Origin of the sequence: Rhodococcus sp. BP-160 (assembly GCF_019836205.1) — a bacterium.
Classification (GTDB): domain Bacteria; phylum Actinomycetota; class Actinomycetes; order Mycobacteriales; family Mycobacteriaceae; genus Rhodococcoides.
Genome location: NZ_JABUEK010000002.1, coordinates 570381 through 628051, shown reverse-complemented (window position 1 = coordinate 628051; position 57671 = coordinate 570381). Strand labels below are relative to the sequence as shown.

Below are 57671 nucleotides of genomic sequence, written 5' to 3'. Positions count from 1 at the left end.
CTGGCCTCCGGATCGAGGGCGCTGAGGTCGACCGTCAGCACCTCCTCGAGCCGCGGGTAGCGCTCCTCGTCACGATCTGCGACGCCCGACACCCGGACGGTCGCGTCGTAGTCGTCACCGAGCCGGCGGGCGAGGGGACGGTCGGAGCTCATGCCCGTGCATGCCGCGAGAGCGATCTTGAGCAGCTCACCGGGAGTGAAGACACCCTCGACGTCCTCGGACCCGATGAGCACTTCGGCACCGCGCGAACTCTTGCCGGTGTAACGACGTGTCCCGGTGCGATCGACCCACAGTTCAGTCATGATCGCGATGTTAGTGGGAGGACGTCAGATCATGTCCTTGCGCGTCAACCACCGCATGATCGGCCAGCCGAGGAACACCGGGATCCAGCACGTGAGCACGCGATAGAGCAGAACGGACGGCACCGCGATGGTGGCGGGCAACCCGAACGCCGCCAGACCGCCGATGAGAGCGGCTTCCACGGCGCCGATGCCACCCGGCGTCGGGGCTGCGGAGGCGAGCGTCCCACCGATCATCGTGACGATGGTGACCGTGATGAAGGTGGTGCCCCCGCCGAACGCCTCGATGCTCACCCACAGCGCGAAGGCAGCACCGAGAGTGGTTGCGGCGCAGCCCAGCACGATGACGGTGAAGCGTGCCGGATGCCGCACGAGCTCCGAGAGGTCCGAGTAGACCTCCGCGAGCTGAGGCCGCACCGCGGTGCGCAGGAAGCGCCGCAGGGTGGGCACGAACAGGAAGGCGCCGAGGGCGCCGAACGCGACACCGGCAATGAGGTACAGGATCGTGGCGTTCGGGACGAAGCGGGACAGGTCGGCGGACTGGCCCGCCGCGACGCTGAACACCACGAGCAGCGTCACGTGCGAGATCACCTGCACCAGTTGCTGCAGAGCTACCGCGGCGGTCGAGCGCGTGAGCGTCAAACCGCCCTTCTGCAGGAAGCGGACGCTCAGCGCCAGTCCGCCGACACCCGCCGGAGTCGTCGTCGCCGCGAACGTGTTGGCCACCTGCATGATCGTCGTGTTCAGGAAACCCACGGCGCCCGAGGCGCACGCCCACAGTGCCGCGGCCGCTCCGAAATAGGTCGCGGCGGAGATCGCGAGACCGAGCAGTGCCCACCACCAGTCGATCGAGGCCAGCTCGGAGGCGAAGGTGGGGACCTGACTGATGAACGGATACGCGACGTAGACCAGCGCGATGAGCAGGACCAACTGCACGACCTGGTTGCGCGAGAACCGCGTCACCTGCTCGGTGGCGATCGCCGAGGTCCCGGTCCGGGCCAGCACCGTGTCTCGCGTCGCCGTGAGCACCCCCTTGGCGTCGTGCACCGCCCGGCGCACGCGGGTCGGGATGGCGGACGGCGTGAGCCGGCGTGAGGCGGTGAGAACGTCCGCCGGGCCGAGCCTGTCGATCGCGGCGTCGACGGCGACGTCGGGCCCGTACAGCGATGCGGTGGTCAGCATCAGCTGCGCGGCGTCCGAGTGCAACTGGGCCTGCGACGCGCCGAGTTCCGCGGTGTCGAAGCCACCGAGCAATGCGGTGCCGTCCTCGTCGATCCGGATGTCGTCGACCCGGAGGTCTCCGTGCGAGATCTGCCGGGAGCGCAGCACTCCCAGAGTCCGCCACAGTGCGTGCGCATCCTCCGGACGCTCGGGGTCCACGCGCCGACCGCGGGGAACGCTGTGGGCGTACAGGACCCAGCCACGCTCGAGGGCCGACACCGCCGTCGGGACACAGGCCGCCACGCCCAGGTCGTTCAGCGCGATGCCCATCAACGCGCGATGCTCCACCGCGCGGCGCTGGGAGGCGTGCAGGGGCGGGCTCTCCGACGACCGCAGAGTCACCAGTCGGCGCAGCAGACGCAGGGCGCCGCGGCTGCGCTGATTGGGACCGAACAGCTCGACGACGACGTCGTGGCCCACCGGCCCGATCCGTCCCGAGAGCACCAGGGGACCCGAACTCGCCGGGCGCAGAACGACGAACCCGGCGATGTCGACTCCCCGGCGCTTCAGGGCACGGACGGCCTCGGCGAGCGGCACCTCGAGTGCCGGGGTGCCCACCACCCAGATCACGAGCGATCCGGCGAGCCACCCCACGGCGAGACCGAGCAGCGAGCGCGCGGGGACGACGGTGCTGATGAGCAGATGGATCGGGACGAAAGCCAGCAGCAGCACCCACCACGTCCGCTTCCAGCGGATCGGCAGCCCCGGGCCGGAGACGGTGAGCACGGCCGCGACGATGGCGATCCAGCGCGGATCGTCGAGGATCTGCGAGAGCAGGGTGTCCAGGCGCGTCGATTCGTCGATGTGCCACTTCGGCGCGGAGATCCCGCTGCCACTGACCGACAACGCCAGTGCGGCCACCACGGCCGCAGCGACGTAACCCGCGAGCAGCCGCCAGCGGCGTGCCGCCACCAGTCCGGCGAGCACGGTGAACGGAAGAGCCAGAATGGCGACGCCGTACACGAGATAGACGGCATTGGACTGGCTCGGGGTGAGCACGCCGACGATGTCGGAGATCGAGCGCTCCAGCGCTGTCCACTCGTTGCGGGTCACCAACGAACCGACGACGATCGCCCCCAGGACGATCGCCGCGGTCACGACCCGCAGGATGTCGCTCGTTCGCCGGGTCAACGGTTGCAGGACGCTCCCGGTGACCGGGATGTCTCTTCCGTCGACCAGCACACCGGCCAACCTATCGGAGCGGTGGGCCGCCGGCGGTGAGGCGCATCAGGTTCGGAAGCGATACCCCATGCCGGCCTCGGTCAGCAGGTGGCGTGGATGCGCCGGATCGGGCTCGAGTTTGCGCCGCAGCTGACCGAGATACACCCGGAGATAGTGGGTCTCGGTCTCGTACGCCGGGCCCCACACCTCGCGCAGCAGTTCTCGCTGTCCGACCAGCTTGCCGCGGTGCCGCACCAGCATCTCGAGCATGCCCCACTCGGTGGGGGTGAGGTGGACCGGCTGCCCGTCGCGCGTCACCGATCTCGCGGCCAGATCCACGGTGAACGAGTCGGTCACGACGACCGCCTCGCCGTCGCCGTCCGCCGTGCGTGCGGCGCGCCGAACCGCGACGCGCAGCCGGGCGAGGAACTCGTCCATGCCGAACGGCTTGGTCACGTAGTCGTCCGCACCCGCGTCCAGCGCGTCGACCTTGTCGCCGGAGTCCGAACGGGCGGACAGCACGATCACGGGCACGGTGGTCCACCCGCGAAGTCCGGCGAGCACCTCCAGGCCGTCGAGATCCGGCAGACCCAGGTCGAGGACGATCACGTCCGGATGCCTCTCGGCGGCGGCGCGCAGAGCTCCCGCTCCGGTCGACGCCGTCGACACGTCGTAGCCCCGCACCCCGAGATTGATGCGCAGCGCCCGCAGCAACTGCGGCTCGTCGTCGACGACGAGGACACGGGTGGGCGGCGGTCCCGGCCGCGGCGTCTCGGTCGTTCCCCCGTCCTCGGTCACGACGCCGCCGGCAGGTCGACGGTGACGGTCAGCCCGCCGCCGACGGTGCGCTGCGTCGACACCGTGCCGTGCATGGCCTCGACGAAGCCGCGCACCACGGACAGTCCGAGGCCGACGCCGGTGGTGTTGTCGCGATCCCCGAGCCGCTGAAACGCGTCGAAGACGGTCTCCTCCGAGCCGTCCGCGATACCGGGCCCGTGGTCGGCCACGGCGAGCCGGACGCGGTCGTCGTCCACACGAGCGGACACGCGGATCTCGCCGTGGGGTGCGTACCGCACAGCGTTGTCGATCAGATTCGCCACCACTCGCTCCAGCAGACCCTCGTCCGCCAGCACCGACAGATCCCCCACCTCCACCTGCAGGCGGGACCGCGCCGGACCGACGGAGGCCGAGGCGCGGTGCACCACCTCGTCGAGGAACACACGCGCCGACACCGGCCGCACCACGCCGGCGGCCAGGCGCGAGGAGTCGAGCAGGTTCTCCACCAGCGCGGTGAGCTGATCCGCCGACTCCTCGACCGTCGCCAGCAACTCCGCGGTGTCCTCGGGCGAGAAGGTGACGTCCTCGCTGCGCAGACTCGAGGCGGCGGCCTTGACCGCGGCCAGCGGCGTCCTCAGGTCGTGTCCCACGGCGGACAGCAGTGCCCGCCGCAGTGTGTCCGACTCGACGGCGGCCGCGGCGGTGCTCGCCTCCGCGGCCAGTTCGCTCTGGCGGATCAAGCCGACCGCCTGATTGGCGACCGCCGTGAGGACACGCCGGTCGGTCGCGCGGGTGCGGTGCCCCGCGAGGACGAGGGCGTACTCCTCGTCGCCCACCTCCACCGCGGTGTCGGCGGCGTCCACGCTCGTGGGCGGGTTCTCCCCCACTGCACTGACGACGCCGTGCCCCGAGCGCAGCACCGCCACGGCGCGCTGCCCGTACGTCTCGCGCACCCGCTCGAGCAGAGCGGGCAGGTCGGCTCCCCGCAGCACCGATCCGGCGAACAGCGCCAGCAGTTCCGCCTGTTGCGACGCGCTGCGGGCGTCCCGTGCCCGCCGGGCGGCCGCGTCGACGAGCACGGCCACCGCCACGGCGACGACGAGCAGCACCACAGTCGTCACGAAGTTGTCCGGCTCGGCGATGGTGAAGCTGTAGCGCGGTTCGGTGAAGAGGAAGTTCAGCAGCAGGGCGGAGAACAGCGCCGACAGGATCGCGGGGGCCACGCCGCCGAGCAGGGACACCGCCAGCACGACGATGAAGAACAGCGCGCTCTCGCCGCCGAGATCGAGAAGGTCGTCCACGAGCGAGATCAATCCCGCCGCCACCGCCGGTACGGCGAGCGCGGCGATCCAGGCGACGGGGCGCCGGACGGTCGGCGACGACAGTCGCCGGACTGCGGTGGAGGCGTGGTCGTGCGTGACCATGTGGACGTCGATCGCGCCGGAGTTCTGCACCACGGTCGATCCGATGCCCTCGTCGACGGCCCGTGCCCACCGTGACCGGCGCGACGTTCCGAGCACGAGTTGCGTCGCGTTCACCCCGCGGGCGAACTCGAGCAACGTCACGGGCACGTCGTCGCCGACGACACTGTGCATCGAGGCGCCCAGACCGCCGGCCAGGGTCCGCACCGCACCCATGTGCGCGGCGGACACCCCCGCCAACCCGTCACCTCGCACCACGTGCAGCACCATGAGTTCGGCGCTGGACTTCGCGGCGATCCGGCTGGCGCGGCGTACGAGAGTGTCGGACTCGGGTCCGCCTGTCACCGCGACGACGACACGCTCTCGCGCTTCCCAGGTGTCCCTGATGGCGTTGTCGGCGCGGTAGCGGGCCAGCGCCGCATCGACCTGGTCCGCCAACCACAGCAGCGCCAACTCCCGCAGAGCGGTGAGGTTTCCACGCCGGAAGAAGTTGCTCAGTGCCGCGTCGATCTTCTCGGGTGCGTAGACGTTCCCGTGTGACAGTCTGCGTCGCAACGCTTCCGGTGTGATGTCGACCAGCTCTACCTGGGCCGCGGCTCGCACGACAGCGTCGGGAACCGTCTCCCGCTGCACCACACCGGTGATGCGCTGGACCACGTCGTTGAGACTCTCGAGGTGCTGCACGTTCAGAGTCGACACCACGTCGATCCCGGCGGCCAGAAACTCCTCGACGTCCTGCCAGCGCTTGGCGTTGCGACTGCCCGGAGTGTTCGAGTGGGCCAGTTCGTCGACGAGGACCACTTCCGGCATTCTGGCCACGACGCCGTCGACGTCGAGTTCGGGGACCGAGGCTCCGCGATACTCGACCATGGTCGGCGCCAGTACCGCGATGCCTTCCAGCATCTCTGCCGTTCGAGTGCGTCCGTGAGTCTCGACGACGCCGGCGACGACGTCACACCCACGGGACTGGCGACGGTGCGCCTCGCCGAGCATCGCGAACGTCTTTCCCACGCCCGGCGCCGCGCCGAGATAGATGCGCAGTTCTCCCCTGCCCCCCGGTGTCGTGCGTTCGTCCGCGGCGTCGGCGTGCATGCTCACGTGCTCATCATCCACCCGTGGTCGAGCAGTCGGGTGCAGTCAGTCCCAGGTCGACGTTCAGCGTGGCGACGTTCACCGTCGCCTGTCCCAGGAATCCGAACTGACGACCGTCGGTGTTCGCGGCCACCAGCGCGCGGACCTCGTCCCGGGAGTTGCCGGTTGCTGCCGCCACACGGGGGACCTGAAGCTCCGCGTACGCCGGGCTGATGTCCGGGTCGACACCCGAACCGGAACCGGTGACCGCGTCGACGGGCACCGCCGCCGGATCGACGTTCTCACGCTCGGCGATCGCAGCACGACGTTGCTCGATGAACGACGCGAGAATGTCACTGCTCGGACCCTGGTTCAGAGGGAGAGCGGCGGAGGGGTCCCCCGCGGCGAAGGCGTCGTCGTCGGCGACCGACCCTGTGACGCGCGTGTGGAAATACGGATCGGGTCGTCCGTCTGCGACCACGGTGTCGACGCCGATGAGCGAGCTGCCGACAACACATCCCGAGGCATCGCGGATGGGTGAACCTTCCGCCGAGTCGGACCCGATGCGACTGATGGCCCACACCGCGGCTGGGTACCCGATTCCGAGGAGAACCGTCAACACCAGCAGAACTGTGAATCCGGCGACGATCTGTTTGAAGAACACCGAAAATGTACGCATTGCTAGCCCATTCCAGGAACGAGTCGGACCACGAGGTCGATCAGCCAGATACCGATGAAGGGCGAGATCACACCGCCGACGCCGTAGACGGCGAGGTTGCGGCCGAGCAGTGTCGACGCGGTGGACGGCGTGTACCGAACACCCTTCAGCGCAAGAGGAATCAGCGCCACGATGACCAGTGCGTTGAACACCACGGCCGAGACGATCGCTGATTGTGGAGTTGCCAGCCGCATGATGTTCAGTGTGTCGAGCTGGGGATACACCGTGGAGAACAGTGCCGGCAGGATCGCGAAGTACTTGGCGAGGTCGTTCGCCAACGAGAACGTGGTGAGCGCTCCGCGGGTGATGAGGAGTTGCTTTCCGACCTCGACCACCTCGATCAATTTGGTGGGATCGGAATCGAGATCCACCATGTTGCCCGCCTCTTTCGCTGCGGACGTGCCGGTGTTCATTGCCACGCCTACGTCGGCCTGAGCCAGCGCGGGAGCGTCGTTGGTGCCATCCCCCGTCATTGCGACCAGCCGACCACCGTTCTGTTCACGGCGGATCAAGGCCAGTTTGTCTTCCGGTGTCGCTTCGGCGAGGAAGTCGTCCACGCCGGCTTCCGCGGCGATGGCCCGAGCGGTGAGGGGGTTGTCGCCGGTCACCATCACGGTCCGAATGCCCATGGCGCGCAACCGTTCGAATCGCTCGGCGATGTGAGGCTTGACCACATCCGACAACTCGACGACTCCGAGAACTCGGGCACTCGATCCGGATTCGGCGACCGCGACGACGAGCGGTGTACCGCCCGCTTCGGACACCGATTCGACCGAATCACGTACCGCAGTGTCGGCGGCGTGGCCACTCTGCTCGCGAACCCAGGCGAACACGCTGTCGGAGGCACCCTTTCGGATCTGCCGACCGTCGACGTCCAGCCCACTCATGCGGGTCTGAGCGGTGAACGGAACGAACTCACCCCCAGCTGTGGGAGCTACATCCCCGCCGAAGTCGCGTGCGACGAGTTCGACGATGCTGCGTCCTTCGGGTGTTCCGTCAGCGAGCGACGACAGGCGGGCCGCGTCGGCGAGTTCCCGAACATCGACCCCGGGTGCCGGATGCAGTGCCGTGGCTCTGCGATTTCCGAAGGTGATCGTGCCGGTCTTGTCCATGAGCAGGGTGTCGATGTCGCCGGCGGCCTCGACCGCGCGGCCCGACATGGCCAGAACGTTGCGCTGCACCAGTCGGTCCATACCGGCGATGCCGATGGCGGACAGGAGTGCGCCGATGGTCGTCGGAATCAGGCAGACGAGAAGTGCGATGAGCTTGACCGGATCCTGCGCCGACCCCGCGTAGATGCTCATGGGACCGATGGCCACGACGGCAAGCAGGAACACGATGGTCAGGGACGCGAGCAGGATGTTGAGAGCGATCTCGTTCGGAGTCTTCTGTCGCGACGCACCCTCGACGAGCGCGATCATCCGGTCGACGAACGTCTCACCCTGTGCGGCGGTGATCTTCACGACGATCCGGTCCGACAGCACGGTCGTGCCGCCGGTGACGGCGCTTCGGTCACCGCCCGATTCGCGCACCACCGGTGCGGATTCACCCGTGATGGCGGATTCGTCCACCGATGCGATGCCGTCGACCACATCACCGTCACCGGGAATGACCTCCCCTGCGGTGACGACCACCTCGTCACCGACCTTCAGCTCGGTGCCGGGCACGCTCTCGACGGACCCGTCGGGCAGCCGACGATTCGCGAGCGTGTCCCGTTTGACGTTGCGCAGACTGGCCGCCTGGGCCTTGCCGCGACCCTCGGCAACGGACTCGGCGAGGTTCGCGAACACCACGGTGAACCAGAGCCACCCGGTGACGAGCCAGGAGAACACCGACGGGTCGGCGATCGCCATGACAGTGGTGATGACCGAGCCGACCAGAACGACGAACATGACCGGGTTGCGGGCCTGGTGACGCGGATCGAGCTTGCGGAATGCGGTGGGCAACGAGGTCCACAGCTGTGTGGGGCTGAAGTAGCCGGATGTGACGGGAGCCGGCGCGCCGTCGTCGGGTGTCGCCTCCGACTGAGTGGGATGGTCGTTGACGAGGGTCATTGCAAAGCCTCCGCGAAGGGGCCCAGCGCGAGCGCCGGGAAGAATGTGAGCGCAGCGACGAGGACGATCGTGCCGGTGAGAAGACCGGCGAACAGCAGTCCCGTGGTGGGGAGCGTCCCGGGTCCGGCCGGACTTCGACGCTTGGTCACGAGTGAGCCGGCGAGAGCCAGAACGAACACGATCGGAAGGAATCGGCCGAGCAGCATCGCAATGCCGAGGGAGGTCTGGAACCAGTCGTCGGTCACGGTCAGTCCGCCGAACGCACTTCCGTTGTTGTTCGACGCGGAGGCGTAGGCATAGAGCACCTCGCTGAACCCGTGGATCGAACCCGGAGTTCCAGGGTCGCCGCTGTTGCCGAGCGCTCCGCTGGTGGAACCGAGGATCACCGTGACACCGGTCCCGATCAGAACGAGCGCCGGCATGACCAGTACCGACAACGCTGCCATCGTGATCTCGCGTTTGCCGAGCTTCTTCCCGAGGTATTCGGGCGTGCGTCCGACCAGAAGCCCACCCACGAACACGGCGATGACGGCCAGGACCAGCATTCCGTAGAGGCCGGTCCCGACTCCGCCGGGTGCCACCTCGCCGAAGAGCATGTTCAGGATGACGACTCCACCGCCGAGCGGGGACATGGCGTCGTGCGCGGAGTTGACTGCACCGGTCGATGTTCCGGTGGTGCTGACTGCGAACAGGGCCGAGCCGGGAATGCCGAATCGTTGTTCCTTGCCCTCCATCATGGCGCCGGCGGCCTGCGCAGCGACGCCGCGAGTACCGGATTCCGCAGCGAGGGTCACGGCGAGAATGCCGGCCCACAGCAACGCCATGACGGCGAGAATCGACAGACCCTGCTTGCGTTCTCCGACGAGGGTTCCGAAGGTGCGCGTCAATGCGACCGGGACCAACAGCAGGGCGATGATCTCGACGATGTTGGACAGCGGCGTCGGATTCTCGAACGGGTGCGCCGAGTTGGCCGCCAGGATTCCGCCACCGTTGGTACCGAGCTCTTTGATCGCTTCCTGAGAGGCGACAGGAGCGAGTGCGTTCGTGATCGAGCTGCCGTCCAGACCCGTCGAGGCGAAACCACTGTGGAACGACATGACGACGCCCTGCGTCAGCAGGATCAGCGCCACGACGAACGACAACGGCAGCAGGATCCGCAGTACGCCGCGCGTGAGATCGACCCAGAAGTTTCCGAGTTCACCTCCGCTGCGCACACGGACGAACCCGCGGATCACCGCGACGGCCACAGCCAGTCCGACTGCGGCAGAGACGAAGTTCTGTACTGCGAGGCCGAGAGGTTGAGTCAGATTGCTCATCGTCGTCTCGGGTGAGTACGACTGCCAGTTCGTGTTGGTGACGAAGGAGATCGCCGTGTTGAACGCGACCGACGGGCTGACGCCCGGCAGCGAGTTGTTCAGCGGCAGAACACCTTGAACCCGTTGGAGGGCATAGAGGAAGAAGACCCCGGCAGCAGAGAAGCCCAGCAGCGACAAGGCGTAGCCGACCCACGTCTGTTCCGAGCGGGGGTCGATCCGGCACACGCGATACAGCAGGTATTCCACCCGCCAGTCCGCCGTTGCCGATACCGACCTGCTCGTCGGCTTCGGCGGGTCGAGCGTGGTGGTCGTGGTGATCGTCGATCCCGCAGCCTGTCGTGCGGCAGAGCTGACCACTTCGTCACGAGCACGTTCATCTCGCGGAGTGATGAAGACGCGCGCCATGTGGTCGCCGAGGGGAACGTAGGCGGCAGCGAGCACGATCACGACGGCCGCGATCTGAAGCCCGGCCGCAAGTGCGGGAGTCACGGCTCAGAACCTCTCGGGGTCGAGCAACGCGATCAGCAGGTACACCGCAAGTGCCGCGGAGACCACGATCAACATCACGCTCTCGATTCCGGCGGCGGTCATGCGGATCGACCGAGTCGAAGAACGGTGAACACCAGCGCAGCGAAACCTGCTGCCGCGGTGAGTAGGTAGGCCAGGTCAGCCATGGATGCAATCCTCGTGAAACGGCGACGACCTGCCGGCGGATGCTCGGCAGCTACGCCAGCGTCCACCCCCTACGCGCCCATCTCGGCCTTACTGACGCTCTGTTGACGCTGCGAGCAGGCGCTTTGATGCGATCTTTACGCCACGCACCGGAATCATCCCCGCCGAACCCTCGGCGCCGGCTGACACTTCGGACAGCTGAAGGACGACCGATTCATGAACTTCTCGCGGCGGATGGGAGCGCCGCAGCGAGGGCACGGGAGTCCCTCCTGGCCGTATGCGGCCAGTGACCGGTCGAAGTACCCCGACTGACCGTTCACGTTGACGTACAGCGCGTCGAACGAGGTGCCGCCCTGCGCCAGTGCCTCCCCCATGACAGCGTGCGCGTTGTTCAGCAACCTGCGCAGCGCCGGGCGAGTCAGTGAATCGGTGAGTCGATTGCCGTGGATCTTGCTGCGCCACAACGACTCGTCGGCGTAGATGTTGCCCACGCCCGACACGACGGTCTGATCGAGGAGCGCGCGCTTGATCTCGGTGTGCTTGCCCCGCATCGCCGTCACCACGGACTCCGCGTCGAACTGGGGGTCGAGTGGGTCGCGGGCGATGTGCGCCACGGGAACCGGGACCCGGGAGCCGTCGACCTCCACGAGGTCGGCGACCGCCCACCCGCCGAACGTCCTCTGATCGACGAATCGCAGATCCGTGCCGCTGCCCAGTCGGGCGCGGATGCGCAGATGCTTCTCGTCGGGTGCGTCCGCGGGCTGGACGAGCATCTGCCCGCTCATGCCCAGGTGCACCACGATCGACTCGAGCGGCCCGGTCGCGTCGTCGTTCGCGGCGACCACGAGCCAGAGGTACTTGCCACGGCGCTCGGCGGACACGACGGTGGTGCCGGCCAGTCGCGACTGGAGATCGAGACTTCCCTCGAGATGCCGTCGAGCGGCACGCGGATGCAGGACCTCGATGTCGACGAGGGTCTCCCCCACGACGTGCGACGCGAGTCCGCGTCGCACCACCTCGACCTCGGGAAGTTCAGGCATTCCGGTCGGACGACATCTCCGGGGTCGGGCCGGCGATCAGCGCTGCGGAGGCCGATTCACTGAGAGCGTTCCAGGCCGCGCTGGCGGCGCGCTGCTCGGCTTCCTTCTTCGAGCGACCCACGCCCTGCCCGTGCGGCGATCCGCCGACGAGCACGGTGGCCGTGAACTCCTTGTCGTGGTCCGGTCCCGTCGCGGTGATCTCGTACGCGGGAACACCGAGACCCTTCTCGGCCGTGAGCTCCTGCAGGCTGGTCTTCCAGTCGAGGCCGGCACCGAGACGCGGTCCACGCTCGAGCAACGCGTCGAACAGACGCAGCACCACCTCGCGTGCGACGTCGATGCCGTGCTCGACGTGGATGGCGCCGAGAAGCGATTCCATGCCGTCCGCGAGGATCGACGGCTTGTCGCGCCCACCGGTCATTTCCTCGCCCTTGCCCAGAAGCAGGTGCGCACCGAGTCCGCCGTCACCCAGTTGGCGAGCCACCTCGGCGAGCGCGTGCATGTTGACCACGCTCGCGCGGATCTTGGCCAGCTCGCCCTCCGACTTGTCGGGGTGGGCGCTGTACAGCTGCTCGGTGATGCTCAGACCCAGAACGGAATCTCCGAGGAACTCGAGGCGTTCGTTCGTGGGCAGCCCACCGTTCTCGTACGCGTACGAGCGGTGGGTGAGAGCGTGGACGAGCAGGTCGTGGTCCAGAGACACGCCAAGAGCGGCGAGAAGCGATGCATGATCGTCCTCGCCGCTCCGGTCTGTCGCTGGCGACTGTGAGGTCACCGTCAGACTGCCGCGGTGACCTGGCGACCCTTGTAGGTGCCGCAGTTCGGGCACACCGTGTGGGGCAGGGTCTTCTCGCCGCACCCGCGGTTGGGGCAGGTGATGAGGGTGGGTGCAGTGGTCTTCCACTGGCTGCGTCGCGATCGGGTGTTGGACCGCGACATCTTGCGCTTCGGAACAGCCACTTCTACTTCTCCTCGTACTCGTTCGGTGCAATGTCGTGCTGGTGAAGCACGGGTCGTGCAGGCGCAGGGTGCGCCGGCCGACTAGGTCTGGTCGGTGTCGGTCTGCAGCTTCGCCGCGAGACCGGCCCAGCGAGGATCAATTGTCTCATGCGCATGACCCGGTTCCGCAATCGACAGGCGGATGCCGCACTCCGGGCACAGTCCCTGGCAGTCCTCGGTGCACAGGGGTCGCAGCGGCAGGGTGAGCCCCGCCACGTCCACGATCAGTGGTTCGAGATCGATCGCGTCGTCCTCGACCCGGTAGAGATCGTCCTCGTCCGTGGTGGCCTCGGTGACGCTGTTCGGGTACGCGTACAGCTCCGTGAGGTGGAGCTGCACGTGTGACGTGAACGGCTCGAGGCACCGCGAGCACTCACCGACGGTGTCGGCGTCGACCGTGCCGCTGACGAGCACACCCTCGGACACGGACTCGAACCGGAGATCGAGATCGATGTCGGCCCCCTCCTGGATCGCGATCAGGTCCAGACCGATGCGCGACGGGGAGGGAACGGTGCGAGCGACCGGCATCATCGACCCTGCGCGGCGACCCAGACGACGGGTGTCCACCACCAGCCCCGAGACGGGTTCGGCGGAGTGGCGACGAGCAGCGGGAGACAACGAACGATCCTTTCACGGGCGGTGCGGGCAACCACTCCACGATACGGGAGCGTCAGGTCAGCGCCAAATCACACCAGCCCACCCTGCGAGGAGGGATCTGCGTGGCGGTCAGTAGCGCGAGCGGCCCTCACCACGCGAGTCGGCGAAATCGGTGTCGTAACTCGGAACGCCACTGCCGGTGCGGAGCTGCTGCCGTCCCCGACCGACGGACCGCAACGTGCCGGAGAGAATCTCCTCGAACTCCGCGAACTTCGTGTCGACGTAGAGGTCGCACTCGGTACGCAGACGATCGGACTCGGCGTGCGCCGCGTCGATGACCCGAGCGGACTCCGCGTGCGCGGACTGCACCACCTCGGTCTGCGAGACCAGGCGCTCCTGTTCGGCGAGACCCTCGGCGACGGAACGCTCGTAGGCCGCCTTGCCGGCGTCGATCGAGCGAGCGGACTCGACGCGGCCGCGCTCGGTCAGCGTCTCGTACTCGTGCTCCGCGTCCGCGATGGTGGCGTCGGCGCGCGCGGTGGCGTCGGCGACGAGGCTCTCGGCGTGCGCGGTGGCCTCGGCGACCATCCGGTCGGCGTGGGCCTTCGCGTCGGCCAGGAGTCGATCGGCCTCGTCCCGCGCGTTCTCCACCGTGCTGGTGGCTTCCGCGTCGGCCGACGAGATCGTCTTCTCGGCACCGGTCCGTGCGTCCGACACCAGCTTGTCGCGGTGGTCCAGCACGTCCTGCGCGTCGTCGAGCTCACCCGGAATGGCGTCTCGGACGTCGTCCAGCAGCTCCAGCACATCACCACGCGGGACGACGCATCCCGCGGTCATCGGGACGCCGCGCGCCTCCTCGACGATCGCGACGAGCTCGTCGAGCGCCTCGAATACCCGGTACACCGTGCTCGGCCCTCACTTCGATCGACAGTCTCTGAGTTCGGCGACCGCACCCGTCGGGCGCGATCTCCGGTGTCAGTGTGCCCGGTACGCGCACCGGTCCGCACGATTGTCCCCCGGTGTGTCGCCGTCCGGCCCGGTCAGGAGCGCTCGGCGAGCCGGGCCAGCAGTCGGTCGTGCACGGCGGCCGGGACCATCGTCGTGACGTCTCCGCCCAATCGCGCGATCTCCTTGATGAGCGAGCTCGACAGGCTGCTGTGCACCGGGTCGGTTCCGAGGAACACCGTGTCCACGCCGGTGAGTCGCCGGTTCATCTGCGCCATCTGCACCTCGTAGTCGAAGTCGGCGGCGTTGCGCAGACCCTTGACGATGGCGGTGGCCCCGGACTCCGACGCGAAGTCGACGAGCAACCCCTGCCACGTCGCGACGCGCACACCCTGCAGATGAGTGGTGGCCTGCGCCAGCATCTCGACCCGTTCGTCGACGGTGAAGAGTCCACTCTTGTTGGGGTTCACCACCACCGTGACGATGACCTCGTCGAATTGCGTTGCGACGCGCGAGATCACGTCGAGATGACCGTTGTGGATCGGATCGAAGGATCCCGGGACCAGGGCGCGGCTCATGGTGGGTGAACGTATCAGCTTCCCCGTGCGGGGTGCTCGATCTGCGCGACCTCGAACCGGGCCATGTCGATGCGAGCCTCGCCGTAGCGCTTGGCCTTCAGTTCGACGAGCCCGGCGGGCCACACCGTCGCGGGCGAGCGCGAGGACCGCTCGACGACCACGAGGGCGTCCTCGGTGAGCCACTCGCCCTCGACGAGTCGGTCCAACACCGAGGACACGGCGCCGTCCGACACGGAGTACGGAGGATCGGCGAGCACGAGGTCGTAGCGGCGCTCCGGTGTCCCGCCGACGACGGCCGCGACGGGCGCGGTACGCACCTGCGCTCCCGGCAGTCCCACGGATTCGATGTTCCGGGCGACCACGGCCGCCGCGCGCGCGTCGTTCTCGACGAGGAGGACGTGCTCGGCTCCGCGCGAGAGCGCTTCGAGACCGAGAGCGCCAGACCCCGCGTACAGGTCCAGCACCGACGCACCGTCGAGGTACATCCGGCTCTCGAGCGCACTGAAGAGCGCCTCTCGGACCCGGTCCGCGGTGGGTCTGGTGCCGCGGGACGGCACGACGAGCGAACGCCCGCCGGCCGTCCCGGCCACGATCCTGGTCACTGCGAGAACCCTGTCAGGAGCGGTCGGTGGTGTCGCCGACGGCGATGACGCAGATCAGGTCCCCGCCCTCGACCTGCGCGACACCGGACAGAGCCAGACGGGTGACGGTGCCCGCTCGCGGCGCGGTGACGGCTGCTTCCATCTTCATCGCCTCGATCGTCGCGACGGTCTCTCCCGCCGACACCGACTGCCCCACCTCCGCGGTCAACGTCACCACACCCGCGAACGGCGCCGCCAGATGCGACGGATCGTCCCGATCCGCCTTCTCCGTCGTCGGCGCATCCGCCGAGATCGACCTGTCCCGCACCGACACCGGCCGCAACTGACCGTTGAGGATGCACATCACCGTCCGCATCCCCGCCTCGTCCGGCTCCGAGATCGCCTCCAACCCGATCAGCAGATCCACACCCTTCTCCAGGCGCACCCGATGCTCGTCGCCCTGACGCAATCCGTAGAAGAACTGATTCGCCGACAACCCCGAGGTGTCCCCGTACTTCTCCCGGTGCTCCGCCAACTCCTTCGCCGGCCCCGGGAACAACAGATGATTGAGACGATCACGCCGCTCGGCACTGGCGCCGGAGAGCAGCACCTCGTCCTGCGTCGTCAACGTCGCCTCCCCACGCCCGGCGCCGCGCCCCGCCAACGCGGTGGTGCGGAACGGCTCCGGCCACCCACCGGCCGGGGTGCCCAGATCGCCGCGCAGGAACCCGATCACCGAATCGGGAATGTCGAACTTCCCCGGATCCGCCGCGAAGTCCTCCATCGACACCCCCGCACCGACCAGGTGCAACGCCAGGTCGCCCACCACCTTCGACGACGGCGTCACCTTGATCAGCCGGCCCAGCAACCGGTCCGCGTCCGCGTACGCCTTCTCCACGTCCTCGAACCGGTCCCCCAGGCCCAACGCGATGGCCTGCTGACGCAGATTGGACAGCTGCCCACCCGGAATCTCGTGCGTGTAGACCCGCCCGGTCGGAGCGGGGAGCCCGGACTCGAACGGGGCGTACACCTTTCGGATCGCCTCCCAGTACGGCTCCAGATCGCACACCGCCGCCAGATCCAACCCGGTGTCCCGCTCGGTGTGCGCCGCCGCCGCCACGATCGCCGACAACGCCGGCTGACTGGTCGTGCCCGCCATCGACGCCGACGCCCCGTCCACAGCATCCGCGCCGGCCTGCCACGCCGCCAGGTACGTCGCCAACTGACCACCCGGGGTGTCGTGGGTGTGCACGTGCACCGGCAGGTCGAAATTCTTGCGCAGCGCCGTCACCAACGTCGTCGCCGCCGGCGCCCGCAGAAGCCCCGCCATGTCCTTGATCGCCAACACGTGCGCGCCGGCGTCGACCATCTGCTCCGCCAACCGCAGGTAATAGTCCAGGGTGTAGAGCTTCTCGTCCGGATTCGACAGATCACCGGTGTACGACATCGCCACCTCGGCGATCGTCGTGCCGGTCTCGCGGACGGCGTCGATCGCCGGGCGCATCTGATCGACGTTGTTCAGCGCGTCGAAGATGCGGAAGATGTCCACACCCGTCGCCGCCGCTTCCTCGACGAATGCTGTCGTCACCCGCTCCGGGTAGGGGGTGTAGCCGACGGTGTTACGCCCGCGCAGCAACATCTGCAGGGCGATGTTCGGCACCGCCTCCCGCAGCGCCGCCAACCGCTCCCACGGATCCTCGTGCAGGAACCGCAGCGCCACGTCGTACGTCGCACCGCCCCAACACTCGATCGACAACAGTTCGGGTGTGGTCCGCGCGACGTAGGGGGCGACCATCAGCAGTCCCGAGGTCCGCACGCGCGTGGCCAACAACGACTGGTGGGCGTCGCGGAACGTGGTGTCGGTGACGCCCAACGCCTTTCGCTGACGCAGGTCGCGGGCGAAGCCTTCGGGACCGAGCTCGAGCAGCCGCTGCCGAGACCCGTCGCGCGGCGCGACGGACAGATCGATGTCCGGCAGCTTGTCCTGTGGGTAGACCGTGCTCGGACGCTCGCCGTGCGGCTTGTTCACCGTCACGTCCGCGAGGTAGGTCAGGATCTTGGTACCGCGATCGCCGGACGACCGCGCCGTCAACAGCTCGGGTCGCTCCTCGATGAACGACGTCGTGACGTTGCCCGCACGGAAGTCCTCGTCCTGCAGAAGTCCCTGCAGGAAGCCGATGTTCGTCGAGACACCGCGGATACGGAACTCCGCCAACGCCCGCCGCGACCGCGCCACCGCGTCCTCGAACGTGCGACCACGGCAGGTGAGCTTCACCAGCATCGAGTCGAAGTACGCCGACACCTCCGCACCCAACGTCGTCCCGCCGTCGAGACGGATACCCGCACCGCCCGGGGTGCGGTACGCGGTGATGCGGCCGGTGTCCGGGCGGAACCCGTTCGCCGGGTCCTCCGTCGTGATGCGGCACTGCATCGCCGCACCCCGGATCCGGATGTCCTCCTGCCGCAACCCCAGATCCTCGAGCGACTCCCCCGAGGCGATCCGCAACTGCGACTGCACCAGATCGACATCGGTGATCTCCTCGGTCACCGTGTGCTCGACCTGGATCCGCGGATTCATCTCGATGAACACATGGTTACCGTCCCGGTCCACCAGGAACTCCACCGTGCCCGCACACGAGTACCCGATCTTCCGCGCGAACGCCACAGCGTCACTGCACAACCGGGCCCGCAGCTCGTCCGAGATGTTCGGCGCCGGCGCCAGCTCCACCACCTTCTGGTGACGGCGCTGCACCGAGCAGTCACGCTCGAAGAGATGGATCACATCGCCGTGGGTGTCTGCGAGAATCTGCACCTCGATGTGCCGCGGCTCGACCACCGCCTGCTCCAGGAACACCGTCGCGTCACCGAACGCCGACTCCGCCTCCCGCGCCGCCGCCTCGATCGCCGCACGCAACCCCGACGGCTCCGCCACCCGCCGCATACCGCGGCCACCACCGCCCGCGACCGCTTTGACGAACACCGGGAACGTCATCGACTCCGACGCCGCCACCAACGCATCGACGTCCGTCGACGGCTCCGACGACGCCAACACCGGCAACCCGGCATCCTTCGCCGCCGCGATCGCCCGCGCCTTGTTCCCCGTCAGCTCCAACACCTCCGCCGACGGACCCACGAATGTGATCCCCGCCGCCGCACACGCCGCCGCCAACTCCGGATTCTCCGACAGGAACCCGTACCCCGGATAGATCGCGTCCGCACCCGCACGCACCGCCGCGTCGACGATCAGATCCACCGACAGGTAGTTGCGCACCGGATGCCCCGGCTCACCGATCTCGTACGCCTCGTCGGCCTTCGTCCGATGCACCGAATTGCGGTCCTCGAACGGGAACACCGCCACCGTCTGCGCCTCGAGTTCGTACGCCGCACGGAACGCACGGATCGCGATCTCGCCGCGATTTGCCACCAGCACCTTGGAGAACATTCCGGTCAACCTACCTTCAGTACGGGCGAGACGGAGCTATGACTTGTCCAGATATGAGACACGTGCGGAGCGCAGCGAGCAGCCGTCGTGGTGCCGGGACAGTAGCGCCGATCACGTCCACGCCGCTCGCATCTCCTATGCAGAAATGTCGGCGGAGAGATTCGCGGCGGCCCACGTCATGTGTTCCGCCACCGAGGCGCTGGCAGCCGCGCCGTCGCCCGATCCGATCGCCTCGACGATGCGGCGGTGTCGGTCGGTGTCCATGTTCCCGACCGCGCGAGACTTGCCGGCCCACATGATGGACATGCGGATCGAACCCTCGAGGGACGTCCACGAGTGCACCAGGGTCTCGTTGCCGGTGAGCCGGCAGAGCAGTCGGTGGAAACTGAGATCGGACTCGATCCGGGCCTCGAGATCACCGTCACCGGCGGCGTCCATCAGGTCGAGCGCGCTCGACAGGCCGGCGACCGACTCCTGCCGATCGTCTCGCTCCGCGAGCAGTGCGGCAGCGGTGGACTCGAGCGCGGCGCGCACGACGAAGATGTCCCTGATCTCCTTGTCGTCCAGATGCCGCACGTACAGCCGACCCCGAGCGCCGATGACGGCGAGCCCCTCCTGCTGAAGCTGCCGCAGTGCCTCGCGCAACGTGCCTCGGCTGATCTGCAGGCGCTCCGACAACTCCGTCTCCACCAGCGCGGAACTCGGACGCAGCTCGCCACTGGTGATGGCCCGACGCAGCGCGTCGAGAGCCTGATCGCGCAGATTCGTCTTCTGCAACCCCAGGAGCGTGGCGGGCTGTGCGGCCATGGAGACCTCCTCGAAACGGTGATGTCGACAGCTGCCGGTCGACAGTGATCTCAGGGTAACGGCCGCCCGTGTCGATCCGGCACTGCTCACCGCAACGCCGCGAGAACACGCTCCTCGATGCGGTCGGTGGACAACCCGTAACGATCGTGGAGCGTGGGGAGTGCGCCGGCGGCCAGGAACTCGTCGGGCAGCGCGATGGGAGTCACCTGACGCACCGTGCCGGACTCGACGCACGCCGAGGCGACCGTCTCGAAGAGCCCACCGATGCGGGTGTGGTTCTCGAGGGTGAATGCGGCCCGGTCGGTCGAGAGTTCGCGCAGGACGGTCTCCGCGTCGAACGGTTTGATCGTCGCCACGTGCACGACCGATACGTCCACCCTGTGCTTCGCGAGTCGCTCGGCGGCCTGGAGCGCACGCATGGTCATCAGACCGGACGACACCAGCACGACGTCGTTGCCCGGTCGAATGACCTTGGCCTTGCCCAGTTCGAAGGTGTAGTCGTACTCGTCGAGTACCGACGGGACCTTCCCGCGGAGCAACCGGAGGTAGGTCGGGCCCGGAGTCGCGGCGAGTTGGGGAACGGCCTGCTCGATGTCCACGGCATCGCACGGGTCGACGATGGTGAGGTTCGGCATTCCGCGGAAGATCGCCATGTCCTCGGTCGCCTGGTGACTCGGCCCGTAGCCGGTGGTGAGGCCCGGGAGTCCCCCGACGATGTTGACGTTCAGATTCGGCTCGGCCGCGTCGAGGCACAGGAAGTCGTACGCGCGGCGCGCCGCGAAGACCGAGTAAGTGGACGCGAAAGGAATCAGGCCGGTCTCCGCCATGCCCGCCGCGGCGCCGAACAGCAATTGCTCCGCCATCCCCATCTGGAAGAAACGGTCGGGGCAGGCCTGCGCGAAGATGTGCATGTCGGTGTACTTCGCCAGGTCGGCGCTGAGGCCGACGATGCGCGAATCCTGTTCCGCTGCACGGACGAGCGCGTGTCCGAACGGGGCCGCCGTGGTGCGCTGACCCTCGTCGACGAACGAGGCGATCATCGCCGACGTCTTGAGCTTGGGGGCGGATGCGGTGGTCATGAGTGGTCTCCCTCGTGAAATTCTGCGTCGTGGAAGCGAGCGGTGAGCTGATCCCGGCACACGCTCCACTCGTCCTCGTCGATGCGCATGAAGTGCGCCTTCTCGCGGGTCTCGAGCATGGGTACGCCGAACCCGATCCGCGTGTCGCACACGACGACCGACGGGGTGCCGGTCGGCGACGTCCGCGTCGCGATGTCGTCCAGGGCGTCCAGCAACGCGCCCGCGTCGTTGCCGTCGACACGGTGGACGGACCATCCCGCGGCCGCCCACTTGTCCTGCACCGGTTCGATGCCCAGGACTCCCGCGGTGGGTCCGTCGGCCTGCAGTGCGTTCATGTCGACGAGTGCGACGAGGTTGCCCAGTCGGTGATGAGCGGCTCCCATCGCGGCCTCCCACGTGGAGCCCTCGTCCAGTTCCCCGTCCGACAGGAAGTTGAACACGAGTGACGGCGACCCCTGGTGACGCAGTCCCAGAGCCATTCCCACCGCCACCGGCAGTCCGTGTCCCAGCGAGCCCCCGCTGATCTCCATCCCGGGCGTGTAGGACGCCATTCCGGACATGGGGAGCCGCGAATCGTCGGAGCCGTAGGTCTCGAGTTCGGAGACGCTCACCGTGCCCGCTTCCGCGAGCGCCGCGTAGAGCCCGATGGCGTAGTGGCCGGTCGAGAGCAGGAAGCGGTCCCGCTCCGCCCAGTGCGGATCCGCCGGGCGGTAGCGCAGCCGTCCGCTGTAGACGGCGGCGAACATGTCCGCCGCTCCCAGTGCCTGACCCACGTATCCCTGACCCTGCGCTTCGCCCATGTCGAGGACGTGATGGCGCATGGCGTAGGCGAATCGCTCCGCGGCGCGGATCCGTGTCGTGCGGTCGGTGGTGATGCTGTCGGTGACGGTCACAGCGATTCCTTTCGAGAGGTGGCGGTCGCGACGAGGTTCTCGTCGAGCTCGGCCTGGAGTGCGAGTCGTCGTTCGGTGGGGCCCCACGTCTCACGGGTGGACAGCGCGGCGAGGAGACCGATCAGCGCGTAGACGCTGAAGAGGACTGCCGGCCCCATCCAGCCGTAGGAGACGAATAGCAGCGTGGTGATGAACGGAGTGAAGCCGGAGACCATGGCCGAGATCTGGTAGGCCAGTGAGGCTCCGGACGCTCGGCGACTCGCCGTGAAGAGTTCGGGGAACCACGCGCCCTGCGCACCGGCGAGCGCGTTCTGGCACACGGTGTAGGCCAGGACGAAGGTGACGGCGACGAGGATGAAGGTGCCCGTGTTGACGAGGAGGAACATCGGGATTCCGAACAACACCCCGAACGCACACACTCCGATGTAGACGGGTCGGCGGCCCATCCTGTCCGTCAGAGTCGCCCAACCGACGGTCGCGACGATGCCCAGCGCCGACGCGATGCAGAGAGCGGTCAGGGTCTCGGACTTCGTCGCCAGTTCCTCGTTGTGCAGGTAGGAGATCATGTAGGTGATGGACACGGCGTAGCCGGCGGTCTCGGCGATGCGCAGTCCGATACCCCGCAGGATGTTGCGCCAGTCCTGCTTCACGGACTCGACGATCGGCGCACGCTGGACCTGGCCGGACTCCTTGACCTCGTCGAACACCGGGGACTCCGGGACCTTGGATCGAATGATCAGACCGACGACGACGAGGACGATGCTGGCGAGGAACGGAACGCGCCAGGCCCAGTCGCCGCCGAGGTGCACGCTGAACAGGAACACCAGGTTCGCGAGCAGGAGACCCACCGGGAATCCCGCCTGCACGATGCCGGTGAACGCGCCCTTGCGCCGCCACGGGGCGTGTTCGTAGCTCATCAGAATCGCTCCGCCCCACTCGGCACCGAACGCCAGTCCCTGGACGATGCGGACGATGACCAGCAGCACGGGCGCGACGACGCCGACCTGGGCGTAGGTGGGCAACAGACCGATGACGAACGTCGCGAGTCCCATCACGATGAGCGACGCCACCAGAACGGGCTTGCGCCCGACACGATCACCGAGGTGGCCGCCGATGATGCCTCCGATCGGGCGTGCCGCGAAGCCGACGCCGAGCGTGGCGAAGGCGGCCAGGGTGCCGGCCACCGAACTCTGGCCCGGGAAGAACGCCGTTCCGAAGTAGAGCGCCGCCGCGGTGCCGAAACCGATGAAGTCGTACGTCTCGATCACCGCGCCGACGGACGATCCCACGGCGACGCGCTTGGCGTCGGGTGTGCCGTGGACCTGCCCGCGCATGGCCAGAGTCTCGCTGCTCATGACTACCCCTTTTCGAGGTGTTGGAGGTGTGAGGAAAGAGTGACGGATGCCGTCATCGTTTACGAGTGTGACCCACCGCACGTTCACTGTCAACAGTCAACTGCTGATGTCCAACAGTTGACTGAACCGCAGTCCGGGTCTTACTGTGTGCTGCATCACGACGAGCCTCCACAGGCGGCCGACACCGGCCGTCACCCCTCTCGAACCTTGACACCAGCCTCGACAGCCGTTCCCCCACAGCCGCATTGGAGATCACCATGTTCGACACTCTGGCCCGACCGGCCACCGTCAGCCGTACCGCCGTCGTCACGGGAGCTGCCTCGGAACGGGGCCTCGGCCGCGCGACCGCGGCGTTGTACGCCGAGCAGGGCTGGGCAGTCGTCGTGCTCGATCTCGACGGGGAGGCCTCGGCCAAGGTCGCCGCGGACATCGCGAATGCGTACGGCGTCCGGGCCTTCGGTCACGAGGTCGACGTGGCGGACGAGTCGTCCGTGGAGCGAGCTCGTGCGGCCGTGGCCGCCGAGGTCGAGTCGGGATCGCTCCCCACCGTGGGCGCCCTGGCGAACATCGCCGGCATCACGTCACCGGTGCCGTTTCTCGAGACGACGCTGGACCTGTGGAACAAGGTGATGGCGGTCAACGCGACCGGCACCTACCTCGTCACGAAAGCCTTCCTCCCCGCGATGATCGATGCCGGGTGGGGACGCGTGGTCAACATGTCGTCGGTGTCGGCTCAACGCGGCGGCGGCGTGTTCGGCAAGGTGCCCTACTCCTCGGCGAAGGCGGCGGTTCTCGGTTTCACCAAGGCGCTGGCCCGGGAGATCGGACACACCGGTGTCACGGTGAATGCTGTCACGCCGGGCGCCGCGGACACCGCCATCCGGGTGGGGAGCACGCCCGAGCAGGAGCAGGCGATCGCCGACGGCATCCCGGTGGGACGCGTCGCCACGGCTCGTGAGGTCGCCGCGATCATCACGTTCCTGTCGTCGGAGGACGCGTCCTACCTGACGGGCACCACCCTGGACATCAACGGGGGAAGCCACATGCACTGACCGGGTCGCGTGTTCACGCCTTGTCGAGGAAGTCCACCCTGGTCGCGTCCACGGCGGATCGCATCATCGCCGCGAGACCGGGGTGCTCCACGAGCCCCGGGTCCCGATCGACGACGTCGCGGGCGAAGGTCTGGGCCGCGGTGATGATGTCAAGGTGATCGAGGAGCGACAACAGTCGCAGGGTCGTCGTGGTGCCCGACTGCGCTGCGCCCAACACGTCACCCTCCCGGCGTTGCCGTAGATCGAGAACGGCGAGCTCGAACCCGTCGGTCGTCGCCGCGACGGCGTCGAGCCTCGCGTAGGTGGGGGTGCCCGGTGCGAGCTCGGTGAGCAGGATGCACAGACCCTGGTGGCCGCCACGACCGATGCGGCCACGCAACTGATGCAGCTGACTCACGCCGAACCGGTCGGCGTCCACGATGACCATGACCGTGGCGTTGGGGACGTCGACACCGACCTCCACCACGGTGGTGCAGACGAGGACGTCGATGTCGCCGTCGTTGAACGCGGACATCACCTCGTCCTTCTCCTCCGTGGGCAGCCGCCCGTGCAGCAACCCGACGCGCAGGTTCGACAGAGCGCCGGCGCGGAGCGACTCGTACACATCGACCGCCGACGCGGTGTCCGGAGTGTCCTTGCCGAGATCCTCGGGCTTCTCGTCGCCGATCCGCGAACACACCACGTAGGCCTGCCGGCCGGCCGCCACCTCCTCGGAGATCCGGCTCCACGCTCGCTCGACCCAGGCAGGTCTGTGCTGGGCGGGAACGACCGAGGTGCGGATGGGCGCGCGTCCGCGGGGAAGCTCACGCAGGGTGGACGTCTCGAGATCGCCCAGCGTGGTCATGGCGATCGTCCGCGGAATGGGCGTGGCCGTCATGACCAGCAGGTGCGGGCTGACGCCCTCTCTCGCCTTCGCGCGCAACGCGTCCCGCTGCTCGACTCCGAAGCGGTGCTGCTCGTCGACCACCACCATCCCGAGGTCGAAGAACGACACCGTGCTCTGGATGAGTGCGTGAGTGCCGATGACGATGCCTGCGTCTCCGGTCACGATCGACAACAGCGCGGCACGTTTCGCGGCCGTCGACATCGATCCGGTCAGCAGCACAACTCGGGTGGCGCGGTCGGGCGCACCCAGTTCCCCGGCCGTCGCGAGCGCCCCGAGTTGCCGCGTGATCGACCGGTGGTGCTGTGTGGCGAGCACCTCGGTGGGTGCCAGCAACGCGCACTGCAGTCCCGCGTCCACCACCTGCAGCATGGCGCGCAGAGCGACGATCGTCTTGCCCGATCCCACCTCACCCTGCAGGAGCCGGCTCATCGGCCGAGTGCGGGACAGGTCGCTCTCGATCTCCTCGGCGACCTCCTTCTGCCCGTCGGTCAGCTCGAACGGCAGCACCTCGTCGAAAGCGGCGGCGACACCGTCGGCCACGCGCGCGCAGGCCGGCGCTGTGCGCACCGCCACCGAGTGGCGCCGTTCGGCGAGCACCAGCTGCAACGCCGTCGCCTCGTCGAAGCGCAGACGGTAGCGCGCGTTCTCGATGTCGTCCTCGGACTCCGGAAAGTGCACGACCCGCAGTGCGTCGTCGAGGCTCATCAGCGCGTGCTCGGCGCGCACCGTCTCGGGCAGCGGATCCTCGACGCGATCGAGCTGGTCCAGGACCTGACGCACGCAGCGCAGGAAGGTCCAGCTTTCGACCTCCCGCGTCGCCGCGTACATGGGAAGGAACGGAAGCGACAGCATGGACATGTTCACCGCACCGGAACTGTCCGTGGCGCCGCGAGCCATGCCGGCGAGCTCGCCACCGCCGTGCGGGCGCCCCACCAGGTCGTCCTCGTCGCCCTCGAGCATCAGGTAACCGGGGTGGTTCAGCGACCAGGACGTCCGGAACCACTTGACCGTGCCCGAGAACATCGCGCGCGACCCCACCGTGATGTTGTGACGCACCTTGTGACCATTGAAGAAGGTGGCGGAGACGTTCTGACCGTCGCACGTGAGCACGACCTTGAGCATGTGGCCCTTGCGCGCCTTCATGGGCACGAGGTCCGCCTTGGACACCGTCCCCACTACGGTGATGCGTTCACCATCGTCCGGGTCCTTGCGGGCCAGCTCCTGACCCTGTGTCACGTAGCGGAAGGGGTAGTGACGCAGCAGGTCCTCGACCGTGACGAGACCGAACGCCGTCTCGAGCGGATCGGCGGCCCTGCGACCCAGTACGTGGTCGAGCCGGTCACCGAGCTGAACCACCGCGCTGCTCCCGTCCTGATGCTGCCGCCATCTGTGCGACCATTCCACCAGGCACCTGCGGCATCGGCGCGTGCGGGCCGGTTTGGACTCGGGGCACCCGAGCGGCTAGTCTTGCAGGGTTGCGTCTGACGCGTCCGGCATGCCCGGAGGTATCGGGCGCAGTTGAACGAAGATCTTGCCCCACACCGGCCACGGTTCGAATCGTGTCCCGGTATCACCTCGAATACCAAGGAGTTCGCGACTATGGCTGCCGTCTGCGACGTATGCGCCAAGGGACCCGGCTTCGGTAAGTCGGTTTCGCACTCGCACCGCCGTACCAACCGTCGCTGGAACCCCAACATCCAGACCGTCCGCGCGCAGGTCGCGCCGGGTAACTCTCGTCGGCTCAATGTGTGCACCTCGTGCCTCAAGGCCGGCAAGGTGGTCCGGGGCTGACGTTCCCGCACGACATTTTCACGACAAGGCCCCGATACCTCGGTATCGGGGCCTCTGTCATCTCCGGCGACTCTGTCGTTTCCGGAGCCGAGCGGTCCTGGTCTAAGTTCGAACGATGACCGAATCAGTCGACCCCCCGGCCACGTCCCCCGTCACCGTCGAGGACGGTGTCCTGTACGTACGGGTGGCGACGCCCCGCGGCGGCAACGTGCTGAACGGCGAGGCGATGGCCGCAGGCGCTGCGTCGCTGTCCGATCTCGACGAGTCCGTGGGCGCCGTGCTGCTCGTCGGCGCCGAATCCAACTTCTGCGCCGGTGGCGACGTGCGCGCCTTCCACGGGGCGCCCGACAGAAGCGCGTTCGTCCGGCAGCTCGCCGACACGTTCCACGATTTCGTCCGCGCGCTCACCTCGGTGTCGGTCCCCGTCGTGGCGGGAGTGCCGGGCTGGGCAGCGGGCGCGGGCATGTCGCTCGTGTGTCACGCCGACATCGCGATCGGCGGTCGATCCACCCGGCTCCGTCCCGCGTATCCGGCGCTCGGCTTCACTCCGGACGGCGGTCTGACGTGGGCGCTCCCCCGCATCATCGGCACCCGCCGCGCGCGCGACATCCTGCTCACCGACGGCGTTCTCGGCTCGGACGAGGCCTACCGCCTGGGTCTGCTGACACGGTTGGTCGGTGACGACGTCATCGCATCGGAGGCCGAGCGGGTGGCGCGCTCTCTCGCGGCCGGGCCCACCGAGGTGTCCCGTGCGACCAAGCGGTTACTGCTCGCCTCGGACTCCGCGACGCTGTCCGATCAGCTCGACGCCGAGACCGACTCGATCTCCCACCAGGCGTCCACCGCGGACGGCATCGAGGGTGTCGACGCCTTCGTGGAGAAGCGGCGGCCGTCCTTCGGCCACTGACGGCAGCCTCAGTCCAGACGCCAGTCGACGGGTTCCTCGCCCAGCGTCGCGAGATGGTCGTTCACGGTGCTGAACGGCCGTGACCCGAAGAACCCTCGCGACGCGGACAGCGGTGAGGGATGGACGGACTCGACCGTGGGCGTGGACCCGAGCAGCGGCTTGGCCGTCGCGGCGTCGCGTCCCCAGAGGACCGCGACCAGGGGGCGGCCGGGTCGGTTCACCAGAGCGGTGATCGCCTGCGCCGTCACCGCTTCCCAGCCCTTGCGCCGGTGCGACGCCGCCTTGCCCGGTTCCACGGTCAGAACACGGTTCAGCAGGAGCACACCACGATCGGCCCACGGAGACAGATCACCGGTAGTGGGTGTCGGCAGGCCGAGATCGGCGCTGTACTCGGTGAAGATGTTCGCGAGGCTGCGCGGGACCGGCCGCACGTCGGGCGCGACCGAGAAGCTCAGTCCCACAGCATGTCCCGGCGTCGGATAGGGATCCTGTCCCAGCACCAGCACACGCACCTCCTCGAACGGGCGGCTGAAGGCGCGCAGCACGTCCTCCCCGGCGGGCAGGTAGCCTCGCCCGGCGGCGTTCTCGGCGCGCAGGAATTCGCCCATCCGGGCGATGTCGTCGGCCACCGGACCGAGCGCGGACGCCCACCCCGGATCCGCGACGGGCGCCGTCACGACAGCACGCGCAGCGCGCCCCGGTAGTACTCCGCATTGGCCTTGTACATCGCGACGTTGACGTCCACGTGCCCCTCCGCCACCTCGTAGCTCTCGCGGACCTTGGCCGGAACCCCCAGTGCCATCCGGCGTTCGGGCACGACGGCGTCGAAGGGGACCACGGCGCCGGCGCCGACGATCGCGCCGGATCCGATGGACGCGCCGTTGAGGACGACACTGCCCGACGCGATGAGGCACGCGTCTCCGATGGTCGCCCCCTCGACGTGCGCGTTGTGCCCGACGACGCACCCGGCGCCGATCACGGTCGGGTGGATCGGCGTGCAGTGCACGACGGTGCCGTCCTGAATGTTCGTGTCCTGCCCCACGGTGATGGTCCCGTAGTCGCCGCGCAGCACCGCCCCGGGCCACACCGACACTCCCGCAGCGAGTGTCACCGCACCGATGACGACGGCATCGGGATGCACATAGGCGGTGGGGTGGATGTCGGGTTCACGGTCACCGAGTGCGTAGACGGTCATGGCTCCAGCATGTCATCCGGTCAGATCCTTCACCATGCACACCGACTGCTCCTCGTGCCGGTAGAGGCCGAACTTCGGTACGAGCGGTCGATACCCACTCGAGGTGTAGAGGCCGATGGCCTCGGGTTGACGCAATCCGGTCTCGAGGACCAGTCGTAGCCGGCCAGCGTCGCGGGCGGTGTCCTCGATCGTCCGCAGCAGGGCACGCGCGACGCCCGCGCCTCGCGCCTCGGTGCGGACGTACATGCGCTTGATCTCCGCGTCGCCGGTGCGCAGGCCCTCCGCCTCGGGTCCTCCGTGCTCGTGGGTCCGCCAGCCGCCCATACCGACGACGGCGCCGTCCAGGTCGGCCCGCAGCATCACGCCGTGCGGCGGCAGGAACTCTCGGACGTCGAGCGGCGTCTCGTCGGGGCCGCCGTAGCGGCGCACGTACTCCTGCTGGACCTCGTCGATCATCGCGACCACGTCCGGGTCGTCGAGCCGAGTGGTCGTGACCGTCAGAAGCTCGTCCATGCCGCAGGTCCTTCCCATCGCACACCGTCCACCGTGACTCCTGTTCCCGCACTCACGGATCCGATCCGGCGCCAGCCGGTCGGCACGTCGTCGGAGGCGAAGGTCGCGAGCAGCACGTGGTCCTCCCCGCCGCCGAGAGCCCAGTGCAGCGGGTCGACGCCGAGTTCGGTGCCGGCGTGCACCACGTCCTCGGGGATCTCCATGTCGGCCGACGAGATGTCGAGCCGCACAGCGGACATCGCCGCCAGATGTCCGGCGTCGCCGATCACGCCGTCCGACACGTCGCACATCGACGACGCTCCCGCGCGCGCCGCGGCCGGACCGTCGGCGGGATCGGGCGTCGGGAAGCGATGCGCCGCCAGCAGATCCGGGTGGGTGGTCGAGCCCGCCTCGTACAGTGCCCACCCGGCAGCGGACCGGCCGGTGGGTCCGGACAGTGCGAGCACGTCCCCCGGCCGCGCACCGGACCGCAGCACCGGGGGTCGACCCTCGAGGTCACCCAGCGCGGTGATCGACAACACCAGCCGGTCCCCTCCCGTGACGTCCCCGCCGACGATCGACGCGCCGACTCGCGTCGCCTCCGCCCACAGACCCGCGGTGAGCGCGTCCACGTCCGACACCGCGGTGGTCGACGGGCACGACATCGAGACGAGGAATCCCGTGCACCGCGCCCCCATCGCGGCGATGTCCGCGGCGTTCTGCGCGATGGCCTTTCGGCCGACGTCGTGGTGACTCGACCAGTCGAGGCGGAAGTGTCGACCCTCCACCAGCATGTCGGTCGTGACGACGACGCGGGAGTCGGGGGCGGCGATCACCGCCGCGTCGTCCCCCGGCCCGATCGCGACCGATGGGGGGTGGACACGGCCGGCCGTCGCGCGGCCGATGAGCGCGAACTCACCGAGGTCCCCCACCGTCCCGGTCGCGGGATCGTCCGCCTGTGACACAGAACTCCTCCATCACCGTCGTGGATCACCGTCGTGCAGCATCCCACGGGGCCTCGTCGTCGTCACGCATCCGGGCCCCCGTCAGGGCGCGGGTAACGTTTCCGCCGAGACCGTTCGACACGAGGGAGCACGATGACGCAGGACGAACCGACCGCGACGGACGAGTCGGCCACGGGTCTGCACCCCGCTCTGATCGCCACCGCGATCGCCCTGCCCGTCGCGCTCGTCGTCGGCATCATCGTCGCGGCGGTCATGGCGAACAGAACTCCCGTCCGCGAGCCCGTCGCTCTCGGCGCGGTCCCCTCGCCGCTCGCCGAGAGCACCCAGTGCGCGACGTTGCTCGGCGCACTGCCCGAGACGTTCGACTCGTTCACTCGCGCCGAGCTGGCCGACCCCGCGCCCGTGGGTGCGGCCGCCTGGCAGTCCGAGGACGTCACCGACCCCATCGTGCTGCGGTGTGGGCTCGAGCGTCCGGCGGAATTCGATCAGGCCGCCGCTCTCGACGTCGTCGACGGCGTGCAGTGGTTCCGGGTGTCGGGCGCGGATCAGGGCCTCGCCGCGAGCACCTGGTTCGTCGTCGACCGGGGCGTGTACGCCGCGGCCACCATCCCCGACGGCACGGGCCCCACACCGATCCAGGCCCTGTCTGCCGCGGTGTCGGGAGCCCTTCCGCAGACGCCGCTGGACCCCGCTCCGATCAACTGATCCGGCAGGGCCGACCTCTCACCGCAGTCCGGTCCCCCGTGCGAGCGCGGTGTCGACGAGAGTGCCGACGAGCTCCGAGTAGCCGACGCCCGTCGCCTCCCACATCCGCGGGTACATCGAGATGGCCGTGAAGCCGGGCATCGTGTTGATCTCGTTGATCACCGGACCGTCGTCGGTCACGAAGAAGTCGACGCGCGCGAGACCTTGCAGATCCAGCGCAGCGAAGGCACGGACCGCGATCTCCCGCAGCACCGTCGAGACGTCGTCGTCCAGCAGGGCCGGGATGTCGAACTCGACCACGTCGTCGAGGTACTTGCTGTCGAAGTCGTAGAACATCGCACCACCGGCCGACGCCGAGGCCTCGTCCATGCGGATCTCGGCGACGACGCTGGCGCGGACGGAGCCGTCCGGCATCTCCAGGACACCGCACTCCACCTCGCGGCCGACGATGGCGGCCTCGATCACGACCTTCGGATCATGTTCTCGCGCAACGGCCACCGCGTCGTCCAACTCGTCCCAGTCGACGATGCGCGTGATCCCGATCGACGATCCGCCGCGGGCCGGCTTCACGAACGCGGGGAGACCGATGACGTCGCGCTCGTCGGAGGTCAGGGTCTCGCGATCGCGGCGCAGGACGACCTGGCGCCCGACGGGAAGGCCCTCGGCCGCGAGCAGCTTCTTGGTGAACTCCTTGTCCATCGCCGCGGCGCTCGCGAGGACTCCCGGTCCCACGTAGGGGACGCCGGCGACCTCGAAGAGCCCCTGGACCGTGCCGTCCTCGCCGTAGGCACCGTGCAGCACCGGGAAGACGACGTCGACCGCACCGATGTCCTCGGCCGTCCCGTCGACGGAGCGCGTGATGCGACCGGGGTTCTCGGGATCGACTCCGAGAGCGAGCGGGACGCCCGCACCGGCGACCGACGGGAGAACGCGATCCCAGATCTGCAACTCCGTCGGGTCGGCGGTGCCCTCGACCCACGTTCCGGCGCGCGTGATCCCGATGGGGATCACGTCGAAGCGGTCGGAGTCGAGGTGACGCATGACGCTTCCTGCCGAGACGCAGGAGACGGAGTGTTCGTTGCTTCGACCGCCGTAGATCACGGCGACCTTGATGGGATCGGTCACGTGAGCACCGTACCGGCGAACCCCGGACGAGGCGTGACGCGCACCGCCGCGGTTCACTCCGGCTTGTGACGACGCCCCAGGAGGCTGTGGACGGCGTCCGGAACGGAGAGGCCCTCGTGGCAGACCCGGTGGACCGCGTCGGTGAGGGGCATCTCCACGTCGTAGGCCTCCGCGAGAGCTCGGATGGATGTGCACGACTTCACACCCTCGGCCACCTGACCGTGCGCCGCTTCCTGCGCACTCTCCAGCGAGCCACCCGACCCCAGCCGCTCGCCGAACGTGCGATTACGCGAGAGCGGGGACGAGCACGTGGCGACGAGGTCACCCACCCCGGCGAGACCCGCGAGCGTCGACGGGTTGGCGCCGAGCGCGACACCGAGACGGGTCACCTCGGCGAGACCGCGGGTGATGATGCTGGCGACCGAGTTCTCCCCGAAACCGATACCCGCCGCCATGCCGCACGCGAGGGCGATGACGTTCTTGCACGCACCGCCGATCTCGCACCCGATGACGTCGGAGTTCGTGTACGGGCGGAAGTAGCTGGTGGCACACGCCGACTGGAGCGCGATCGCGCGATTGGAGTCCGGGCACGCGATGACCGTCGCGGTGGGTTGCTCGGCGGCGATCTCCTTGGCGAGGTTCGGTCCCGACAACGTGCCGACGCGACTCGGGTCCGCACCGGTGACCTGACAGATGACCTGCGACATGCGCATGAGGGTCCCCGTCTCGATGCCCTTGGCGAGCGAGAGCAGGGTGACGTCCGACCCCATCAGCGGAGCCCACTCCGCCAGGTTGGCGCGCAAGGCCTGCGAGGGCACCGCGAGGACGACCGTGCAGGCCCCGTCCAACGCCTCCGCGGCGTCGTGAGTCGCTCGAATGGCCGACGGCAGTGCGACTCCCGGAAGGTAGTCGTCGTTCCGGTGGTTCTCCTGGATGGACGTCGCGAGTTCCTCTCGACGCGCCCACATGGTCACGTCGGTGCCCGCGTCGGCGAGCACCTTCGCGAACGCGGTTCCCCACGAACCGGAACCGAGCACCGCTGCCTTGACCATGACCCAGCCTTTCCTCGATCGACACGAGGCCGTCGCCCGCTCGGCAGCCCTGGCGGCTCACAGTAGCGATGTCGGAGGCCTGCCGAACGAAGTCGGCGGTAATGACTGCTGGCAGGATCGACGGTCATGAGCACGCCCAGTCGACCTCCGACCGACACCGCCCCACGGCGCGGTGTCCATCTCGTGCTCGCGGTGAAGAACCTCGTCGACGCGAAGAGCCGACTGTCCACGACCTTCCCCGGCGACGAACGCGCCGAACTCGTGCTGGCGATGTTGCGCGACACCGCGTCGGCCGCCGCAGCGGCGGACGTCGTCACCGGATGGTCGGTCGTCACGCCGGACTCTCGCGTCGCGAGCGTCGCCGTCGCCCTCGGCGGACACACGGTGTCCGAACCCGAGTCGGGTGCCGCCACCACCGTGGAGCGACTCAATCGCGCCCTGTCCGCAGCGGACGACGCGATCAGTGACGCCCACGGCGGCGACGTGATCGCCCTGCAGGCCGACCTCCCCGCCCTGCGCACCGCGGAACTGGTCGCGGCCTACGCCGCCGCTCCCCCGGACACCCGCTCGGTGGTGATCGATCACACCGGAACCGGAACGTCGGCCCTGATCGTGCGGGGTCGCCCCCGGCGCCTCGAACCACGGTTCGGTCCGGACTCGGCCTCGCGCCACGTCGATTCCGGGGCGTTCCCTCTCCGCGGCACCTGGCCGGGTCTGCGTCTGGACGTGGACACGGCGGACGACGTCCGCGCCGCCCTCGACCTGGGGGTGGGGCCGCACACCGCCGCGCTGCTCGCCGAGCTCGGCTGGACCGCCGCGAGCTGACACGGCCGGGCGAGGCCCGTCGCGAATTCGCACGCGGTCGACTACTCGCGCACGGCCCGCGTGAGGGATGATCGACGCGTGACCAACGAGGCGACCGAAAGCACGACCGACGCCCCTTCCCGTTCCGGGGCCCCCACGAGTTCCGCAGCACCCGGTGACGCCGTCGACGGTGAATGGAGCGCGCCGCTGGCCAGCCGCGCACCCTCGGCACCCACGGCACCGCCGGCCGCGACATCGGACACCGCGGTGCCGGTGGACCTGCTCCCGGAGGACCGCTATCTCAACCGCGAGTTGAGCTGGCTCGACTTCAACTCACGGGTGCTGGCACTTGCGGAGGACTCGTCGCTGCCGCTGCTCGAGCGGGCGAAGTTCCTCGCCATCTTCGCCAGCAACCTCGACGAGTTCTACATGGTGCGGGTGGCCGGCCTCAAGCGCCGCGACGAGACCGGCCTGTCCGTCCGCTCCGCCGACGGACTCTCCCCCCGCGAGCAGCTGGCGTTGATCGCCCGGCGCACCCAGGAGATCGCCGACCGTCACGCCCGCACCTTCATCGACCGCATCCTGCCGGAGCTGGCGAACGAGGGGATCTCGGTCATCCGGTGGTCGGAGGTCACCTCCGACGAGCGGACCCGTCTGACACGGTATTTCACCGAGCAGGTGTTCCCCGTCCTCACCCCGCTGGCCGTGGATCCCGCCCACCCGTTCCCGTACATCTCCGGACTGAGCCTCAATCTCGCTGTGACGGTGAAGGACTCGACCACGGGCGGCGAGCACTTCGCCAGGGTGAAGGTCCCGGACAACGTCGATCGGTTCGTGCAGTTGCACCGAGGCGACGTCGGCGCCGTGCCCGCGTTCCTTCCCATGGAGGAGCTCATCGCGGCGCATCTCGACGTTCTGTTCCCGGGACTCCAGATCGTCGAGCACCACGCCTTCCGCATCACGCGCAACGCCGATTTCGAGGTGGAGGAGGATCGGGACGAGGACCTCCTGCAGGCCCTCGAGCGCGAACTCGCGCGCCGCCGTTTCGGATCGCCCGTGCGCCTCGAGGTCGCGGACGACATGACCGACCACATGCTCAGCCTGTTGCTGCGCGAGTTGGACGTCGATCCCGGCGACGTCATCCAGGTGCCGGGACTGCTCGATCTGTCGTGCCTCATGCAGCTCTACGGCGTCGACAAGCCCGTCCTGAAGGACGCACCGTTCGTGCCGGCGACGCACCCCGCCTTCGGAGAGCGCGAGACGCCCAAGTCGATCTTCTCCACGCTGCGCGACGGGGACGTGCTGCTGCATCACCCGTACGACTCGTTCTCCACCAGCGTGCAGCGCTTCATCGAGCAGGCGGCAGCCGATCCGCACGTGCTCGCCATCAAGCAGACCCTCTATCGGACGTCGGGCGACTCCCCCATCGTCAACGCGCTGATCGCCGCGGCAGAGGCCGGCAAGCAGGTCGTGACTCTCGTGGAGATCAAGGCGCGCTTCGACGAACAGGCCAACATCGCCTGGGCACGCAAACTGGAGCAGGCCGGCGTGCACGTGGTCTACGGGTTGGTCGGCCTGAAGACCCACTGCAAGACGTGCCTCGTCGTCCGCCGCGAAGGCGACACCATTCGCCGGTACTGCCACATCGGCACCGGCAACTACAACCCCAAGACCGCCCGACTCTACGAGGACGTGGGTCTCATCACGGCCGCCGACGAGATCGGCGCCGACCTCACTGACCTGTTCAACTCGCTCACCGGTTACTCGCGCAAGGAGCAGTACCGGAACCTCCTCGTCGCGCCGTTCGGTGTGCGGGCGGGAATCGTCGAGCGCATCGAGGCCGAGGTGCGGGCGCACAAGGACGGCGCGAAAGCCCGAATCCGCCTGAAGGCCAACGCACTCGTCGACGAGCAGGTGATCGACGCGCTGTACTGGGCGTCCACCGAGGGCGTCCAGGTCGAGGTGGTCGTGCGCGGTATCTGCGCTCTCAAGCCGGGCGTACCCGGTCTCAGCGAGAACATTCAGGTGCGGTCGATTCTCGGACGGTTCCTCGAACACTCGCGTGTGTTGCACTTCGAGGCGATCGACGAGTTCTGGATCGGCAGCGCGGACATGATGCACCGCAACCTCGATCGACGCGTGGAGGTCATGGCTCAGGTGAAGGACCCGAAGCTGTCCGGTCAGCTGAACTCGATGCTCGACTCGGCCATGGATGTCACGACCCGCTGCTGGGTACTGCAGTCCGACGGCGCCTGGACGGCGTCCCCCGCGAGCGGCGAGACGGTGCGGGATCACCAGGTGTCCCTCATGCGCCAGCGTCGCTACACCGGATCGTGAGGTGGGTCGATGAGCAGCTCACGCGCATCGAAGACGCCTGATCCGATCTTGGCCGCGGGTGCGGTGCTGTGGTGTCCGGGCCCCGAGGGCGACGAGCCGATGGTGGCGCTGGTGCATCGACCGCGCTACGACGACTGGTCCCTTCCGAAGGGCAAGGTCGAGGCCGACGAGGTACCCGCTGTCGCCGCCGTCCGAGAAGTGTGGGAGGAGACCGGTTTCCGGTGCGTTCTCGGACACGGTCTCGGAACCACCACCTACCCGCTCCCGCGCTCGAAGAAGATCAAGCAGGTGGACTACTGGGCCGCTCGAGTCGTGGACGGCGAGTTCGCCGTCAACGACGAGGTCGACGAACTGCGGTGGCTCACACCCGCCGAGGCTCGTGATCTCGCGACCTACGAGGCGGACCGGGACGTCGTCGGCCGTTTCGCGCAGCACCCGGTCCCGACGAGTACGGCTGTGCTGGTGCGCCATGCGCGGGCGGGGAGCAAGGCTCGCTACAAGGGGGACGACGCCGAACGGCCTCTCGACAGCGTCGGGGTCCGCCAGGCGGCCGCACTGGTTCCTCTGATCCAGGCCTACGGCGGCACCGACGGATTCACCGCCGAGCGTGCTCGGTGCGTCCAGACCATCGCGCCGTGGGCCGAGTCCGTCGGAGTCGATCTGGCCCTGGAGCCCACGCTGACCGAGGAGGGGTACGCGCAGGATCCCGACAAGGGACGTCAGCGCGCACGCGAGATCATCGCCTCGACGTCCGGCGTCCCGGTGATCTGCAGTCAGGGCAAGGTGATTCCGAACCTGATGGAGTGGTGGGCCGAGAGCGACGGCGTCGAACTCTCCCGCACCCGATCACGCAAGGCCAGCGTCTGGGTGCTCAGCTTCGTCGGTGGTGTGCTGGTGGCAGCGGACTACACCGATTCGCCACTCCCGCGTAGCCGGCACGACTGAACTGCCGGTACGAACACGAAGGAGCCCCGGACCGATGGTCCGGGGCTCCTTCGTGCCGAACGGGAACGTTACTTGCGTGCAGTACGTTTCGCCGGCGCCTTCTTGGCGGGCGCCTTCTTCGCGGGCGCGGCCTTCTTGGCCGGGGTGGTCTTCTTGGCTGCAGTCTTGGCCGGTGCCTTGGTCGCTGTGGTCTTCTTCGCGGCGGCCGTGGTGGTCTTCTTGGCTGCCGTCTTGGCGGGTGCCTTGGTGGCGGTGGTCTTCTTCGCCGCTGTCTTGGCCGGTGCCTTGGTGGCCGTGGTCTTCTTCGCCGCTGTCTTGGCCGGTGCCTTGGTGGCCGTGGTCTTCTTGGCCGCCGTCTTGGCGGGAGCCTTGGTCGCCGCCTTCGCGGGAGCCTTGGCCGCGGTCTTCTTCGCCGCTGCCGTCTTCTTCGCTGCCGCAGTCTTCTTCGCGGGGGCTGCGGAGGCGCCACGCTTCACGGCGGGGCCCGTGGCGGACAGCTTCTGGCCACCGGCGATGACGGCCTTGAACTGAGCACCGGGACGGAACGCGGGAACGGACGTCGGCTTGACCTTGACGGTCTCGCCGGTGCGCGGGTTACGAGCGACGCGGGCCGCACGGCGACGCTGCTCGAAGACACCGAAGCCGGTGATGGTGACCGACTCGCCGCGGTGCACGGCGCGCACGATGATGTCGACGATGTTCTCGACAGCGTCCGTGGCGCTCCGGCGATCCGCGCCTGTCTTCTCGGTCAGGGCGTCGATCAGTTCTGCCTTGTTCATCGGTGATTCCTCCGCATACTGATTGGCCCGTCGTCGGACCGACTGAGTACCACGGTAAACCGGAAATGCGCACGAGTCCACGAGCCACGCCAAAACAGTCTGTTCGGCTGTAATCGTCGCAGCCACAATGAGTGTCGCGGGAAGGACCTTTTCGGCCCGGAATCACCGAGCCTGATCGGGCGCCGGAAGTGTCTTCGGCTTCCATTCCGGACGCGACTTCTCGAACTCGGAAATGGCCTCTACCTGGCGTAACGTCAGCGCGACGTCGTCCAGCCCCTCCAGCAGACGCCACCTCGTGTAGTCGTCAATATCGAAGCGCACCACCAGTGTTCCGGCGCTGATCGTCTTCGTCTCGAGGTCGACGGTGAGTTCCGTCCCGGGGCGCTCGTCGAGCAATTTCCACAGCAGTTCCACATCCGATTGCTCGACAACGGCGGCCAGTAGACCCGCCTTTCCGGCGTTTCCGCGGAAGATGTCGGCGAATCTGGACGCGATCACGGCCCGGAATCCGTAGTCCGAGAGTGCCCACACGGCGTGCTCCCGAGAGGACCCGGTGCCGAAATCGGGTCCGGCGACGAGAACCGAACCCTTGTCGAACGGCGGGGTGTTGAGGACGAAACCGGGATCGGTGCGCCACCCCGCGAAGAGCCCGTCCTCGAAACCCGTTCGGGTCACGCGCTTGAGGTACACGGCGGGGATGATCTGGTCGGTGTCGACGTTGCTGCGGCGCAGCGGGACACCGATTCCGGTGTGCGTGGTGAACGATTCCATGACGAGCTCCTGACGGGGCGTACGAGGGACGGGGCGGACGGATTCTCGGTCGACTCAGCCGAGATCGGCGGGAGCCGACAACCGTCCACGCACCGCGGTGGCGGCGGCGACGGCCGGCGAGACGAGGTGCGTACGGCCGCCCTTGCCCTGGCGCCCTTCGAAGTTGCGGTTCGACGTCGAGGCCGATCGCTCACCCGGAGCGAGCTGATCGGGATTCATGCCGAGACACATCGAGCACCCCGCCTGGCGCCATTCCGCCCCTGCGGCAGTGAAGATCGCGCCCAGTCCCTCGTCCTCGGCCTGTGCGCGCACGCGCATCGAGCCGGGAACGACGAGCATCCGCACACCGTCGGCAACGGTACGGCCGTCCAAGATCTTCGCTGCCACACGGAGATCCTCGATCCGACCGTTGGTGCAGGACCCCAGGAAGACGGTGTCGACCGCGATGTCGCGCAACGGCGTGCCCGGCTCCAGACCCATGTAGGTGAGCGCCTTCTCGGCGGACTGACTCTCGCCCTCGTCGAGGATCTCGGCCGGATCGGGTACCGACGCACTGAGGGGGGCGCCCTGACCCGGGTTGGTGCCCCACGTGACGAACGGAGTCAGCGCCGACCCGTCGATCCGCACTTCCTTGTCGAAGACGGCACCGTCGTCGGTGACGAGCGTGGACCAGTCGGCGACGGCCTGCTCCCACAGCTCACCGGAGGGAGCGTGCGGCCGACCCTTGATGTACTCGAACGTGATCTCGTCGGGGGCGATCATGCCCGCGCGCGCGCCCGCCTCGATGGACATGTTGCAGATGGTCATCCGCGCTTCCATCGACATCTTCCGGATGGCCTCGCCGCGGTACTCGATGACGTAGCCCTGCCCACCGCCCGTACCGATCTGTGCGATGACCGCCAGGATCAGGTCCTTGCTGCCGACGTCGTCACCGAGCTCGCCGTCCACCGTGACCGACATGGTCTTGAAGGGGCGCAACGACAGTGTCTGGGTCGCCAGCACGTGCTCGACCTCACTGGTGCCGATGCCCATCGCGAGGGCGCCGAACGCGCCGTGCGTCGAGGTGTGGCTGTCCCCGCACACGACAGTGGTTCCCGGCTGCGTCAGACCGAGCTGGGGCCCGATGATGTGCACGATGCCCTGCTCGATGTCGCCCATCGAGTGCAGGCGGATGCCGAACTCCTCGCAGTTGCGCCGCAGGGTGTCCACCTGCGTCCGGGAGACGAGATCCGCGATCGGCTGGTCGATGTCGACCGTCGGGACGTTGTGGTCCTCCGTCGCGATCGTCAGATCGGGCCGGCGCACGGGCCGACCGGCCAGACGCAGTCCGTCGAACGCCTGCGGGCTGGTGACCTCGTGCACGAGGTGGAGATCGATGTAGACGAGATCCGGCTTGGTCGCGTCACCCTCACCACCGCCGCGAACGACGACGTGCTGATCCCAGACCTTCTCCGCCAGGGTCTTCGCTGCCATGACTCCACCTTTCGACCGACGACGATCACCATCTCACGTTGTGAGACGCTAGTATCGCTACATGGGACAGCATAGCGGCATCGGCGTTCTGGACAAAGCAATGAGCGTTCTGCAGGCTGCGTCACTCGAACCGTGCAGCCTCGCCGACCTGTGTTCCGCCACCGGACTCCCCCGCGCCACCGCGCATCGGCTCGCCATCGGACTCGAGACGCACCGCATGCTGAGCCGTGACGCCGACGGACTGTGGCGACCGGGGCCGGCGCTCGCCGAACTCGCGCACACCGCCGAGGACCCCCTTCTCGACGCCGCGGCCACGGTGCTGCCACGGCTGCGCGAGATCACCGGGGAGAGCGTGCAGGTCTACCGCATCGACGGCACGGTGCGCGTGTGCGTGGCCTCCATGGAACCTCCCACCGGGCTGCGCGACACCGTGCTCGTCGGCGCCCGCCTCCCCCTCACCGCCGGCTCCGGCGCCAAGGTGCTGTTGGCGTGGGCCGACCCCGCACTACAGCGCAGCGTCCTCCCCGACGCCGCCTTCGGTGAGCGGGTGCTCGCCGAGGTACGCAAGCGCGGCTGGGCGCAGAGCGCCGCCGAGCGCGAGCCCGGCGTCGCCAGCGTCGCCGCACCGATCCGCGGACGCGACGACCGCGTGGTCGCCGCGATCTCCGTGTCCGGCCCGATCGACCGCATGGGGCGCCGCCCCGGAGCGCGCTGGGCCGCCGACCTTCTCGCGGCCGCGGACGCCGTGCAGAAACGCCTCTGAGGCGGAGCGTCTCTGCCGGGCTACCGGAACTCGTGCACCGTCGGCTGCGGCGTGGACAGCCAGTTCCTCACGTTGCCCCGGTGCAGGCGCAGCACACCGCCCACCATGCCCACCGCGGACTTGGCGAGGTACTTGCGGTTGCCCATCATCGCGATGGCCGTTGCTCGGCCGAAGTGGTTGATGAACGCGCGCTCGGTGACATAACTGCCGAATCCCTCTGCTGCAGCACGGATGCAGAAGTCGACGTCCGCACCCCACCCCGTGGACCCGAAATTGCGTTCGTCGTATCCGCCGAGCGCAAGCCAGGTGTCCTTGGTGATGGTCATGGCGGTTCCGTCCACGGCGTAGCACTTGCGGTACCGGTCGACCGGAACGTAGTCCTCGGCCGGCCCGGAGTATGTCGTCTTCATGTCTCGGTGGCCGTACGCGTCGTCGTAGACGGGCACGACGATGCCTGCATCGGTCGGCAGTTGCGGGTCGGTCACCGCGTCGAGGAACCCGCGGGACAATCGCGTGTCGTTGTTCAGCGTCATCGCATGGGTGTGGCCGTCGCTGAAGGCGATGCGGAACCCGAGGTTCGATCCGCCGGCCCAGCCGAGATTGCGGCCGGGCGTGACGACGCGCTCGTCGGCGAGCGGGACGTAGTCACCGCGGTTGTCGATGATCACGAAGGTGGCGTTCTCGCGTCGCAGATCCTGGACCACAGCGTGGGTGTAGTCGATCTGGCCGTAGACGGGAACAGCGATGAGTAGTGAGGACACCCAGTGAACCTACGACACACCGACGCGGCCTCACCACCGGAGCGTGAGGGCACGGCTTCCCCGGAAACGACTCGAGGACCACCGCATCGCGGTGGTCCTCGAATGTTGTAGCCCCGACGGGATTCGAACCCGCGCTACCGCCTTGAGAGGGCGGCGTCCTAGGCCGCTAGACGACGGGGCCAGGATCTTCATCTGTGAATCAGGTGGAGCAACCGGAAGAGCATAACCGGCCGAGAGCATCCGACGAAATCGGGTGTTTCTCTGCTGGGGTACCAGGACTCGAACCTAGAATGGCGGTACCAGAAACCGCTGTGTTGCCAATTACACCATACCCCAATGGCCTGGTCCGGCCGCGTTCTCCGGGCCGTTTCGAGCCGTGGAGAACACTACCAAACACCATCCCGCATTCACCAAATCGGCTGGTCAGCGGGCTGAGTCGGTCGACTGCGACCCGTCGGGCTCGCCGAAGGTGACCTCGATCTCCTCGAAACCCTTGCTTCGCTGCGCCTCCGCCTGTGCCGTGTACGCGTCTCGATCACCGTCGGTCAGTTCGACGTTGTCCGTGAACGGGGTGAGCAGAGCGCGCGGGTGCAACCTGTCGGTCCGCACGACGTTCACCTCGATGCACAGCACCAACACCAGCGAGGAGATGTAGAGGAACGCGAGCAGCCCGAGGACGATCGCGAACACACCGTTGGTGGTGTCCGCACCGCCGACGACGCGTTGGACGTACAGCCCACCGAAGGACTGCAGGGCCTGCCACAGCAGCGCGCCGATGACGGCTCCGGGAAGCACGTCGGGCACGCTCACCGCACGCGTGGTCCCGAGCCGGAACGCCACGACGAACGTGGCGGTGTTGAGCACGATCGCCGCGATCGTGACGAGCACCTGTGCGACCGTGCCGAAGAAGCCCGCCGCGTTGAAACCGTTCAGGACCGTGACGCCGATGACGGCCGTCCCGACGGTCAGCAGCAGGCCGAAGCCGCGCACCCGCGCCCGGACGGGATCGGGGCGATCGTTCTTCGGGACGGACCAGGCGACGTTCATCGCGTTCTGTGCGGCCACTGCCACGCCCAGACCGCCGTAGAGCGATCCCAGGACACCGATGACTATGGCCCCGGTCCCCCCGCTCAGCCCTTCCGGTTGGCCGAGTTGTTCACCGATCAAGGGGATCTGGCTCATGGCCGAATCGATGATGCGTTGCTGCAATTCGGGATCACCGGCCAGGACGATGCCCAGGACGGTGGAGAACAGCAGCAGCAACGGGAACAGCGAGATGAAACCGAAGTAGGCGATGAGCGCTGCCAGGTAGCCGCCCTGGTCGTCGAAGAACTTGTAGAACACGGCCAACGGGAATCCCATGGCGGGATGCCGCTGCTGAAATCTGTCGATCCGATCGGTGAAGCTCATCACCACACCCTTTCGCCCGAACTGCCCCTAGTCACCTCAGACGATCGACGCACGGGCCGACCGCAACCGGGCCAGCGTCAGCTCCCGGCCCAGCAGCACCATCGACTCGTACAGCGGTGGGCTGATGTGGGAACCGGTCACCGCCACGCGCACCGGCGCGAACGCCTTACGCGGCTTCAGCTCCATCTCGTCGATCAGCGCGACCTTGAGAGCCGACTCCAAGGCCTCCGCAGTCCACTCCGGTGCGCCCTCGACGGCGCTCACCGTCGCGTCCAGAACGGGTGCCGCGTCGGCGCCCAGATTCTTGGCTGCCGATGCCGGATCGACCGTGAACTCGTCGGCGGGGGCAAGCAGGAACTTCAGCAGTCCCCAGGCGTCGGACAGCACGACGATGCGCGTCTGCACCAGTTCCGCGGCCTCGGCGAACGCTGCGTCCGACACCCCGATCGGATGGCCGTGCGTCTCGAGATACGCCCGCAGGCGCGCGGCGAAGTCGGCCGGCTCGAGCAATCGGATGTGTTCGGCGTTGATGGCGTCGGCCTTCTTCTGGTCGAAGCGGGCCGGGTTCGAGTTGACCGTCGAGATGTCGAAGGCACCCACCATCTCGTCGAGCGAGAACACGTCCCGGTCCTCGGAGAATCCCCACCCGAGGAGAGCCAGGTAGTTCAGCAGACCTTCGGGGACGAACCCGCGCTCCCGGTGCAGGAAGAGATCGGCCTCGGGGTCGCGCTTCGACAACTTCTTGTTGCCCTGCCCCATCACGAACGGGAGGTGCCCGAACTGCGGAATGCGTTCTGCCACACCGATGCGCACGAGGGCTTCGTACAGCGCGATCTGACGCGGGGTCGAGGACAGCAGGTCCTCACCGCGCAGGACGTGCGTGATCTTCATCAACGCGTCGTCCACGGGGTTCACCAACGTGTACAGCGGGACACCGTTGCCGCGGGTGAGCGCGAAGTCGGGGACCGTGCCGGCGCGGAACGTCGTCTCGCCGCGCACGAGGTCGTTCCACGACAGATCGTGATCGGGCATACGCAACCGGACGACGGGCTTGCGTCCCTCGGCGCGGAAGGCCTCCCGCTGCTCGTCGGTCAGCGTGCGGTCGTGATTGTCGAAGCCCAACTTCGGATCCCGGCCGGCCGCGAGATGCCGCGCCTCCACCTCCTCCGGTGTGGAGAAGCTCTCGTACGCCTCCCCCGCGTCGACGAGCTGCTGCACCACGGCGAGGTGCTGATCGCGGCGCAACGACTGCCGGTACGGCTCGTACGGCCCACCGACCTCGGGACCCTCGTCCCAGTCGAGTCCGAGCCACCGCAGTGCGTCGAGCAGCGCCTGGTACGACTCCTCGGAATCACGTGCGGCGTCGGTGTCCTCGATGCGGAACACGAATGCGCCGCCGTGATGGCGGGCGAACGCCCAGTTGAACAGCGCCGTGCGCACCAGCCCGACGTGCGGGGTTCCGGTGGGCGACGGGCAGAACCGGACGCGGACGTCGGATGCGGGAATGCTCGCGGCGGTCACTTGTCCACCACCGGATTGGTCAGCGTGCCGATGCCCTCGATCTCGACGGACACGCTCTCGCCCGCCACGATCGGCCCCACGCCTTCCGGGGTGCCGGTCAGGATGACGTCACCGGGAAGCAGCGTCATCACCGACGAGATCCACTCGATGATCTTCGGCACGTCGTGCAGCAGGAGCGACGTACGGCTGTTCTGCTTCACCGCGCCGTCCACCGTGGTGGTCAGAGCGAGATCCGAGGCGTCGAGCGAGGTCTCGATCCACGGGCCGAGTGGGCAGAAGGTGTCGTAACCCTTGGCGCGGGTCCACTGACCGTCGTGGCGCTGGTTGTCGCGGGCCGTGACGTCGTTCGCAACGGTGTAGCCGAGCACCACGTCGAGAGCGCGTGCTGCCGGAACGTCCTTGCACGGACGGCCGATGACCACCGCGAGCTCACCTTCGAAGTGGACCTCGGACGACGTCGGCGGACGCACGATGTTCGCACCGGGTCCGACGATGGACGTGTTGGGCTTGATGAAGATGACCGGGTCCTCGGGTGCGTCCGAGCCCATCTCCGCGGCGTGCGCCGCGTAGTTCTTGCCGATGCAGATCACCTTGCTGGCCAGAATGGGCGCCAGCAGGCGGACATCGGCCAGGGACCAGCTCCGGCCGGTGAAGGTGGGTGTGCCGAAGGGATGTTCCGCGATCTCTCGCGCCGTCCTCTCGTCTCCGTCGCCTTCGATGGCGACGAATGCAACACCGTCGGGACTCGCTACTCGACCAAGACGCATGGCGGAAGTCTATCGAGCGGCGTCGAGCGGACACCGGCGGGCGACGAACGACGATCACGTACGGGTAGCATCGGCGACCGGGAGTTCAACAGGCGAGAATGTTGTCCCATATAGTGAGAACGGAGCCGGTATGAGTCGCGTCCAGCGCTACACCACGTCCACGACGGGTCGGTGGGCGATGCTCGTGATCGGCATGCTCGCGACGGCCTCCACGGCACTGCTTCTGAACGGCGCCGCCTTCCTCATCCCCGCACTTCGGGATCAGCGCGGACTCTCGCTCGCGTCGGCGGGTCTGATCGTGGCGATGCCGACGGCCGGCATCGTCCTGACGCTGTTCGCGTGGGGCGCCGTCGTCGACCGCGTGGGCGAACGGCGATCCCTGATCGCTGGTTCCGTGCTGACGTCGATGGCCGCCTTCTGCGCCGCCGCGACGGAGTCCACGGTGGCGTTGGCCGTCTTCCTGCTGCTCGGCGGCATGGCCGCCGCCAGCGTGAACTCCGCCACCGGACGCGTGGTGGTGGGGTGGTTCCCTCCCCACCGCCGCGGCCTGGCGATGGGCATCCGGCAGATGTCACTCCCTCTCGGAGTCGCACTGTCCGCGTTGCTGATTCCCGGTATCGCCCGCGATCACGGAGTGGGGACCGCGATGCTCCTTCCCGCGGTCGCGTCCGCCCTCTCCGCTCTCGCCTGCCTCGTCGGTGTGTTCGATCCGCCGCGGCCCTCCCGATCGGCCGCCTCGAGTGCCGATCTCCTCGCCAACCCCTACCGCGGGCGTCGCGATCTCTGGCGCATACACGGTGCGTCGGTCGCGCTGGTGGTGCCGCAGTACGTGGTGTGGACGTTCGCCCTCGTCTGGCTCGTGGACCAACGGGCCTGGTCCCCGGAGGCCGCCGGTGTCCTGATCACCGTCTCGCAGATCCTCGGAGCGGGAGGACGCATCGCCGCCGGCGCAGTGTCGGACCGGGTGGGCAGCAGACTCGGACCGATGCGGTGGGTCGCCGTCGGCGTCGTGGCCGTGATGGCCGCGCTGGCGATCGCGGACGCCGCGGGCCTCGCGGTATCGGTGGTGATACTCGTGGTCGCGTCGGTGGCGACGGTGTCACCCAACGGGCTCGCATTCACCGCCGTGGCCGAGCGGGCGGGTCCGTTCTGGAGCGGGCGAGCACTCGGCGCGCAGAACACCAGTCAGTTCATCGCCGCGTCGGCGGTTCCCCCGGTGTTCGGCGCCCTGATCACGCACACGTCGTACGCGGTGGCGTTCGGGGTGTCCGCGGCGATCGCGCTTCTCGCGGTACCGACCATTCCGCGAGAAGCGCGAGACCGACTACACCAGTGAGGCGATCCGATCGCCGATCGTCGCGGTCGTGCCCGGGTCCCCGGCGGTGCGCGTCGCCAGGTCCTGCGCGACGGCGGACTCGACGCGCGCCGCCGCCTCGGTCTCGCCGAGATGTGCGAGGAGGAGCGACACCGACAGGATGGCGGCCGTCGGATCGGCGATTCCCTTGCCGGCGATGTCCGGCGCACTGCCGTGCACGGGCTCGAACATGCTCGGATTCGTGCGCGTCGCATCGATGTTCGCGCTCGCGGCCAGACCGATACCACCGGCGACCGCGGCCGCGAGATCGGTGATGATGTCGCCGAAGAGATTGTCGGTGACGATCACGTCGAAGCGGCCCGGGTCGGTCACCAGGTGGATCGTCGCCGCGTCGATGTGCTGGTACGCCACCTCGACGTCGGGGAACTCTGCGGCGACCTCGTCGACCGTCCGCTTCCACAGCGATCCCGCGAACCCCAGCACGTTCGTCTTGTGCAGCAGGGTCACGTGCCTGCGACGACCCATCGCTCGCGCGAAGCCGTCACGGACCACGCGCTCCACACCGAACCGCGTGTTGAGGCTGACCTCGGTGGCGACCTCGTGCGGAGTGCCGACGCGGATTGCGCCGCCGTTGCCCGTGTACGGGCCCTCGGTGCCCTCCCGCACGACGACGATGTCGACCGGCTTGTTGCCCGCCAACGGACCGACGACACCCGGGTACAGCTTGGACGGGCGCAGGTTGATGTGGTGATCCAGCGCGAATCGTGCGGTCAGCAACAATCCGCGCTCGAGCACACCGCTGGGCACCGACGGATCACCGATGGCGCCGAGCAGGATGGCGTCGTGTCCGCGGAGCTCCTCGAGCACCGACGACGGCAGGATCTCCCCCGTCGCGTGATAGCGCCGTGCACCCAGGTCGTACTCCGTGGTCTCCGCACCGGGCGCGACCACCTCGAGCACCTTGAGCGCCTCGGCCACCACCTCCGGTCCGATGCCGTCTCCGGCCACGACACCCAGCTTCATCGAAGTCCCCTCGTTCGGCGTCGACATCAGGACAGGTCGACCAGCTCGATGGTCGTCGCGCCCACGGAGGCGGCGATGGCGTCCCGAACGTCCTGCGCCACATCTCGATCGACGCGCAGCAGGATGGTGGCGCCACCGCCCTCCGCGTCCTGGCTGAGTGCCGCGGCGGCGATGTCGACACCGGCGTCGCCCAGGGCGGTGCCGATGCGTCCGAGCGAGCCGGGACGGTCGTCGTACGTCACGATGAGGTTCTTGCCCTCGGCGCGCAGATCGAAGTTGCGGCCGTTGATGTTGACGATCTTCTCCACGTGCTGGGGACCGGTGAGGGTGCCCGCGACGTTGACGACGGTCCCGTCGCCGTAGACCGCTCGGACGTCGACGACGCTCCGGTGGTTGGGGCTCTCGCTGGCCTTGGTCACGTCGGCCGTGACACCACGCTCCTCGGCGAGCGACGGTGCGTTGACGAAGGTGACCGCGTCCTCGATGACGGCGGAGAACAGTCCCCGCAGCGCCGACAGCTTGAGGATGTCGACGTCCTCGGACGCCAGCTCACCGCGCACGTCGACGGACAGCGACGTCGGGAGCTCGTCCGACAGGGCACCCAGCAGGACGCCCTGCTTGCGCACGATGTCGAGCCACGGCGCGACCTCCTCGCCGACGGCACCGCCGGAGACGTTCACCGCGTCGGGCACGAACTCGCCGGCGAGGGCGAGCAGGACGGACTTGGCGACGTCGGTGCCGGCGCGGTCCTGGGCCTCGGTGGTCGAGGCACCGAGGTGCGGGGTGACGACGACCTGCGGGAGCTCGAACAGCGGGCTGTCGGTGCAGGGCTCGCTCGCGTAGACGTCGATGCCCGCGGCGAAGACGTGGCCGCTGGTGATCGCGTCGGCGAGAGCCTGCTCGTCGACCAGTCCACCGCGGGCGGCGTTGACGACGATGACGCCCTTCTTGGTCCGGGCGAGCGCCTCCTTGCCGATCAGACCCTTGGTCTCGGGGGTCTTCGGCAGGTGTACGGAGAACATGTCGGCACGCTCGAGAAGCTCGTCGAGGCTGACCAGCTCGATACCGAGCTGCGCGGCACGAGCCGGCGAGACGTAGGGGTCGTACGCGATGATGTGCGTCTCGAACGCGGCGAGACGCTGCGCGAAGAGCTGACCGATACGGCCGAGCCCGACCACGCCGACGGTCTTGCCGAAGATCTCGACGCCGTTGAACTTGCTGCGCTTCCACTCGTGCTGACGCAGTGTGGCGTCGGCGGCGGGGATCTGGCGAGCAGCCGAGAGCAGGAGCGTCACCGCGTGCTCGGCGGCGGTGTGGATGTTGGACGTGGGGGCGTTGACGACGAGCACGCCGCGCTCGGTGGCTGCGGGGACGTCGACGTTGTCCAGGCCGACGCCGGCGCGGGCGACGATCTTGAGCTTGGTACCGGCAGCGAGCACCTCGGCATCGACCGTGGTCGCGGAGCGGACCAGGATGGCGTCGGCATCGGGGACCGCGGCGAGGAGGGCCGGACGATCCGGACCGTCCACCCACCGGACCTCGACTCCGTCGCCGAGAGCCTCGACGGTGGACTGCGCAAGTTTGTCGGCGATGAGGACGACGGGGCGGCCTGGCTGGCTCACGTGGAGAACTCCCTGATCAGGTGACGGAGAAGAGGTGTGGTTCCGGATTCGTGCGGGCGTCAGCCTAGTGGCCGAGCCGCGACCCGACGCAGGGCACCCGAGGTCGAGGAACTCGACCGCGGGTGCCCCGTGTCAGGAATGCGAGAGTCAGGCCGTCTCGGTGATGGGACGGTCGACCCAGCTCATGAGGTCGCGCAGCTTCTTGCCGGTGACCTCGATGGGGTGCTCGGCGTTCTGCTTGCGCAGGCCCTCGAGCTCGGTGTTGCCGTTCTCGACGTTGGCCACGAGGCGCTTGGTGAACTCGCCCGACTGGATGTCGGCCAGGATCGCCTTCATGCGCTCCTTGGTGCCGGCATCGATGACGCGCGGCCCGGAGAGGTAGCCGCCGAACTCCGCGGTGTCGGACACCGAGTAGTTCATGCGCGCGATGCCGCCCTCGTACATGAGGTCGACGATGAGCTTGAGCTCGTGCAGCACCTCGAAGTACGCCATCTCGGGCGCATAGCCGGCCTCGACCATGACCTCGAAGCCGGTCTTCACCAGCTCCTCGGTACCGCCGCACAGCACGGCCTGCTCACCGAAGAGGTCGGTCTCGGTCTCTTCCTTGAACGTGGTCTTGATGACGCCGGCACGCGTGCCGCCGATGCCGCGGGCGTAGGACAGCGCGAGAGCCTGGCCCTCACCCTTCGGATCCTGGTCGACGGCGATCAGGGCGGGAACACCCTTGCCGTCGACGAACTGACGGCGCACGAGGTGGCCGGGTCCCTTGGGGGCGACCATGCCGACGGTGATGTTGGCCGGGGCCTCGATGAGCTTGAAGTGGATGTTCAGGCCGTGGCCGAAGAACAGCGCGTCGCCGTCCTTGAGGTTGGGCTCGATGTCGTCCTTGAAGATCTGCGCCTGGGCGGTGTCCGGAGCGAGCAGCATGATGACGTCGGCCCACTCGGAGACCTCCGCCGGCGTACCCACGCCGAGGCCCTGCTCGGCAGCCTTGTCACGCGACTTGGAGCCTTCCTTCAGACCGATACGGACGTCGACGCCCGAGTCGCGCAAGCTGAGCGAGTGCGCATGGCCCTGGCTTCCGTATCCGATCACAGCGACCTTGCGGCCCTGGATGATCGAGAGATCGGCATCGTCGTCGTAGAACATCTCGACTGCCACTGTGGTTTCCTCCTACATCTGTCCCGGTCGCATGTGACCGGGTAATCGAAACTACTGGGTTGGGTGACTAGCGGGACGCGGTGATGGACTTCGGCCCACGACCCACCGCGACGACGCCGGACTGGACGATCTCGCGAACACCGTACGGGTCGAGCATCCGGAGCAACGCCTCGAGCTTCGAGCGGGTACCGGTCGCCTCGACGGTGACTGCCTCCGGCGAGACGTCGATGACCTTGGCGCGGAACAGGTTCACCGTCTCGATGACCTCGCTCCGCACGCTCGCGTCGGCGCGGACCTTGATGAGCACGAGCTCACGGGCGACCGATGAATCGGCTTCCTGCTCGACGATCTTGATGACGTTGACGAGCTTGTTCAGCTGCTTCGTCACCTGCTCGAGCGGGAACTCGTCGACCGTGACGACGATGGTCATGCGCGAGATCTCGGGCACCTCGGTGCCGCCCACCGCGAGGGAGGCGATGTTGAATCCGCGGCGCGAGAACAGCGACGCCACGCGTGCGAGCACGCCCGGCTTGTCCTCGACGAGCACGCTGAGGGTGTGACTGGTGCTCACAGGTCGATGCCTTTCGAATTCGCGCCCTGGGCCGCCTCGGTGACGTCGCCGACCGAGCCGGGCTCCTGCGCCGCTTCCTCGTCGTTGTCGAACAGAGGACGGATGCCGCGGGCGGCCATGATCTCGGAGTTGCCGGTGCCCGCAGCGACCATCGGCCACACCTGGGCGTCCTTGCCGACGATGAAGTCGATGACGACCGGGCGATCGTTGATCGCACGCGCCTGCGCGATCACCGCGTCGACGTCCTCCTCACGCTCGCACCGCAGTCCGACGCATCCCAGCGCCTCGGCGAGCTTGAGGAAGTCGGGGATGCGGACGGCGCCGTGCGTGCCGAGCTCGGTGTTGGAGTAGCGCTCCTCGTAGAAGAGCGTCTGCCACTGCCGCACCATGCCGAGGTTGCCGTTGTTGATGACGGCGACCTTGATGGGGATGCCCTCGACCGCACAGGTCGCGAGCTCCTGGTTGGTCATCTGGAAGCAGCCGTCACCGTCGATGGCCCAGACCTCGGTGTCGGGCAGACCCATCTTGGCGCCCATCGCGGCCGGGACCGCGTAGCCCATCGTGCCGAGTCCACCCGAGTTGAGCCACGTCCGCGGCTTCTCGTAACTGATGAACTGAGCGGCCCACATCTGGTGCTGTCCGACCCCGGCGCAGTAGATCGCGTCGGGTCCGGCGAACTTGCCGATCGACTGAATCACGAACTCGGGCGACATCGCACCGTCCGACGGACGGTCGTAGCTCAGCGGGTAGGTGCGCCGCACGTTGTCGAGGTAGGTCCACCAGTCGGCGAGATCCAGGGCGGTGCCGGTGGCCTGGTCCGCGCGGATCGCCTCGATCAGCTCGACGATGACCTCGCGGCAGTCACCCACGATCGGCACGTCGGCGAACCGGTTCTTGCCGATCTCGGCGGGATCGATGTCGGCGTGGACCACCTTCGCCTCGGGGGCGAACGAGTCGAGCTGCCCGGTCACGCGGTCGTCGAAACGAGCGCCGAGCGTGATGAGCAGATCGCTCTTCTGCAGTGCGGCGACCGCGGCGACCGTTCCGTGCATGCCGGGCATGCCGAGGTTCAGGTCGTGGCTGTCCGGGAAGACGCCCCGCGCCATCAGTGTCGTCACGACGGGGATGCCGGTGAGCTCCGCCAGCTCGAGGAGCTCGGGCGACGAGTTCGACTTGATGATGCCGCCGCCGCAGTACAGCACCGGCTTCTTCGCTGCCGCGATGAGCCGCGCGGCCTCACGCACCTGCTTGCCGTGCGGCTTCGTCACCGGGCGGTAGCCCGGCAGCTTCATCTCCGGCGGCCACGAGAAGGTGGTCTGCGCCTGCAGGACGTCCTTCGGGATGTCGACGAGCACCGCGCCCGGTCGTCCGGAGGACGCCAGGTAGAAGGCCTCGGCGATCATGCGCGGGATGTCGAGCGGGTCGGTGATGAGGAAGTTGTGCTTGGTGACGGGCATCGTGATGCCCGAGATGTCGGCTTCCTGGAAGGCGTCGGTACCGATCAGCGCGCGGCCGACCTGTCCGGTGATGGCGACGACCGGGACGGAGTCCATCTGCGCATCGGCCAGCGGCGTCACCAGGTTGGTGGCGCCGGGACCGGACGTCGCGATGCACACGCCGACGCGGCCGGTGGCCTGCGCGTAGCCGGTGGCGGCGTGGCCGGCACCCTGCTCGTGTCGCACCAGCACGTGCCGGACCTTCGCCGAGTCGAGCAGCGGATCGTAGACGGGAAGTACGGCACCACCGGGAATGCCGAAGACGACGTCGACCTCGAGCTCCTCGAGTGCGCGGACGACGGACTTCGCTCCGGTCACGCGCTCGGGCGCGAGGGGACGACGCTGCGGCGTCGCGGACGGAGTGGGACGATCGGCGGCGGGCGGAGCCTTGCGTGGTGCCGGGCCGGGCCGGGCGGTGGGTGCGCTCACTGGTGCTTCCTTAGAACTTCATCCGGGCAAGAAAAAACCCTCGCCAGCAGATGCTGTACGAGGGTGGCGCGTCGTGGCTGAGCGTGAAGACGTTTCGGCTCAGGCGACGACGCGCCTGCCGATTACGAGGAACTCTTCACGCTTCACGCGTGTGACGTTAGGCGCGTGATGCGGTGCCAGTCAAACTTACCGAACTCGTTGTCCCATTATGTGGGATGGCGTTATGCAGTGCGAAGATGGAGGGGTGTCGTCTTCGCAGCAGTCCGAACCACCGGTGACAGTCTCCCATACCGAGAGCCCCACTTCCGACGCCTCCCCCGCGGCCCCCACGGTGTTCCGCATCCCGGCCCTGGCGCTGTCCGGCGTGGCGCTGTTCCTGTTCGGGGTCACGTTCCCCGTGGTCGGGGCGCCGGAGCTCTTCGGGTGGATGCTCGCGCTCCCGGTCCTGCTGGGGTACTGGATCATCCGCGTCCGGACCACCGTCACTCCGGAGCGGTTCGTCTCGCGCCGGGCGTTCCGTTCCACCACGGTGCCGTGGTCGTCCGTGACGGGACTGCTGTTCCCGAAGCTCGGGTGGGGCAAGGCGACCCTCGAGGACGGCTCGACCGTCCGGATGCCGGGCGTGACCGTCGACAAGCTCCCGCTTCTGTCCGCGGCGAGCGGCGGCGCGGTGCCGGATCCGTCGCCGGTCGAGGAGCCCGCTCAGGACGAGCCGGTCGAGGCCGAGTCCGCCGTCGAGCAGGACGAGGCCGAACCGCGGGCCTGAACGACCACAACTCGGCCGGATCGACGGAATCCCGTCGATCCGGCCGAGTTGTGGACGGTGACGCACGGATCAGGCGAAGGGGTCGGCGCCGTTCAGGAAGATCCACAGCGCTGCAGCACCGCCGATGCCGATGGCCAACGCGAGGAACGACCCGATGAAGGGCCGGCGCGCCCATCCACGTCCGCCGTCCACGGCGATCCGTCCGGGGCCCGTGAGGATGATGGACGCCGACGCCAGCACCAGCAGCGTCTCGTACTCGACACCTGCAGGGGCGAAGAACTGCAACCCCGGCTCGCCGACCTGACGCACGAGCCAGGCGTTGATCATGACGGCCAGGACTGCGGCACCCGCGAGAGGCGTGGCCAGGCCGAGGATCAGCAGCGCACCGCCGGCGACCTCGCCGACCGCACCGAGAATGGACAGCAGACGTGCCTGGTCGTAGCCGGACCCGGCGACGATCTCCTGGAAGCCCGAGAGCCCGGGACCGTCGAACCATCCCGTGAGCTTCTGCAGACCGTGCACCAGCACGATCGCGCCGACACTCACGCGCAGGATCAGCAGTCCGAGATCGAGCGTGCCGCGACGCTCCGGGACCACATCGGGCCGCACCTCGGCGGGGGTCGCGGTGCGATCGGTTCCGGCCACCGGGATCGCGCGCGTCGCGCTGTCGTCGTAGGCCGGTTCGGTGCGACCCGCCGTCGTCGTGTCACCGGGGTAGCCGGTGAGCTTCTCGGTGGGATGCGCGGTACGCGACCGGTCGGCGTCCAGTTCGTCGTCGGTGCGCGGGAGCTGTGCTCCGCTGCCCCCGCCTATCCGCTCGGTCGGCTGGTCGTAGGGACTCGCCGCCGGCTCGTAACCGGACGGGGATCGGCCTGTGTCATCGGACTTCTCACTCACGTGCATCAGCGTAGATGCGGCGGGCCCGTTCCCGGCGCAGGCGCGACCCGTACCGTGGGATCTCATGACAGTGGGTGGGACTCGGCGCGCGGCCCGGCGATCGTTCGTGCTCGGCGCGGCGGTGATGGCGATCGTCACGGCCTCCGCGGGATGCGCACGCTTCGACGACTCCGCCTCGACGGAGTTCTCCCCCGAACCCACGTTCGGTGCTGCCGACATCGAACCGGTGGAGCCGGGAGCGCCGGGTTCCAGCACGCCGCCCGCGCCGTCGCCGGCCACCGGCCCCTGCGTGGATCCGGATCCCAACGTGGTCGCGACCTGTCTCGACACCCTGTCCGGCCTCGTCGTCCTCCCCGGCGGGGCATCGGCCCTGGTCGGCGAGCGTCGCACCGGCACCATCTTCCAGGTGGCTCCGGGCCAGGCGCCCCGACCCGTCGTGACCGTCCCGGTCGACGGTGACGGCGACGGCGGACTGCTCGACATCACGCTGTCCCCCACCTACGACGAGGACCGCCTCCTCTACGCGTACATCACGACGGCGACCGACAACCGCGTGGTGCGCATCGCGGCGGGAGACGTTCCCAAGACCGTGCTCGCCGGCATCCCCCGCGGGACCACCAGCTCGGGTGCACTCGATTTCTCGTCACCCGACGAACTCCGGGTGATCACAGGCGACGGGGGCGATCCCGCCGCTGCGGCGAACCCGGCGTCGCTCGCAGGCAAGGTTCTGGCCGTCACCGACCCGCGTGTCGACTCCACCTCGGCTCCCCGCGTCGTCATGAGCGGCATCGGCCGCGCCGGCGACGTCTGCATCGACGCCACGGGCAGCACCTGGGTGACCGATGCGACGGCCACCGAGGACCGGCTGTCCCGCATCACGCCCGAGGGTGCCGTCGTCAGTCCCGTGTGGACGTGGCCGGACAAGCCGGGCGTCGGCGGATGCGCGGCCGCACCCGGCTCGGTGGCCGTGTCGATGTCCGGTGCCCGTGCGCTGGCACTGGTTCCCGTGGACCCGGACACCAACGCGGTGACGACGCCGCCGACCCTCACCGCACAGGACCGGTACGGCCGCCTGCGTGGTGCGTCGCTCGGCGCTCAGGGCCAGGTGTGGGTGACCACCGTGAACAAGGACGGCGGCCAGCCGGTGCCGACGGACGACCGAGTGGTCATCGTGCCGGTGCCGGCCGGCGGCGGCGGGAGCGACTAGCGGGAAGGCCGGAGGCCGGTCGTTCTAGCTGCAGGCGGCGATGACGAGTTCCTTGACTCGCGCGGGGTCGGCCTGGCCCTTGGTCGCCTTCATGACGGCACCGACGATGGCACCGGCGGCCTGCACCTTGCCGCCGCGGATCTTCTCCGTGACGGAGGGGTTGGCCGCGAGCGCTTCGGACACGGCCGTCTCGAGCGCCGAATCGTCTTGCACGACAGCGAGTCCGCGTGCCTCGACGACGGCGTCGGGGTCACCCTCATTATCGAGGACACCGTCGACCACCTTGCGGGCGTTGGCGTTGGTGAGTGTGCGGTCGGCGACCAGCGCGGCGACGCGGGCCACCTGAACCGGGGTGATCGCCAGGTCCGCGAGGTCGACGCCGCGGGTGTTGGCCTGCTGCGACAGGTACGCCACCCACCAGCTGCGGGCGGCGTCGGGTGTCGCACCGGCGTCGACGGTCGCGGTGATGAGGCCGAGCGCATCGGCGTTGACGACGTCGCGCATGACGAGATCGGACCAGCCCCACTCCTTCTGGATGCGAGAGCGGGTGATCCACGGCGCCTCGGGAATGGTGGCGCGCAGTTCCTCGACCCAGGCGGCGTCCGGGGCGACCGGCTCGAGATCGGGCTCCGGGAAGTAGCGGTAGTCCTCCGCGGTCTCTTTCTTGCGACCGGGCGCCGTGCTGCCGTCGGCCTCCTGGAAGTGCCGCGTCTCCTGCACGATCTCGCCGCCCTCCGCGAGAACTGCTGCCTGACGGCGCATCTCGTAGCGGACGGCGACCTCGACGCTCTTGAGGGAGTTGACATTCTTGGTCTCGGTCCGGGTGCCGAACTCGGTGGCGCCCTTCTCCATCAGCGAGACGTTGGCATCGCACCGGAGCGAGCCCTGGTCCATCCGCACGTCGGACACGCCGAGCTCGCGGATCAGTTCCCGCAGCGCGGTGACGTAGGCGCGGGCCACCTCGGGCGCGCGGTCGCCGGCGCCCTCGATGGTCTTGGTGACGATCTCGACGAGAGGCACACCGGCCCGGTTGTAGTCCAGCAGTGAGTGACTCGCTCCGTCGATACGACCGGTGGCGCCGCCGACGTGCAACGACTTGCCGGTGTCCTCCTCCATGTGGGCGCGCTCGATGTCGACCCGCCACGTGGACCCGTCGTCGAGCACCACGTCGAGAAAGCCCTCGGTGGCGATCGGCTCGTCGTACTGCGAGATCTGGTAGTTCTTCGGCTGGTCCGGGTAGAAGTAGTTCTTCCGCGCGAACCGACCCCACGGCGTGATGGAGCAGTTCAGCGCGAGGCCGATCCGGATGGCGGACTCGACGGCAGCCGCGTTGACCACCGGCAGCGCACCCGGCAGGCCGAGGCACACCGGACACACCTGGGTGTTGGGCTCGGCACCGAACTCGGTGGGGCACCCACAGAACATCTTGGTGGCGGTACCGAGCTCGACGTGCACCTCCATGCCCAGCACGGGGTCGTACCGGGAGATCACCTCGTCGTAGTCCATCAGGCTCGTCGAGTGCGATGAGGTGGCAGCAGTCATGGTGCCGAGTTTACTGCGGACCGGTGGGCCGAACCCCCTCGGTGTCAGCCGAAGAAGGCGGCCGCGTCCAGGTAGCGACTCTCGGGAACCCGCTTGAGCTGGCGGACGGCCTCCT

53 protein-coding genes and 2 tRNA genes (2 of these 55 cut by a window edge) are annotated in these 57671 nt (G+C 68.4%); 11 read left to right on the top strand and 44 right to left on the bottom strand.

Annotated elements, in window-relative coordinates:
* From HQ306_RS09390 to HQ306_RS09295, 20 genes are all read right to left on the bottom strand, one after another.
* Positions 1 to 302: the 5' portion of an OsmC family protein gene (locus HQ306_RS09390; RefSeq protein WP_056445078.1), read on the bottom strand. The gene continues 109 nt to the left of window position 1, outside the view; only the first 302 of its 411 coding nucleotides appear in the window; its start codon is at positions 300 to 302; its stop codon lies beyond the left edge, outside the window.
* Between the two features lie 24 nt (positions 303 to 326).
* Complete coding sequence (locus HQ306_RS09385) at positions 327 to 2702, bottom strand: lysylphosphatidylglycerol synthase transmembrane domain-containing protein (protein ID WP_222630740.1); 2376 nt, start codon at positions 2700 to 2702, stop codon at positions 327 to 329.
* Between the two features lie 45 nt (positions 2703 to 2747).
* Positions 2748 to 3479 (bottom strand): response regulator, encoded by a 732-nt coding sequence (locus HQ306_RS09380; RefSeq protein WP_027504984.1) that lies wholly within the window; start codon positions 3477 to 3479, stop codon positions 2748 to 2750.
* On the bottom strand, positions 3476 to 5971 hold the full coding sequence (locus tag HQ306_RS09375) for a sensor histidine kinase KdpD (protein WP_222631467.1): 2496 nt from the start codon (positions 5969 to 5971) through the stop codon (positions 3476 to 3478). The genes HQ306_RS09380 and HQ306_RS09375 overlap by 4 nt, the downstream gene beginning before the upstream one ends.
* A 13-nt stretch (positions 5972 to 5984) precedes the next feature.
* Positions 5985 to 6629 carry a potassium-transporting ATPase subunit C gene (locus HQ306_RS09370; RefSeq protein WP_222630730.1) on the bottom strand — a complete coding sequence of 215 codons (645 nt, stop codon included), beginning with the start codon at positions 6627 to 6629 and terminating at the stop codon, positions 5985 to 5987.
* A 2-nt stretch (positions 6630 to 6631) separates the two neighbouring features.
* On the bottom strand, positions 6632 to 8722 hold the full coding sequence (gene kdpB, locus HQ306_RS09365) for a potassium-transporting ATPase subunit KdpB (RefSeq protein ID WP_222630729.1): 2091 nt from the start codon (positions 8720 to 8722) through the stop codon (positions 6632 to 6634).
* On the bottom strand, positions 8719 to 10527 hold the full coding sequence (gene kdpA / locus HQ306_RS09360) for a potassium-transporting ATPase subunit KdpA (RefSeq protein WP_222630727.1): 1809 nt from the start codon (positions 10525 to 10527) through the stop codon (positions 8719 to 8721). Before kdpA ends, kdpB begins: the two co-directional genes overlap by 4 nt.
* Before the next feature lie 3 nt (positions 10528 to 10530).
* Positions 10531 to 10629 carry a K(+)-transporting ATPase subunit F gene (gene kdpF, locus HQ306_RS09355; RefSeq protein ID WP_222630725.1) on the bottom strand — a complete coding sequence of 33 codons (99 nt, stop codon included), beginning with the start codon at positions 10627 to 10629 and terminating at the stop codon, positions 10531 to 10533.
* A gap of 236 nt (positions 10630 to 10865) precedes the next feature.
* Positions 10866 to 11750 (bottom strand): bifunctional DNA-formamidopyrimidine glycosylase/DNA-(apurinic or apyrimidinic site) lyase, encoded by an 885-nt coding sequence (mutM, locus tag HQ306_RS09350; RefSeq protein ID WP_056445093.1) that lies wholly within the window; start codon positions 11748 to 11750, stop codon positions 10866 to 10868.
* Positions 11743 to 12525, bottom strand: coding sequence for a ribonuclease III (gene rnc, locus HQ306_RS09345; RefSeq protein WP_027504977.1), 783 nt, complete (start codon positions 12523 to 12525; stop codon positions 11743 to 11745). Before rnc ends, mutM begins: the two co-directional genes overlap by 8 nt.
* A gap of 2 nt (positions 12526 to 12527) precedes the next feature.
* Positions 12528 to 12710, bottom strand: a complete 183-nt coding sequence (rpmF, locus tag HQ306_RS09340; RefSeq protein WP_027504976.1) for a 50S ribosomal protein L32 — start codon at positions 12708 to 12710, stop codon at positions 12528 to 12530.
* Positions 12711 to 12791: 81 nt separating this feature from the next.
* Complete coding sequence (locus tag HQ306_RS09335; RefSeq protein WP_081821208.1) at positions 12792 to 13280, bottom strand: DUF177 domain-containing protein; 489 nt, start codon at positions 13278 to 13280, stop codon at positions 12792 to 12794.
* 195 nt (positions 13281 to 13475) lie between these two features.
* Entirely contained in the window at positions 13476 to 14249 is a 774-nt protein-coding gene (locus HQ306_RS09330) for a DivIVA domain-containing protein (RefSeq protein ID WP_027504974.1), read from the bottom strand.
* A 137-nt stretch (positions 14250 to 14386) separates the two neighbouring features.
* Complete coding sequence (gene coaD, locus HQ306_RS09325) at positions 14387 to 14869, bottom strand: pantetheine-phosphate adenylyltransferase (protein ID WP_027504973.1); 483 nt, start codon at positions 14867 to 14869, stop codon at positions 14387 to 14389.
* A gap of 14 nt (positions 14870 to 14883) precedes the next feature.
* Complete coding sequence (gene rsmD / locus HQ306_RS09320) at positions 14884 to 15471, bottom strand: 16S rRNA (guanine(966)-N(2))-methyltransferase RsmD (protein ID WP_222630723.1); 588 nt, start codon at positions 15469 to 15471, stop codon at positions 14884 to 14886.
* 13 nt (positions 15472 to 15484) lie between these two features.
* On the bottom strand, positions 15485 to 18892 hold the full coding sequence (locus HQ306_RS09315; protein WP_222630714.1) for a pyruvate carboxylase: 3408 nt from the start codon (positions 18890 to 18892) through the stop codon (positions 15485 to 15487).
* A 135-nt stretch (positions 18893 to 19027) separates the two neighbouring features.
* Positions 19028 to 19699 carry a GntR family transcriptional regulator gene (locus HQ306_RS09310; RefSeq protein ID WP_027506987.1) on the bottom strand — a complete coding sequence of 224 codons (672 nt, stop codon included), beginning with the start codon at positions 19697 to 19699 and terminating at the stop codon, positions 19028 to 19030.
* 86 nt (positions 19700 to 19785) lie between these two features.
* Positions 19786 to 20778, bottom strand: a complete 993-nt coding sequence (locus HQ306_RS09305; protein ID WP_222630712.1) for a transketolase family protein — start codon at positions 20776 to 20778, stop codon at positions 19786 to 19788.
* Positions 20775 to 21677, bottom strand: coding sequence for a transketolase (locus HQ306_RS09300; RefSeq protein ID WP_374197725.1), 903 nt, complete (start codon positions 21675 to 21677; stop codon positions 20775 to 20777). The genes HQ306_RS09305 and HQ306_RS09300 overlap by 4 nt, the downstream gene beginning before the upstream one ends.
* Positions 21668 to 23026, bottom strand: a complete 1359-nt coding sequence (locus HQ306_RS09295; protein ID WP_056445436.1) for an MFS transporter — start codon at positions 23024 to 23026, stop codon at positions 21668 to 21670. Before HQ306_RS09295 ends, HQ306_RS09300 begins: the two co-directional genes overlap by 10 nt.
* 257 nt (positions 23027 to 23283) lie before the next feature.
* On the opposite strand from HQ306_RS09295, the gene HQ306_RS09290 reads away from it, so the two are divergent.
* On the top strand, positions 23284 to 24078 hold the full coding sequence (locus HQ306_RS09290) for an SDR family NAD(P)-dependent oxidoreductase (RefSeq protein ID WP_037187033.1): 795 nt from the start codon (positions 23284 to 23286) through the stop codon (positions 24076 to 24078).
* Between the two features lie 13 nt (positions 24079 to 24091).
* Here HQ306_RS09290 and recG read toward each other — a convergent pair whose 3' ends face one another.
* Positions 24092 to 26320, bottom strand: coding sequence for an ATP-dependent DNA helicase RecG (recG, locus tag HQ306_RS09285; protein ID WP_056446195.1), 2229 nt, complete (start codon positions 26318 to 26320; stop codon positions 24092 to 24094).
* 243 nt (positions 26321 to 26563) lie between these two features.
* On the opposite strand from recG, the gene rpmB reads away from it, so the two are divergent.
* Together rpmB and HQ306_RS09275 are read left to right on the top strand one after the other, a co-directional pair.
* Complete coding sequence (gene rpmB, locus HQ306_RS09280; protein WP_042576517.1) at positions 26564 to 26755, top strand: 50S ribosomal protein L28; 192 nt, start codon at positions 26564 to 26566, stop codon at positions 26753 to 26755.
* A gap of 115 nt (positions 26756 to 26870) precedes the next feature.
* Positions 26871 to 27662 carry an enoyl-CoA hydratase/isomerase family protein gene (locus HQ306_RS09275; protein WP_222630710.1) on the top strand — a complete coding sequence of 264 codons (792 nt, stop codon included), beginning with the start codon at positions 26871 to 26873 and terminating at the stop codon, positions 27660 to 27662.
* An 8-nt stretch (positions 27663 to 27670) separates the two neighbouring features.
* Here the strand turns inward: HQ306_RS09275 and HQ306_RS09270 are convergent, their stop codons facing one another.
* The 4 genes from HQ306_RS09270 to HQ306_RS09255 are packed head-to-tail and all read right to left on the bottom strand — an operon-like array spanning position 27671 to position 30314.
* Positions 27671 to 28339 carry a uracil-DNA glycosylase gene (locus HQ306_RS09270; RefSeq protein WP_222630708.1) on the bottom strand — a complete coding sequence of 223 codons (669 nt, stop codon included), beginning with the start codon at positions 28337 to 28339 and terminating at the stop codon, positions 27671 to 27673.
* Entirely contained in the window at positions 28336 to 28857 is a 522-nt protein-coding gene (locus tag HQ306_RS09265) for a gamma carbonic anhydrase family protein (RefSeq protein ID WP_222630706.1), read from the bottom strand. The genes HQ306_RS09270 and HQ306_RS09265 overlap by 4 nt, the downstream gene beginning before the upstream one ends.
* A 12-nt stretch (positions 28858 to 28869) precedes the next feature.
* Positions 28870 to 29370, bottom strand: a complete 501-nt coding sequence (locus tag HQ306_RS09260; RefSeq protein WP_037187035.1) for a GNAT family N-acetyltransferase — start codon at positions 29368 to 29370, stop codon at positions 28870 to 28872.
* Positions 29355 to 30314: a thiamine-phosphate kinase gene (locus tag HQ306_RS09255; protein WP_308115472.1), complete on the bottom strand. Its 960-nt coding sequence runs from the start codon at positions 30312 to 30314 to the stop codon at positions 29355 to 29357. Before HQ306_RS09255 ends, HQ306_RS09260 begins: the two co-directional genes overlap by 16 nt.
* 132 nt (positions 30315 to 30446) lie before the next feature.
* On the opposite strand from HQ306_RS09255, the gene HQ306_RS09250 reads away from it, so the two are divergent.
* A complete protein-coding gene (locus HQ306_RS09250; RefSeq protein WP_027506997.1) occupies positions 30447 to 31019 on the top strand; it encodes a DUF3515 domain-containing protein in 573 nt (190 codons plus the stop codon).
* Between the two features lie 18 nt (positions 31020 to 31037).
* Here HQ306_RS09250 and HQ306_RS09245 read toward each other — a convergent pair whose 3' ends face one another.
* Positions 31038 to 32144 (bottom strand): D-alanine--D-alanine ligase family protein, encoded by a 1107-nt coding sequence (locus HQ306_RS09245; RefSeq protein WP_222630704.1) that lies wholly within the window; start codon positions 32142 to 32144, stop codon positions 31038 to 31040.
* Between the two features lie 53 nt (positions 32145 to 32197).
* On the bottom strand, positions 32198 to 33196 hold the full coding sequence (locus HQ306_RS09240; protein ID WP_027506999.1) for an NAD(P)H-dependent glycerol-3-phosphate dehydrogenase: 999 nt from the start codon (positions 33194 to 33196) through the stop codon (positions 32198 to 32200).
* A gap of 126 nt (positions 33197 to 33322) precedes the next feature.
* On the opposite strand from HQ306_RS09240, the gene cofC reads away from it, so the two are divergent.
* The 3 genes from cofC to HQ306_RS09225 all read left to right on the top strand — a co-directional run bounded on the left by cofC (position 33323) and on the right by HQ306_RS09225 (position 37282).
* Positions 33323 to 34021, top strand: coding sequence for a 2-phospho-L-lactate guanylyltransferase (gene cofC, locus HQ306_RS09235; RefSeq protein ID WP_222630702.1), 699 nt, complete (start codon positions 33323 to 33325; stop codon positions 34019 to 34021).
* 186 nt (positions 34022 to 34207) lie between these two features.
* A complete protein-coding gene (locus tag HQ306_RS09230) occupies positions 34208 to 36337 on the top strand; it encodes an RNA degradosome polyphosphate kinase (RefSeq protein ID WP_231476464.1) in 2130 nt (709 codons plus the stop codon).
* A gap of 9 nt (positions 36338 to 36346) precedes the next feature.
* Positions 36347 to 37282 carry an NUDIX hydrolase gene (locus HQ306_RS09225; protein ID WP_222630700.1) on the top strand — a complete coding sequence of 312 codons (936 nt, stop codon included), beginning with the start codon at positions 36347 to 36349 and terminating at the stop codon, positions 37280 to 37282.
* Positions 37283 to 37350: 68 nt separating this feature from the next.
* On the opposite strand, the gene HQ306_RS09220 is transcribed toward HQ306_RS09225, so the two are convergent.
* The 3 genes from HQ306_RS09220 to leuC form a co-directional block, all read right to left on the bottom strand.
* Positions 37351 to 38061, bottom strand: a complete 711-nt coding sequence (locus HQ306_RS09220) for an HU family DNA-binding protein (protein ID WP_027507003.1) — start codon at positions 38059 to 38061, stop codon at positions 37351 to 37353.
* Positions 38062 to 38223: 162 nt separating this feature from the next.
* A complete protein-coding gene (leuD, locus tag HQ306_RS09215; RefSeq protein ID WP_027507004.1) occupies positions 38224 to 38832 on the bottom strand; it encodes a 3-isopropylmalate dehydratase small subunit in 609 nt (202 codons plus the stop codon).
* Positions 38833 to 38886: 54 nt separating this feature from the next.
* The gene (gene leuC / locus HQ306_RS09210) at positions 38887 to 40305 is read right to left on the bottom strand and encodes a 3-isopropylmalate dehydratase large subunit (protein ID WP_204867952.1); all 1419 of its coding nucleotides are present in this window, start codon (positions 40303 to 40305) and stop codon (positions 38887 to 38889) included.
* A 61-nt stretch (positions 40306 to 40366) separates the two neighbouring features.
* Here leuC and HQ306_RS09205 point away from each other — a divergent pair, with 61 nt between their 5' ends.
* Positions 40367 to 41068, top strand: coding sequence for an IclR family transcriptional regulator (locus tag HQ306_RS09205; protein ID WP_027507006.1), 702 nt, complete (start codon positions 40367 to 40369; stop codon positions 41066 to 41068).
* 20 nt (positions 41069 to 41088) lie between these two features.
* Here HQ306_RS09205 and HQ306_RS09200 read toward each other — a convergent pair whose 3' ends face one another.
* The 6 genes from HQ306_RS09200 to HQ306_RS09175 form a co-directional block, all read right to left on the bottom strand.
* The gene (locus HQ306_RS09200; RefSeq protein WP_222630698.1) at positions 41089 to 41829 is read right to left on the bottom strand and encodes a glycosyltransferase family 2 protein; all 741 of its coding nucleotides are present in this window, start codon (positions 41827 to 41829) and stop codon (positions 41089 to 41091) included.
* A 108-nt stretch (positions 41830 to 41937) separates the two neighbouring features.
* Positions 41938 to 42010: transfer RNA gene (locus HQ306_RS09195), tRNA-Glu, on the bottom strand.
* Between the two features lie 83 nt (positions 42011 to 42093).
* Positions 42094 to 42165: transfer RNA gene (locus HQ306_RS09190), tRNA-Gln, on the bottom strand.
* A gap of 87 nt (positions 42166 to 42252) precedes the next feature.
* A complete protein-coding gene (locus HQ306_RS09185) occupies positions 42253 to 43239 on the bottom strand; it encodes a YihY/virulence factor BrkB family protein (RefSeq protein WP_222630696.1) in 987 nt (328 codons plus the stop codon).
* 36 nt (positions 43240 to 43275) lie between these two features.
* Complete coding sequence (gene gltX, locus HQ306_RS09180) at positions 43276 to 44745, bottom strand: glutamate--tRNA ligase (protein ID WP_222631463.1); 1470 nt, start codon at positions 44743 to 44745, stop codon at positions 43276 to 43278.
* A gap of 11 nt (positions 44746 to 44756) precedes the next feature.
* Positions 44757 to 45527 (bottom strand): fumarylacetoacetate hydrolase family protein, encoded by a 771-nt coding sequence (locus HQ306_RS09175; protein WP_027507010.1) that lies wholly within the window; start codon positions 45525 to 45527, stop codon positions 44757 to 44759.
* A 130-nt stretch (positions 45528 to 45657) separates the two neighbouring features.
* Here HQ306_RS09175 and HQ306_RS09170 point away from each other — a divergent pair, with 130 nt between their 5' ends.
* Entirely contained in the window at positions 45658 to 46863 is a 1206-nt protein-coding gene (locus tag HQ306_RS09170; protein ID WP_222630694.1) for an MFS transporter, read from the top strand.
* Here HQ306_RS09170 and HQ306_RS09165 read toward each other — a convergent pair.
* From HQ306_RS09165 to HQ306_RS09145, 5 genes are all read right to left on the bottom strand, one after another.
* Positions 46852 to 47865: a 3-isopropylmalate dehydrogenase gene (locus HQ306_RS09165; RefSeq protein WP_222630692.1), complete on the bottom strand. Its 1014-nt coding sequence runs from the start codon at positions 47863 to 47865 to the stop codon at positions 46852 to 46854. The genes HQ306_RS09170 and HQ306_RS09165 overlap by 12 nt on opposite strands.
* 26 nt (positions 47866 to 47891) lie before the next feature.
* Positions 47892 to 49487 carry a phosphoglycerate dehydrogenase gene (gene serA / locus HQ306_RS09160; RefSeq protein WP_056445463.1) on the bottom strand — a complete coding sequence of 532 codons (1596 nt, stop codon included), beginning with the start codon at positions 49485 to 49487 and terminating at the stop codon, positions 47892 to 47894.
* A 147-nt stretch (positions 49488 to 49634) separates the two neighbouring features.
* Positions 49635 to 50636 (bottom strand): ketol-acid reductoisomerase, encoded by a 1002-nt coding sequence (gene ilvC / locus HQ306_RS09155; protein ID WP_027507014.1) that lies wholly within the window; start codon positions 50634 to 50636, stop codon positions 49635 to 49637.
* A 79-nt stretch (positions 50637 to 50715) separates the two neighbouring features.
* Positions 50716 to 51219: an acetolactate synthase small subunit gene (gene ilvN, locus HQ306_RS09150; RefSeq protein ID WP_027507015.1), complete on the bottom strand. Its 504-nt coding sequence runs from the start codon at positions 51217 to 51219 to the stop codon at positions 50716 to 50718.
* The gene (locus tag HQ306_RS09145; protein WP_051613648.1) at positions 51216 to 53144 is read right to left on the bottom strand and encodes an acetolactate synthase large subunit; all 1929 of its coding nucleotides are present in this window, start codon (positions 53142 to 53144) and stop codon (positions 51216 to 51218) included. Before HQ306_RS09145 ends, ilvN begins: the two co-directional genes overlap by 4 nt.
* 274 nt (positions 53145 to 53418) lie before the next feature.
* Here HQ306_RS09145 and HQ306_RS09140 point away from each other — a divergent pair, with 274 nt between their 5' ends.
* Positions 53419 to 53910: a PH domain-containing protein gene (locus tag HQ306_RS09140; RefSeq protein ID WP_162246770.1), complete on the top strand. Its 492-nt coding sequence runs from the start codon at positions 53419 to 53421 to the stop codon at positions 53908 to 53910.
* A gap of 69 nt (positions 53911 to 53979) precedes the next feature.
* Here HQ306_RS09140 and HQ306_RS09135 read toward each other — a convergent pair whose 3' ends face one another.
* On the bottom strand, positions 53980 to 54813 hold the full coding sequence (locus HQ306_RS09135; protein WP_222630683.1) for a DoxX family protein: 834 nt from the start codon (positions 54811 to 54813) through the stop codon (positions 53980 to 53982).
* 58 nt (positions 54814 to 54871) lie between these two features.
* On the opposite strand from HQ306_RS09135, the gene HQ306_RS09130 reads away from it, so the two are divergent.
* On the top strand, positions 54872 to 56014 hold the full coding sequence (locus tag HQ306_RS09130) for a PQQ-dependent sugar dehydrogenase (RefSeq protein ID WP_027507017.1): 1143 nt from the start codon (positions 54872 to 54874) through the stop codon (positions 56012 to 56014).
* 24 nt (positions 56015 to 56038) lie between these two features.
* Here the strand turns inward: HQ306_RS09130 and gatB are convergent, their stop codons facing one another.
* Positions 56039 to 57556, bottom strand: coding sequence for an Asp-tRNA(Asn)/Glu-tRNA(Gln) amidotransferase subunit GatB (gene gatB, locus HQ306_RS09125; RefSeq protein WP_222630681.1), 1518 nt, complete (start codon positions 57554 to 57556; stop codon positions 56039 to 56041).
* A gap of 44 nt (positions 57557 to 57600) precedes the next feature.
* A protein-coding gene (locus tag HQ306_RS09120; RefSeq protein WP_027507019.1) for an ATP-dependent 6-phosphofructokinase crosses the window boundary here: on the bottom strand, positions 57601 to 57671 show its 3' end. Its footprint extends 961 nt past the window's final position; the window shows 71 of its 1032 coding nt (coding positions 962-1032); its start codon lies beyond the right edge, outside the window; its stop codon occupies positions 57601 to 57603.

Coding starts and splice junctions, on each gene's coding strand:
- HQ306_RS09375 (WP_222631467.1), bottom strand. CDS start 5,971: ATGCACGCCGACGCCGCGGACGAACGCACGACACCGGGGGGCAGGGGA.
- HQ306_RS09370 (WP_222630730.1), bottom strand. CDS start 6,629: ATGCGTACATTTTCGGTGTTCTTCAAACAGATCGTCGCCGGATTCACA.
- kdpB (WP_222630729.1), bottom strand. CDS start 8,722: ATGACCCTCGTCAACGACCATCCCACTCAGTCGGAGGCGACACCCGAC.
- kdpF (WP_222630725.1), bottom strand. CDS start 10,629: ATGACCGCCGCCGGAATCGAGAGCGTGATGTTGATCGTGGTCTCCGCG.
- mutM (WP_056445093.1), bottom strand. CDS start 11,750: ATGCCTGAACTTCCCGAGGTCGAGGTGGTGCGACGCGGACTCGCGTCG.
- HQ306_RS09335 (WP_081821208.1), bottom strand. CDS start 13,280: ATGATGCCGGTCGCTCGCACCGTTCCCTCCCCGTCGCGCATCGGTCTG.
- coaD (WP_027504973.1), bottom strand. CDS start 14,869: ATGAGCCGCGCCCTGGTCCCGGGATCCTTCGATCCGATCCACAACGGT.
- HQ306_RS09315 (WP_222630714.1), bottom strand. CDS start 18,892: ATGTTCTCCAAGGTGCTGGTGGCAAATCGCGGCGAGATCGCGATCCGT.
- HQ306_RS09310 (WP_027506987.1), bottom strand. CDS start 19,699: ATGGCCGCACAGCCCGCCACGCTCCTGGGGTTGCAGAAGACGAATCTG.
- HQ306_RS09305 (WP_222630712.1), bottom strand. CDS start 20,778: ATGACCACCGCATCCGCCCCCAAGCTCAAGACGTCGGCGATGATCGCC.
- HQ306_RS09295 (WP_056445436.1), bottom strand. CDS start 23,026: ATGAGCAGCGAGACTCTGGCCATGCGCGGGCAGGTCCACGGCACACCC.
- HQ306_RS09290 (WP_037187033.1), top strand. CDS start 23,284: ATGTTCGACACTCTGGCCCGACCGGCCACCGTCAGCCGTACCGCCGTC.
- rpmB (WP_042576517.1), top strand. CDS start 26,564: ATGGCTGCCGTCTGCGACGTATGCGCCAAGGGACCCGGCTTCGGTAAG.
- HQ306_RS09275 (WP_222630710.1), top strand. CDS start 26,871: ATGACCGAATCAGTCGACCCCCCGGCCACGTCCCCCGTCACCGTCGAG.
- HQ306_RS09265 (WP_222630706.1), bottom strand. CDS start 28,857: ATGACCGTCTACGCACTCGGTGACCGTGAACCCGACATCCACCCCACC.
- HQ306_RS09260 (WP_037187035.1), bottom strand. CDS start 29,370: ATGGACGAGCTTCTGACGGTCACGACCACTCGGCTCGACGACCCGGAC.
- HQ306_RS09250 (WP_027506997.1), top strand. CDS start 30,447: ATGACGCAGGACGAACCGACCGCGACGGACGAGTCGGCCACGGGTCTG.
- HQ306_RS09240 (WP_027506999.1), bottom strand. CDS start 33,196: ATGGTCAAGGCAGCGGTGCTCGGTTCCGGTTCGTGGGGAACCGCGTTC.
- cofC (WP_222630702.1), top strand. CDS start 33,323: ATGAGCACGCCCAGTCGACCTCCGACCGACACCGCCCCACGGCGCGGT.
- HQ306_RS09225 (WP_222630700.1), top strand. CDS start 36,347: ATGAGCAGCTCACGCGCATCGAAGACGCCTGATCCGATCTTGGCCGCG.
- HQ306_RS09220 (WP_027507003.1), bottom strand. CDS start 38,061: ATGAACAAGGCAGAACTGATCGACGCCCTGACCGAGAAGACAGGCGCG.
- leuD (WP_027507004.1), bottom strand. CDS start 38,832: ATGGAATCGTTCACCACGCACACCGGAATCGGTGTCCCGCTGCGCCGC.
- leuC (WP_204867952.1), bottom strand. CDS start 40,305: ATGGCAGCGAAGACCCTGGCGGAGAAGGTCTGGGATCAGCACGTCGTC.
- HQ306_RS09205 (WP_027507006.1), top strand. CDS start 40,367: ATGGGACAGCATAGCGGCATCGGCGTTCTGGACAAAGCAATGAGCGTT.
- HQ306_RS09185 (WP_222630696.1), bottom strand. CDS start 43,239: ATGAGCTTCACCGATCGGATCGACAGATTTCAGCAGCGGCATCCCGCC.
- HQ306_RS09175 (WP_027507010.1), bottom strand. CDS start 45,527: ATGCGTCTTGGTCGAGTAGCGAGTCCCGACGGTGTTGCATTCGTCGCC.
- HQ306_RS09170 (WP_222630694.1), top strand. CDS start 45,658: ATGAGTCGCGTCCAGCGCTACACCACGTCCACGACGGGTCGGTGGGCG.
- HQ306_RS09165 (WP_222630692.1), bottom strand. CDS start 47,865: ATGAAGCTGGGTGTCGTGGCCGGAGACGGCATCGGACCGGAGGTGGTG.
- ilvC (WP_027507014.1), bottom strand. CDS start 50,636: ATGTTCTACGACGACGATGCCGATCTCTCGATCATCCAGGGCCGCAAG.
- HQ306_RS09135 (WP_222630683.1), bottom strand. CDS start 54,813: ATGCACGTGAGTGAGAAGTCCGATGACACAGGCCGATCCCCGTCCGGT.
- HQ306_RS09130 (WP_027507017.1), top strand. CDS start 54,872: ATGACAGTGGGTGGGACTCGGCGCGCGGCCCGGCGATCGTTCGTGCTC.
- gatB (WP_222630681.1), bottom strand. CDS start 57,556: ATGACTGCTGCCACCTCATCGCACTCGACGAGCCTGATGGACTACGAC.